At 71.5% G+C, this 54,553-nt stretch carries 51 protein-coding genes, 1 tRNA gene and 1 riboswitch (1 of these 53 cut by a window edge); of the genes, 20 read left to right on the top strand and 32 right to left on the bottom strand.

Annotated elements, in window-relative coordinates; genetic code table 11:
• The 9 genes from ACZ7OO_RS35870 to ACZ7OO_RS35830 all read right to left on the bottom strand — a co-directional run.
• On the bottom strand, positions 1–1,302 hold the 5' portion of the coding sequence (locus ACZ7OO_RS35870) for an NtaA/DmoA family FMN-dependent monooxygenase (protein WP_471511450.1). It extends 72 nt beyond the left edge of the window; 1,302 of the gene's 1,374 nt are visible here — the first part of the coding sequence; its start codon is at positions 1,300–1,302; its stop codon lies off the left edge, out of view.
• Between the two features lie 24 nt (positions 1,303–1,326).
• Positions 1,327–2,517 (bottom strand): LLM class flavin-dependent oxidoreductase, encoded by a 1,191-nt coding sequence (locus ACZ7OO_RS35865; protein ID WP_471511448.1) that lies wholly within the window; start codon positions 2,515–2,517, stop codon positions 1,327–1,329.
• A 77-nt stretch (positions 2,518–2,594) separates the two neighbouring features.
• Entirely contained in the window at positions 2,595–2,729 is a 135-nt protein-coding gene (locus ACZ7OO_RS35860; protein WP_471511446.1) for a putative leader peptide, read from the bottom strand.
• Positions 2,730–2,740: 11 nt separating this feature from the next.
• Positions 2,741–3,454 carry a GNAT family N-acetyltransferase gene (locus ACZ7OO_RS35855; protein WP_471511444.1) on the bottom strand — a complete coding sequence of 238 codons (714 nt, stop codon included), beginning with the start codon at positions 3,452–3,454 and terminating at the stop codon, positions 2,741–2,743.
• Positions 3,455–3,479: 25 nt separating this feature from the next.
• Positions 3,480–4,505, bottom strand: coding sequence for a transporter substrate-binding domain-containing protein (locus tag ACZ7OO_RS35850; protein ID WP_471511442.1), 1,026 nt, complete (start codon positions 4,503–4,505; stop codon positions 3,480–3,482).
• 43 nt (positions 4,506–4,548) lie between these two features.
• On the bottom strand, positions 4,549–5,343 hold the full coding sequence (locus ACZ7OO_RS35845) for an amino acid ABC transporter ATP-binding protein (RefSeq protein ID WP_471511440.1): 795 nt from the start codon (positions 5,341–5,343) through the stop codon (positions 4,549–4,551).
• Positions 5,340–6,320 carry an amino acid ABC transporter permease gene (locus tag ACZ7OO_RS35840; RefSeq protein WP_471511438.1) on the bottom strand — a complete coding sequence of 327 codons (981 nt, stop codon included), beginning with the start codon at positions 6,318–6,320 and terminating at the stop codon, positions 5,340–5,342. The genes ACZ7OO_RS35845 and ACZ7OO_RS35840 overlap by 4 nt, the downstream gene beginning before the upstream one ends.
• A gap of 402 nt (positions 6,321–6,722) precedes the next feature.
• A riboswitch (SAM riboswitch) is annotated at positions 6,723–6,834 on the bottom strand.
• A gap of 77 nt (positions 6,835–6,911) precedes the next feature.
• Positions 6,912–7,784 carry a glutathione S-transferase C-terminal domain-containing protein gene (locus tag ACZ7OO_RS35835; RefSeq protein ID WP_471511436.1) on the bottom strand — a complete coding sequence of 291 codons (873 nt, stop codon included), beginning with the start codon at positions 7,782–7,784 and terminating at the stop codon, positions 6,912–6,914.
• Positions 7,785–7,968: 184 nt separating this feature from the next.
• Positions 7,969–8,100 (bottom strand): putative leader peptide, encoded by a 132-nt coding sequence (locus ACZ7OO_RS35830; protein WP_352221201.1) that lies wholly within the window; start codon positions 8,098–8,100, stop codon positions 7,969–7,971.
• A 160-nt stretch (positions 8,101–8,260) separates the two neighbouring features.
• Here ACZ7OO_RS35830 and ACZ7OO_RS35825 point away from each other — a divergent pair, with 160 nt between their 5' ends.
• Both ACZ7OO_RS35825 and ACZ7OO_RS35820 read left to right on the top strand, forming a co-directional pair.
• A complete protein-coding gene (locus tag ACZ7OO_RS35825) occupies positions 8,261–8,518 on the top strand; it encodes a hypothetical protein (protein ID WP_471511434.1) in 258 nt (85 codons plus the stop codon).
• Between the two features lie 141 nt (positions 8,519–8,659).
• The gene (locus tag ACZ7OO_RS35820) at positions 8,660–9,469 is read left to right on the top strand and encodes a hypothetical protein (RefSeq protein WP_471511432.1); all 810 of its coding nucleotides are present in this window, start codon (positions 8,660–8,662) and stop codon (positions 9,467–9,469) included.
• A 198-nt stretch (positions 9,470–9,667) separates the two neighbouring features.
• Here the strand turns inward: ACZ7OO_RS35820 and ACZ7OO_RS35815 are convergent, their stop codons facing one another.
• Positions 9,668–10,288: a hypothetical protein gene (locus ACZ7OO_RS35815; RefSeq protein ID WP_471511431.1), complete on the bottom strand. Its 621-nt coding sequence runs from the start codon at positions 10,286–10,288 to the stop codon at positions 9,668–9,670.
• A gap of 237 nt (positions 10,289–10,525) precedes the next feature.
• Between ACZ7OO_RS35815 and ACZ7OO_RS35810 the strand changes: the two genes are divergently transcribed.
• Positions 10,526–12,217 carry a glycoside hydrolase family 71/99-like protein gene (locus ACZ7OO_RS35810; RefSeq protein ID WP_471511429.1) on the top strand — a complete coding sequence of 564 codons (1,692 nt, stop codon included), beginning with the start codon at positions 10,526–10,528 and terminating at the stop codon, positions 12,215–12,217.
• 60 nt (positions 12,218–12,277) lie between these two features.
• Here ACZ7OO_RS35810 and ACZ7OO_RS35805 read toward each other — a convergent pair whose 3' ends face one another.
• From ACZ7OO_RS35805 to ACZ7OO_RS35795, 3 genes are all read right to left on the bottom strand, one after another.
• Positions 12,278–13,642 carry an MFS transporter gene (locus ACZ7OO_RS35805; RefSeq protein ID WP_471511427.1) on the bottom strand — a complete coding sequence of 455 codons (1,365 nt, stop codon included), beginning with the start codon at positions 13,640–13,642 and terminating at the stop codon, positions 12,278–12,280.
• Positions 13,643–13,697: 55 nt separating this feature from the next.
• Positions 13,698–15,173: an NAD-dependent succinate-semialdehyde dehydrogenase gene (locus ACZ7OO_RS35800; RefSeq protein ID WP_471511426.1), complete on the bottom strand. Its 1,476-nt coding sequence runs from the start codon at positions 15,171–15,173 to the stop codon at positions 13,698–13,700.
• A gap of 148 nt (positions 15,174–15,321) precedes the next feature.
• A complete protein-coding gene (locus ACZ7OO_RS35795) occupies positions 15,322–16,119 on the bottom strand; it encodes an IclR family transcriptional regulator (protein WP_471511424.1) in 798 nt (265 codons plus the stop codon).
• Between the two features lie 205 nt (positions 16,120–16,324).
• Here ACZ7OO_RS35795 and fae point away from each other — a divergent pair, with 205 nt between their 5' ends.
• Genes fae through ACZ7OO_RS35770 form a run of 5 tightly spaced genes read left to right on the top strand, consistent with a single transcriptional unit; the run spans position 16,325 to position 21,693 of the window.
• The gene (fae, locus tag ACZ7OO_RS35790) at positions 16,325–16,888 is read left to right on the top strand and encodes a formaldehyde-activating enzyme (protein ID WP_471511422.1); all 564 of its coding nucleotides are present in this window, start codon (positions 16,325–16,327) and stop codon (positions 16,886–16,888) included.
• The gene (locus tag ACZ7OO_RS35785; RefSeq protein ID WP_471511420.1) at positions 16,885–17,997 is read left to right on the top strand and encodes a mandelate racemase/muconate lactonizing enzyme family protein; all 1,113 of its coding nucleotides are present in this window, start codon (positions 16,885–16,887) and stop codon (positions 17,995–17,997) included. The genes fae and ACZ7OO_RS35785 overlap by 4 nt, the downstream gene beginning before the upstream one ends.
• On the top strand, positions 17,994–19,514 hold the full coding sequence (locus tag ACZ7OO_RS35780) for an aldehyde dehydrogenase (protein ID WP_471511418.1): 1,521 nt from the start codon (positions 17,994–17,996) through the stop codon (positions 19,512–19,514). Before ACZ7OO_RS35785 ends, ACZ7OO_RS35780 begins: the two co-directional genes overlap by 4 nt.
• A gap of 46 nt (positions 19,515–19,560) precedes the next feature.
• On the top strand, positions 19,561–20,487 hold the full coding sequence (locus ACZ7OO_RS35775; RefSeq protein WP_471511416.1) for an NAD(P)-dependent oxidoreductase: 927 nt from the start codon (positions 19,561–19,563) through the stop codon (positions 20,485–20,487).
• A gap of 45 nt (positions 20,488–20,532) precedes the next feature.
• Positions 20,533–21,693: an iron-containing alcohol dehydrogenase family protein gene (locus tag ACZ7OO_RS35770; protein WP_471511414.1), complete on the top strand. Its 1,161-nt coding sequence runs from the start codon at positions 20,533–20,535 to the stop codon at positions 21,691–21,693.
• Between the two features lie 26 nt (positions 21,694–21,719).
• On the opposite strand, the gene ACZ7OO_RS35765 is transcribed toward ACZ7OO_RS35770, so the two are convergent.
• The 4 genes from ACZ7OO_RS35765 to ACZ7OO_RS35750 all read right to left on the bottom strand — a co-directional run bounded on the left by ACZ7OO_RS35765 (position 21,720) and on the right by ACZ7OO_RS35750 (position 26,322).
• Positions 21,720–22,883, bottom strand: a complete 1,164-nt coding sequence (locus ACZ7OO_RS35765; protein ID WP_471511412.1) for a cytochrome P450 — start codon at positions 22,881–22,883, stop codon at positions 21,720–21,722.
• Between the two features lie 116 nt (positions 22,884–22,999).
• Positions 23,000–23,428 carry an OsmC family protein gene (locus tag ACZ7OO_RS35760; RefSeq protein ID WP_471511410.1) on the bottom strand — a complete coding sequence of 143 codons (429 nt, stop codon included), beginning with the start codon at positions 23,426–23,428 and terminating at the stop codon, positions 23,000–23,002.
• Positions 23,429–23,455: 27 nt separating this feature from the next.
• Positions 23,456–24,190, bottom strand: coding sequence for a hypothetical protein (locus tag ACZ7OO_RS35755; protein ID WP_471511408.1), 735 nt, complete (start codon positions 24,188–24,190; stop codon positions 23,456–23,458).
• Between the two features lie 35 nt (positions 24,191–24,225).
• Complete coding sequence (locus tag ACZ7OO_RS35750; protein ID WP_471511406.1) at positions 24,226–26,322, bottom strand: SpoIIE family protein phosphatase; 2,097 nt, start codon at positions 26,320–26,322, stop codon at positions 24,226–24,228.
• 188 nt (positions 26,323–26,510) lie between these two features.
• Between ACZ7OO_RS35750 and ACZ7OO_RS35745 the strand changes: the two genes are divergently transcribed.
• The 5 genes from ACZ7OO_RS35745 (at position 26,511) to ACZ7OO_RS35725 (ending at position 34,325) form a co-directional block, all read left to right on the top strand.
• A complete protein-coding gene (locus tag ACZ7OO_RS35745; protein WP_471511404.1) occupies positions 26,511–27,470 on the top strand; it encodes a cyclase family protein in 960 nt (319 codons plus the stop codon).
• Between the two features lie 83 nt (positions 27,471–27,553).
• Entirely contained in the window at positions 27,554–30,409 is a 2,856-nt protein-coding gene (locus ACZ7OO_RS35740) for an ATP-binding SpoIIE family protein phosphatase (RefSeq protein ID WP_471511402.1), read from the top strand.
• A gap of 144 nt (positions 30,410–30,553) precedes the next feature.
• The gene (locus tag ACZ7OO_RS35735) at positions 30,554–32,083 is read left to right on the top strand and encodes a sugar ABC transporter ATP-binding protein (RefSeq protein ID WP_471511400.1); all 1,530 of its coding nucleotides are present in this window, start codon (positions 30,554–30,556) and stop codon (positions 32,081–32,083) included.
• Positions 32,080–33,138, top strand: a complete 1,059-nt coding sequence (locus ACZ7OO_RS35730) for an ABC transporter permease (protein WP_471511398.1) — start codon at positions 32,080–32,082, stop codon at positions 33,136–33,138. The genes ACZ7OO_RS35735 and ACZ7OO_RS35730 overlap by 4 nt, the downstream gene beginning before the upstream one ends.
• An 86-nt stretch (positions 33,139–33,224) precedes the next feature.
• On the top strand, positions 33,225–34,325 hold the full coding sequence (locus tag ACZ7OO_RS35725) for a substrate-binding domain-containing protein (RefSeq protein ID WP_471511489.1): 1,101 nt from the start codon (positions 33,225–33,227) through the stop codon (positions 34,323–34,325).
• On the opposite strand, the gene ACZ7OO_RS35720 is transcribed toward ACZ7OO_RS35725, so the two are convergent.
• From ACZ7OO_RS35720 to ACZ7OO_RS35705, 4 genes are read right to left on the bottom strand one after another with little or no spacing between them, the layout of a single operon-like run.
• Positions 34,301–35,554, bottom strand: coding sequence for an XdhC family protein (locus ACZ7OO_RS35720; protein WP_471511396.1), 1,254 nt, complete (start codon positions 35,552–35,554; stop codon positions 34,301–34,303). The genes ACZ7OO_RS35725 and ACZ7OO_RS35720 overlap by 25 nt on opposite strands.
• Positions 35,547–37,673 (bottom strand): xanthine dehydrogenase family protein molybdopterin-binding subunit, encoded by a 2,127-nt coding sequence (locus tag ACZ7OO_RS35715; RefSeq protein WP_471511394.1) that lies wholly within the window; start codon positions 37,671–37,673, stop codon positions 35,547–35,549. Before ACZ7OO_RS35715 ends, ACZ7OO_RS35720 begins: the two co-directional genes overlap by 8 nt.
• Positions 37,670–38,662, bottom strand: coding sequence for an FAD binding domain-containing protein (locus tag ACZ7OO_RS35710; protein WP_471511392.1), 993 nt, complete (start codon positions 38,660–38,662; stop codon positions 37,670–37,672). Before ACZ7OO_RS35710 ends, ACZ7OO_RS35715 begins: the two co-directional genes overlap by 4 nt.
• The gene (locus ACZ7OO_RS35705) at positions 38,659–39,222 is read right to left on the bottom strand and encodes a (2Fe-2S)-binding protein (protein ID WP_471511390.1); all 564 of its coding nucleotides are present in this window, start codon (positions 39,220–39,222) and stop codon (positions 38,659–38,661) included. Before ACZ7OO_RS35705 ends, ACZ7OO_RS35710 begins: the two co-directional genes overlap by 4 nt.
• 231 nt (positions 39,223–39,453) lie before the next feature.
• Here ACZ7OO_RS35705 and ACZ7OO_RS35700 point away from each other — a divergent pair, with 231 nt between their 5' ends.
• Positions 39,454–40,041: a TetR/AcrR family transcriptional regulator gene (locus ACZ7OO_RS35700; protein WP_471511388.1), complete on the top strand. Its 588-nt coding sequence runs from the start codon at positions 39,454–39,456 to the stop codon at positions 40,039–40,041.
• Between the two features lie 197 nt (positions 40,042–40,238).
• Here the strand turns inward: ACZ7OO_RS35700 and ACZ7OO_RS35695 are convergent.
• Positions 40,239–40,315: transfer RNA gene (locus ACZ7OO_RS35695), tRNA-Pro, on the bottom strand.
• Between the two features lie 45 nt (positions 40,316–40,360).
• Complete coding sequence (locus tag ACZ7OO_RS35690) at positions 40,361–41,788, bottom strand: MFS transporter (RefSeq protein ID WP_471511386.1); 1,428 nt, start codon at positions 41,786–41,788, stop codon at positions 40,361–40,363.
• Between the two features lie 201 nt (positions 41,789–41,989).
• On the opposite strand from ACZ7OO_RS35690, the gene ACZ7OO_RS35685 reads away from it, so the two are divergent.
• Positions 41,990–42,571: a TetR/AcrR family transcriptional regulator gene (locus ACZ7OO_RS35685; protein ID WP_471511384.1), complete on the top strand. Its 582-nt coding sequence runs from the start codon at positions 41,990–41,992 to the stop codon at positions 42,569–42,571.
• Positions 42,572–42,575: 4 nt separating this feature from the next.
• On the opposite strand, the gene ACZ7OO_RS35680 is transcribed toward ACZ7OO_RS35685, so the two are convergent.
• The 3 genes from ACZ7OO_RS35680 to ACZ7OO_RS35670 all read right to left on the bottom strand — a co-directional run bounded on the left by ACZ7OO_RS35680 (position 42,576) and on the right by ACZ7OO_RS35670 (position 45,096).
• Positions 42,576–43,637: a maleylacetate reductase gene (locus ACZ7OO_RS35680; protein ID WP_471511487.1), complete on the bottom strand. Its 1,062-nt coding sequence runs from the start codon at positions 43,635–43,637 to the stop codon at positions 42,576–42,578.
• A 5-nt stretch (positions 43,638–43,642) separates the two neighbouring features.
• Positions 43,643–44,500, bottom strand: coding sequence for an intradiol ring-cleavage dioxygenase (locus ACZ7OO_RS35675; protein ID WP_471511382.1), 858 nt, complete (start codon positions 44,498–44,500; stop codon positions 43,643–43,645).
• Between the two features lie 83 nt (positions 44,501–44,583).
• Positions 44,584–45,096: a hypothetical protein gene (locus ACZ7OO_RS35670; RefSeq protein WP_471511485.1), complete on the bottom strand. Its 513-nt coding sequence runs from the start codon at positions 45,094–45,096 to the stop codon at positions 44,584–44,586.
• Positions 45,097–45,226: 130 nt separating this feature from the next.
• Between ACZ7OO_RS35670 and ACZ7OO_RS35665 the strand changes: the two genes are divergently transcribed.
• Positions 45,227–45,574: a cupin domain-containing protein gene (locus tag ACZ7OO_RS35665; protein ID WP_352221176.1), complete on the top strand. Its 348-nt coding sequence runs from the start codon at positions 45,227–45,229 to the stop codon at positions 45,572–45,574.
• A gap of 6 nt (positions 45,575–45,580) precedes the next feature.
• On the opposite strand, the gene ACZ7OO_RS35660 is transcribed toward ACZ7OO_RS35665, so the two are convergent.
• Positions 45,581–46,612, bottom strand: coding sequence for a LacI family DNA-binding transcriptional regulator (locus tag ACZ7OO_RS35660; protein WP_471511379.1), 1,032 nt, complete (start codon positions 46,610–46,612; stop codon positions 45,581–45,583).
• Positions 46,613–46,752: 140 nt separating this feature from the next.
• Between ACZ7OO_RS35660 and ACZ7OO_RS35655 the strand changes: the two genes are divergently transcribed.
• From ACZ7OO_RS35655 to ACZ7OO_RS35640, 4 genes are all read left to right on the top strand, one after another.
• The gene (locus ACZ7OO_RS35655) at positions 46,753–47,919 is read left to right on the top strand and encodes a phytanoyl-CoA dioxygenase family protein (RefSeq protein WP_471511377.1); all 1,167 of its coding nucleotides are present in this window, start codon (positions 46,753–46,755) and stop codon (positions 47,917–47,919) included.
• 15 nt (positions 47,920–47,934) lie between these two features.
• Positions 47,935–48,711, top strand: coding sequence for an SDR family oxidoreductase (locus tag ACZ7OO_RS35650; protein WP_471511375.1), 777 nt, complete (start codon positions 47,935–47,937; stop codon positions 48,709–48,711).
• A gap of 106 nt (positions 48,712–48,817) precedes the next feature.
• The gene (locus ACZ7OO_RS35645) at positions 48,818–49,822 is read left to right on the top strand and encodes a Gfo/Idh/MocA family protein (RefSeq protein ID WP_471511373.1); all 1,005 of its coding nucleotides are present in this window, start codon (positions 48,818–48,820) and stop codon (positions 49,820–49,822) included.
• A 106-nt stretch (positions 49,823–49,928) separates the two neighbouring features.
• Positions 49,929–50,249 (top strand): hypothetical protein, encoded by a 321-nt coding sequence (locus ACZ7OO_RS35640; protein ID WP_471511371.1) that lies wholly within the window; start codon positions 49,929–49,931, stop codon positions 50,247–50,249.
• Here ACZ7OO_RS35640 and ACZ7OO_RS35635 read toward each other — a convergent pair.
• The 5 genes from ACZ7OO_RS35635 to ACZ7OO_RS35615 all read right to left on the bottom strand — a co-directional run bounded on the left by ACZ7OO_RS35635 (position 50,237) and on the right by ACZ7OO_RS35615 (position 54,459).
• Complete coding sequence (locus ACZ7OO_RS35635; protein WP_471511369.1) at positions 50,237–50,425, bottom strand: hypothetical protein; 189 nt, start codon at positions 50,423–50,425, stop codon at positions 50,237–50,239. The genes ACZ7OO_RS35640 and ACZ7OO_RS35635 overlap by 13 nt on opposite strands.
• Before the next feature lie 113 nt (positions 50,426–50,538).
• Entirely contained in the window at positions 50,539–51,441 is a 903-nt protein-coding gene (locus ACZ7OO_RS35630; protein ID WP_471511367.1) for a sugar phosphate isomerase/epimerase family protein, read from the bottom strand.
• A gap of 3 nt (positions 51,442–51,444) precedes the next feature.
• Entirely contained in the window at positions 51,445–52,356 is a 912-nt protein-coding gene (locus ACZ7OO_RS35625) for an ATP-binding cassette domain-containing protein (RefSeq protein WP_471511365.1), read from the bottom strand.
• Positions 52,357–52,360: 4 nt separating this feature from the next.
• Positions 52,361–53,434: an ABC transporter permease gene (locus ACZ7OO_RS35620; RefSeq protein ID WP_471511363.1), complete on the bottom strand. Its 1,074-nt coding sequence runs from the start codon at positions 53,432–53,434 to the stop codon at positions 52,361–52,363.
• 5 nt (positions 53,435–53,439) lie between these two features.
• A complete protein-coding gene (locus ACZ7OO_RS35615) occupies positions 53,440–54,459 on the bottom strand; it encodes a sugar ABC transporter substrate-binding protein (protein ID WP_471511361.1) in 1,020 nt (339 codons plus the stop codon).
• Positions 54,460–54,553: the final 94 nt, after the last annotated feature.

Raw genomic sequence — 54,553 nt, 5'->3', positions numbered from 1 at the left:
GTCGTAGTCGGTGCGGAAGACGCCCTGTTCCTGGAGCAGCGGGACGACCTTGTCGGCGAAGACGTCGAGGCCGCCCGGGGTGATGTGCGGGACGAGGATGAACCCGTCGCTGGCGTCCGCCTGGACGTACTCGTTGACGGTGCGGGCGACGGTGGCCGGCGCGCCGATGAAGTTCTGCCGGTTGCCGGTCTCGATCACCAGGTCACGGATCGACCAGCCGTTGGCGGCGGCCAGCTCCCGCCACTCCCGGGCGATGGCGAGCGGGTCGCGGTACATCCGCACCTGCGCCCGGCCCCGCGAGATGTGCTCCGAGCTGACGTCCGGGTCGATCTCGGGCAGCGGGCCCTCCGGGTCGTACGACGACAGGTCCCGGTTCCAGACGAACTCCAGGTGCTTGATGGCCGTGGCCCCGCTGACCTGCTGCCTGCGCACCTCGCGGGCCAGCTCCGCAGCCTCCTCGTCGGTGTCGCCGAGGACGAAGCTGGCGGCGGGCAGGATCAGCAGCTGGTCGGGGCGGCGGCCGTACTTGGCGAGGCGGGACTTCACGTCCGTGTAGAAGGCCTGGCCGCCTTCGAGGGTGGCGTACCGGCTGAAGATCGCGTCGGCGCCGGCGGCGGCGAACTCGCGACCCTCGTCGGAGTCTCCGGCCTGGAAGATCACCGGCCGGCCCTGCGGGGAGCGCGGCACGTTGAACTGCCCGTGGATGTCGAACTGCGGGCCCTGGTGGACGAAGGAGCCGGCCTTGGCGTCGCGCAGGAAGGTGCCGGTGGTCTGGTCGGCGAGGATCTCGTCGCCCTGCCAGGAGTCGAAGAGTTCGTGCGCGGTGGCGAGGAACTCCTTGGCGCGGGAGTAGCGCTCGTCCTGCGGCAGGAAGCCGCCGCGCCGGAAGTTCTCGCCGGTGAAGGCGTCCCAGGAGGTGACCACGTTCCAGGCGGCCCGGCCGCCGGAAAGGTGGTCGAGGCTGGCGAACTGGCGGGCCACCTCGTAGGGCTCGTTGAACGTGGAGTTGATGGTGCCGGTCAGTCCCAGGCGGTCGGTGACGGCGGCGAGCGCGGCCAGCACCGTGAAGGTGTCGGGGCGGCCGACGACGTCCAGGTCGTATATTTTTCCGCCCTGTTCGCGCAGCCGCAGGCCCTCGGCGAGGAACAGGAAGTCGAACTTGGCGCGCTCGGCGGTCTTGGCGAAGTGCGCGAAGGAGCTGAACTCGATATGGCTGCCGGCCGCCGGGTCGCTCCACACGGTGGTGTTGTTGACGCCCGGGAAGTGCGCGGCCAGATGGATCTGCTTCAGCGGCTTGCTCATGTCGTGGGTCCCTTCCGGTCCGGCTCAGGCGGCGGCGTAGCGGTTGGCGGGGCGGGCGAGCCCGAGCAGTCCGCGCAGGGTGTCGGCCTCGTAGGCGGTCCGGAAGCGGCCGCGGCGCTGGAGCTCCGGCACCAGGTCATCGGTGATGCGCGGCAGGTCGTGACCGAGGACGGCGGGCCGCAGCCGGAACCCGGTGAGCCCCTCCCCCGCGAACTCCTCAAGGAGATCGGCGAGCCGGTCGGCCGTACCGGCGAAGATCCGGGCGTCGCTGGTGTACGGCTCGCCCGCGAGCTCGTCCAGCCGCTGCCGGCGTGCCACCGCCCGGTCCTCGGTGTCGTCGAGGAAGACCACGAGGTCACCGAAGACGTGCAGCGGCTCGGCGGAGCGGCCGGCCGCGACCTGCTCGGCGCGGATCTCGGCGACGATCGCGCGGGTCTGGCCGGTGTCGTGCGGGGTGACATAGCCGAGGTCGGCCTGGCGGGCCACCAGCCGGTAGGGGACGGTGCCATGGCCCAGGGCGGTGACCAGGGGCTGGCCCTGCGGCGGGCGCGGGGTGATGGAGGGGCCCTTCACGCTGAAGTGGCGGCCCTCGAAGTCGATGTAGTGCAGCTTCTCGCGGTCGATGAAGCGCCCGGTGGCCGCGTCCCGGATCTCGGCGTCGTCCTCCCAGCTGTCCCAGAGGCGGCGCACGACCTCGACGTAGTCGGCGGCCTCGTCGAAGAGCTCGGTCACGACCGGGCTCTCGTAGTGCTCGACGGGCGGGATCGTGCGGCGGCCGAAGTGGGCGGCCTCGCTGGGCCGGGCGGTGATCTGCACCCGCAGTCCGGCGCGGCCGGTGCTGACGTAGTCCAGGGTGGCGATGGCCTTGGAGATGTGGAACGGCTCCGTATGGGTGGCCACCACCGTCGGGACGAGACCTATGTGGTGGGTGAGGGGCGCGACCCGGGCGGCGATGAGTACGGCGTCCAGACGGCCGCGCACCTGGTCGGTGCGCTCGTCCGGCTCCAGGGGCCGGGAGGACTGCGGGCCGAGGCCGTCCTCGATGGTGACGAAGTCGAGGAGACCGCGCTCGGCCTCGGCGACCAGACCGGCCCAGTATCCGGCGGTGAGCAGCTCACGGGGGCGGGCGACCGGCTCCCGCCAGGAGGCGGGGTGCCAGCCGGTGCCGTCGAGAGCGACGGCGAGATGCAGGGGAGAAAGGGGTGCTGAGGACACGAGGGTGCCTTCCTGGAGATCCGTACGAGGGCGCACGCCACCCACTCAAAAGCGGGTGCGGCTTCAGCGAAAACGGGTCAGGAGCTACAGAGCGCGCCGGCCACGCGCTGGAGGTCGATGTGGGGCCGGGAGTGGAGATGCACGGCGTGGCATATCCGCGTCACGGCCGTCACCTCCCCTTTCAAGGCGCCCTGTGGCGGCGCCTCACACATCTCGTCAACCCTCACAACGCCCCGGCCTTCGGGGATGTTCCCGGGCTGCGCACCAGCAGGGTGCGGGTGCGCAGGCGCTCGGTGAAGCCTATGGACTCGTACAGCCGGATCGCCGTGGCGTTGCCCGGGGCGGCGTGCAGGAACGGGGTGTCACCGCGCTCCCGGATGCCGACGGCGACCGCGCGCACCAGACGGGTCGCCAGGCCCCGGCCGCGGTGCCCGGGGTCGGTGCAGACCGCGCTGATCTCCGTCCACCCGGGCAGCCGCAGCCGCTCACCCGCCATCGCGATCAGTCTCCCCCTGTGCCGGATGCCGAGATAGGCGCCCATCTCCACGGTCCGCTTGCGGAACGGGCCGGGCTCGGTGCGGGCCACCAGGTCCAACATCTCGGGCACGTCGTGCGGCCCGAGCCGGACCGCCTCGGGGTCCGGCTCGGCCCGCAGTCCGGTGTCGACGAACTGGACGCCCGCCCCGCCGCCGACCACCTCCCAGCCGGGCGGCGCCCCCTTGACGGGCTTGATCCGTACGGTGGTTCCGGGGCCGACGAGCGTGTGCAGGTCGGCCCAGGCGTCCGGGTCGGCGGGATCGGCGAGGGCGGCGCAGGCGTAGACGTCCTCGGGGTAGCGGGCGGCCCGGCCGCAGCGTTCGGCGAGGTGGGCGTGCGGACCGGCGAGGGCGGACCAGACGGCGTTGTCGAGGACACCGTCGGCTGCTTCAAAGGTCATGGTGACGTTCTCTTCTGGCCGACCGTCAGGAGTTGTCCAGCGGCAGTCCCGGCGGGTTGACCTCGGACTTGGCGACGGTCTCGTTGGAGAGGTTGTAGGCGGCCAGCCACTTGGCGTACTGGCCGTTCTCGATCAGGTAGTTGATCGCGTCGGCGAGCGGCTTGGCGAGTCCGCTGTCCTTCTTCGCGGTGGCCGCGATCAGCCCCTGGAGGCTTCCGCCCGCGCCGGAGTAGGTGCCGGCGGTGCGGGTGGCGTTGGGCGTGTCGGCGACCTGGCGGTTGTGGTAGGCGATGCCGGGGTTGGGGCCGAGATAGGCGTCGATCTTGCCACTGGCGAGGGCCAGGTAGACGCTGTTGCTGTCCTGGTAGTACTTGACCGTGAGGTTCTTGCCCTCCTTGGCCAGCTTGGCCTTCCACTCCAGGAGGATCTTCTCCTGGTTGGTGCCGGCGCTGACGGAGACGGTCTTCCCGGCGAGGTTCTCGTAGTTGTCGTCGAAGTTCCAGGTGCTCTTCTTCGGCACGGTGAAGGCGAGGTTGTCCTGCCGGTAGGAGGCGAACTCGTACTTCTTCTTGCGCTCCTCGGTGTCGGTGACGTTGGAGAAGGCGACGTCCACCTTGCCGCTGTCGATGCCGACGAACATGTTCTCCCAGGTGAAGTTCTTCACCTGGGGGGTGAGGCCGAGGACCGCGGCGACCAGGCGGCCGAGGTCGGGTTCGGAACCGGTGAGGGTCTTCTGGTCGCTGCCCACGTAGGCCAGCGGCGGGAATCCGGCGGGCAGGGCGCCCTCGCCTATGACGAGTCTGCCGCTCTTGCGGACGCCGGCGGGCACTTCGGCGCTGATGGACTTGACCTCGGAGACCTTGACGGTGGTCTGCTGGGCGGCGCCGTTGGAGACCTGTCCGATGACGACCTCGCCGTTGTTGGCGCTGCCGGTCGTGGTGGCCGCGTCGCTGTCGCCCCCGCAGGCGGCGAGCCCGGTGGCGAGGGTCGCGACGGCGGTCGCCGAGGTGAGGCCGCGGATCAGGCTGCGTCGGGAGAGGAGCGTGGGCATGGCTGTCCTTCGTGTTTCAGTGAAAGGTGAAAGGGGGTCTGGTTCACAGGACCTTGCGCAGGAAGTCCCGGGTCCGTTCGTGCCGCGGACTGTCGAGGATCTCGGCGGGCGGGCCCTGTTCGACGATCCTTCCGGCGTCGATGAAGACGATCCGGTCGGCGACCTCACGGGCGAAGCCGATCTCGTGGGTGACGATCACCAGGGTGGTGCCGCTGGACGCCAGGTCCTTGATGACGGCGAGCACTTCGCCGACCAGCTCGGGGTCGAGCGCGGAGGTCGGTTCGTCGAAGAGGATGATGCCGGGGCGCAGCGCGAGGGCGCGGGCGATGGCGACGCGCTGCTGCTGGCCGCCCGACAGCTGCCGTGGATAGGCGCCGACGCGCTCGCCGAGGCCGACCCGTTCGAGGAGTTCCTTGGCCAGCCGCTGGGCCTCCGGCCTGGTCAGCTTTCCGGTGGCGACAGGGGCGGCCGCGACATTGTCGAGGACCGTCAGGTGCGGGAACAGGTTGAAGTTCTGGAAGACGAAGCCGATCCGGCTGCGCTGGGCCAGGATGGCGCGTTCGCTGAGCTCCTTGAGCCCGTCGCCGTGCCGTCTGACCCCGATCAGCTCACCGCCGACGCTGACGTAGCCGGACTCGGGCTTCTCCAGGTGGTTGACGACCCGGAGCAGCGTGGACTTGCCGGACCCGGACGGGCCGAGGACCACGGTGACCTCGCCGGGGCGGACGGTCAGGTCGATGCCGTCGAGGACGTGGTGGGCGCCGTACGACTTGTGGACGTCGTGGATCTCCAGGGCGGCCGGGGCGATGTCCGGGACGATGTCCTGTGCGGTGGTCATACGGCGGCCTCCCGGCGTACGCGTTCCCGCAGGCCGGCCAGTCCGGTGCGGAGTCTCTGGAGGGGGGTCGGCGGCAGCGTCCGGGTGGCACCGCGGGCGAAGTACCGCTCGACGTAGTACTGGACGACGGAGACGGCGCTGGTCAGGATCAGGTACCAGACGGTGGCGACGAGCAGCAGCGGCACGATGTCGCCGGGGTAGGTGCTGCCCATCGACTGCACCGAGCCGAAGAGGTCGAGCAGCGAGACGTAGAACACCAGGGACGTGCTCTTGATCAGGCCGATGAGCTGGTTGACGTAGTTCGGCACGATGGAGCGCAGGGCCTGCGGGAAGACGATCCGGGTGAACTGGTAGACCTTGGGCAGGCCGAGCGCGGCGGCCGCCTCGTGCTGGCCCTGGTCGACGGAGAGGATGCCGCCGCGCACCACCTCGGCCGCGTAGGCCGCCTCGTTGAGGCTGAGGCCGATCACGGCGATCGCCAGGTCGGTGGCCAGCTTCGACTCGTCGAAGGTGACGAAGGACGGGCCGAAGGGCACGCCCAGGCTCAGTGTCTTGTAGAGGGCGGAGAAGTTGTAGAGGAAGATCAGCAGGACGATCAGCGGTACCGAGCGGAACAGCCAGGTGTAGGTCCAGCTCACCGCCCGCAGCACGGGGCTGCCGGAGAGCCGGGCGAGGGCGAGCACGATACCGCCGAGCAGGCCGAGGACGGCGCTGAGCGCGGCCACTTCGAGGGTGACGACGAGTCCGTCGAGGATGGTGGGGCGCAGGAACCAGTAGCGGAAGCGGTCCCACTGGTAGAAGGGGTTGGCGGCCAGTCCGTGGACGAACTGCGCGACGACCACCAGGACGACGGCGGTGGCGATCCACCGTCCGGGGCGGCGCAGCGGCTGAACCCGCTGTTTTCTGGCAAACTTTGACGGTGCGTCAGTGGGCGGTGGTGCCTCGGCCAGGGACAGGGCGCCTGGGGGTTCACTCATGATGGGCTCCGGCGGAGTCGGACACCCCGGATCACACGGCCGGTTGCCGCGGCACCGGGCCGCGTTCGGGCGCGGCACGGGTGCGCGGGGGCGCGCGGGACACGGGGCGGGGCGGACGGCTGCACACCGGGGCGGCCGGTGCTTCGTCGAGGACGCTGGGACGCGAGGCTGCGGGAGCCGCGCTGCGGGCGAGGTGGAAAGGCCTGGTCAGACCCGGCAGCGGGGACAGCCCGGTGCGGTACACGGGCTACACAGGGCGCTGTTGACACGGAGCAGGTCGACGGCGCGGTCGGCGACGAGCGGGCTCGGGTACGGGTGTACGCAGTCCTGGGTGCGGCCCTCGGCCGTCCTGGAAGCTGCGTACATGTCCGTCACCTGTCGCTGTTGTGGCGGCCCCTGGGGGCCTCGCGCTTACCGAACGTCGCCATCCGGTCGGGTCGTCACCTGGGGCACCCCACCGCGATGCGAGGGTTGCCGGTCAGCAAGCCAGGGCTCGATGCTGACGCTCTTGACCAATCTGTGCCGCAAGTAAGTCAGTTGCCCGAACGGATGTCAACGCCTGTCCGGATGACGGAACGGTTCGGGCCGCTCTCACCTGCGCGGAGCGCCGGGAGCGTCCGCCGCGTGGGCCGCCCAGTCCAGGATCTGGACGGCCGCACCGGCGGCTTCCAGGCCCTGGCAACGGCCGTGGTGGCGGCGGGCGATGCCGTCGAGGTCGAGGTGGGCACCGAAGGCCGGGTGCGCGGCCAGCCGACGGGCGTAGGCCCACAGCGCCGGGTAGCCGGCGATGGCGTGCACGGCGGAGGCGTCCAGGTGGTTGCGGTGCACGGTGTCGAGTTGCACCAGGGTCACCCACAACTCGATGTCCGCGGCCGTGAGTTCTCCGCCGACCAGGAACTCCGCGCCGGTCAGCCGACGCTCCAGCTCGTCCATGGCGGCGAGCAGCACCTCCAGCGCCTCCGGGTCGCCGCCCGCTCGGCCGGCGTGCTGTGCTGCCTGCTCGATGTCCTCCGCGCAGAGCCGCTCGACGGCCTCGATCTCGGCCTCGGCACCGCACGGGTACAGCCGGGCGACGCCGTCGCCGAAGTGGCGGTCCAGGTCGCGCAGGATGTCCCGGCTGTGGGTGCTAACGATCCGGCCGGACCAGTCGTCGCTGAGCACGGGCGCGAGGGCCGGTCCCGCGTAGCGGTGGGCGCTCGCCTCGTACAGCGGGCGCAGCGCGGTGTGACTGCCGTCGGGACAGTCCGGGACCGCGGGCAGGAAGGTGACCGGACAACAGTCGTCGAGCGCCAGCAGGCTGTGGCCGACGGCGATGCGGAGGCCGTCGGGACAGGCGGTGGCGAGGTGGAGCCGGTAGCGGCGCGGCACGGCGTAGTGCCCGCTGCGGGCGTCCCTGCCGATGCGGCCGCGGAAGGCGGGACTGGTGCGGACGGACGGGAGGGCGGCGAGCGGAGTGATGGACATGCGTCTCCCCGGGGGTGCGGACGCGCGGACGTACGCGCGACGGAAGCGTTCGTCGGTGGGCGGGCGCCCGGTGAGCGGACGCTCGGTGGGCGGGCGTTCGGCGGGCGGGCGTTCGGCGGGTGCGGCCGGCTGCGGGTGCCCGGCTGGTCACGGCTGGACGGCCGGTACGGGCGGCGGCGGGTGCTCAGCCGGTGCGGCTGATGGCGCTGCACACGCGCAGCAGATCGATGTGCAGGCGGGAGGTGAGCAGCGGGGCGGAGAAGGGCGTACGGCTCCCTCGGCGCTGTCTGCCGGTGACCGTGCGCAGGCGACCCATCTTTCCCTACCTTTTCACTAGGATTCCCATCTGGAGTGTCGATCGGCCTCCGCGTCCCGTCAAGGGGGCGTCCACGCCTGGGACACCCGGCCCCGGTTTGCCGCCGGCTTCAAGAGGCTGTCCGCTGGAGACGCAGGCCGAGTGACAGGAGCCGGATGCGATGAGCGAGCCCCCCGGCCCCGGGCCCGTACCCGGCGCCGTACCCGAGACCTTCGCCTTCACCTGCAGGCGGTGCGGCGAGGTCTGGGAGGCGACCTTCCAGGCGGTGTTCTTCACCGACCCGATCGCCGACCCGGACCTGCAGAGCACCCAGGAGTACGTCGACGAGGCCGGCCGGGCCGTGCGGTCGCCGCTCACGGACGCGGTGTGCCCGCGCTGCGGCAGCCGGAAGGTGCGGATCACGGCTCCCGGATCATGACGCTCACCCGGATGGCACGCGCGGGTGGTCGGCGACCGTGCCGGATGGTGGCGTGGAGGGACGTACCGCCGTTGTCCGCGGAGTGCCGCAGCACCGCTGCCCCGCGGAGTGACGTACCGCGTTCCCGAGGAGGCAGTCGCGATGATCCGTCCGTCCCGACCCGTGCGTGTTCTCGCCTCAGCCCTGGCGGCGGGGACCCTGCTCGCCACGGCGGCCTGTACGGACGAGAGCGGCGACCCCGAGGCCGTATCCGTCTCGCCGGCCGGGGAGCGCTCCCCCGCGTCCGCGTCGGCGACCCCCGCCCTGACCGGGGCGGGCGCGCAGGCCGCGCTGATCACTGCGGCCGACATCGAGGACAACTGGCAGCCGGCCCCCGACGCGGCGACCTGGCGCAACACGATGGCGGTCGGCAAGGTCGACGTGGCCGACTTCCTGACCGCCAAGTCCGACGCCGCCGACTGCCAGCGCCTCCTGGACGGCCTCTACTCCGACAGCCTCCTCGGCCGCGCCACCGGCGCCTCCGGGCTGAGCGGGTTCACCTCGGAGGACGCCCGGATGCTGTACCAGGTCGGCGACTACGGCTCGGCCTCCATGGACGCCACGCTGGCCTGGCTGAAGACCCTGCCCGAGAAGTGCAACCAGTTCACGGCCACCGGCAAGGACGGCGGCAAGCGCACGGTGCGGGTCGCGTCGGCGCAGGTGCCGAGGTCGGGCGACGCGCGCGAGGCCCTGACGGTGACCGTCAAGGGCACCGTCGAGGGCCAGCCCGCCACCTACACGACGGATGTGGTGGTGCTGCGCGTCGGCGCCTCCGGCGCGGCGGTCACCAACGGCAGCCTGTCCGGCGTCGACCACGACAGCACCGCCCTGGCCGTGCGGAACGGCGCCCAGCGCCTCAAGGACGTCCTGTCCGGCAAGACCCCGGCACCACTGCCGAGCCAGTTCGACTAGCTCACTGCGGCATCGGGTCCTCGGGGTGCTCTGGGTGGTGCCCGGCTCGCCGTTGTCGCGGTGCCACTCGACGAGGAGTTCGTCGCGGGTGCCGAAGCGGACCAGGTGGCGGCCCACGACGCCCTCCAGCAGATCGAGTCCCCCGACGGCCTCAACCGTCCGGGCGCTCACGCACAAGCCGTGAACGCGGCCCGTGGCCTACTCGTACCCGACGACCTTGAAGTCCTTGCTGACGAACACATGGTGCGGCCAGTTGACGCTGATGTTGTGCACCTCGTACTCGCCGTCGGCCAGTTGGACGACCCGGTCGTTGATGCCGCCGGGGACGACGGCCTGCGCGGCCTTGACCGCCTTGTCCGCGGTCCTGCCGCTGATGATCGTCCCTTCGCCCTCGGTGTAGTCCGGGATCTGCCCGACCGACTTGTCCGGTGACGGGGTCCCCCGCTTGAAGGGGATCACCCCGGCCGCCTCGGCGGCCGCCACCCCGCCGTCGCCGTGGCGCTGCACGACGACCCGGTCCGCCGCGATGGTCGCGCTGTCCACCGTGCCCAGGACGAGCACGCTCGCACCGGTCTTCACGGCCTTGGCCGGGCCGCCGACGGTCTTCGTGGCCGAGGTCTCGTCCACGGTCACCTTGACGCCGGTCGCCGTCGACATGGTGAAGCCCGATGAGGACGTGGAGTCGACGATGCCGGTCGCACCGCCGTCGGCCGGACCGGCCGCGGGGGCCGCCGAGGCGGACGTGCCGCCCAGAGTGACGGCGACCAGCGCACCGGTCAGCCCGGCGGCCATGACCCATTTCCTGCCGTACGCGCCCATGATGGCGCTCCCTTCGTAGGGGGTAGCTGCCACCGAGCCTGCGAGCCGTTTCTTTAATGACGCTCACGCGCGCCTTAAGACATCCTCAGAACAGGATTAGACCATTCCGCACATGGCGCGCATGCTGCCCACTCGCCTTGACTCACCGTCGGCATCACCTCTTAACTCACGTCTTGAGGTATGTCCTCGGCTCAACTCCTCCCCCCATGCTTCTCCCCCCGTCTACGGAGTTCCCGCATGCCCAACTCCCACCGCACCTCCCTCTGGACACGCCGCAGGGTGCTCGGCGCGACCGCCGGCGGCACCGCGGCCGCCGCGCTCGGCGCGTTCGCCGTCACCCGCACCGCGTCGGCGGCCGGCTCCGCCGGCGCCCCCGGTGACGTCGTCGGCAAGGTCACCGTCGGCTACCAGGGGTGGTTCGCCTGCAAGGGCGACGGCGCGCCGATCAACGCCTGGTGGCACTGGGCCCCCAACAGCGCCTCGACCCCCTCCCCCTCCAACAACGGCATCAAGGCCTGGCCGGACATCCGCGACTACACGAAGACGTACGCGACGGCGTTCGCGAACTTCGGCAACGGCCGCGCCCCGGGGCTGTTCTCGTCGTACGACCAGCAGACCGTGGACACCCACTTCCTGTGGATGCAGCAGTACGGCATCGACACCGCCGCGCTCCAGCGGTTCAACCCCAACGGCAGCGAGGGCCCGACGCGGGACGACATGACGCAGAAGGTGCGCAACGCGGCCGAGGCGTACGGCCGGAAGTTCTACGTCATGTACGACGTCAGTGGCTGGACGAACATGCAGTCGGAGATCAAGACCGACTGGACGAACAAGATGTCGGCACACACGGCGAGTTCGGCGTACGCGCTGCAGAACGGCAAGCCGGTCGTGTGCATCTGGGGCTTCGGGTTCAACGACGACAAGCACGCGTTCAGCGCGGACGCCTGTCTGGACGTCATCAACTGGTTCAAGAACCAGGGCTGTTACGTCATCGGCGGGGTGCCGACCTGGTGGCGGACCGGTACCGGCGACTCCCGTTCGGGCTTCTCCGACGTCTACCACGCGCTGAACATGATCTCGCCGTGGTTGGTCGGCCGGATCGGCAACTCCTCCGACGCGGACAACTTCTACACCAACGCGACCGTGCCGGACCTCGCCGACTGCGCCTCCCACGGCATCGACTACCAGCCGTGCGTGCTGCCCGGCGATGTCAACGAACGCCAGCGCGCGCACGGCGACTTCATGTGGCGGCAGTTCTACAACATGGTCCGGGCCGGGGTGCAGGGCATCTACATCTCGATGTACGACGAGTACAACGAGGGCAACCAGATCGCCAAGACCGCCGAGTCCCAGGCCTGGGTACCGACCGACTCCGGGCTGCTCGCCCTCGACGAGGACGGCACCGCCTGCTCCGCCGACTACTACCTGCGCCTGACCGGCGACGGCGGCCGCATGCTCAAGGGCGACCTGGCCCTGACCGCCACCCGACCGACCCAGCCGTATGTCAACGGCACCTCGGCCGGCCTCCCGGCCACCGCCACGGTCACCCTGAAGGCGCGGGCCAACGGCAGGTTCGTGACGGCGGAGAACGCGGGCGCCGCCGCCCTGATCGCCAACCGCGACACGGCCGGCACCTGGGAGAGGTTCGACCAGATCGACCTGGGCAACGGCAACATCGCGCTGCGCTCGCGGGCCAACGGCCGTGTCGTCTGCGCCGACAACGCGGGCGCCGCCGCGCTGATCGCGAACCGCACGGCCATCGGCAGCTACGAGAGCTTCCAGCTGGTGAAGAACTCCAACGGCACGGTCAGTCTGCTGGCCGCCGCCAACGGCAGGTACGTGACGGCCGAGAACGGCGGCGCCGACGCGCTGATCGCCAACCGGACGGCGATCGGGACCTGGGAGCAGTTCGATCTGGCGACGGTCTGAGACAGCCGGGGAGGCCCCGCAGGTTCGTGCCTGCGGGGCCTCCCCGGCGTCGGGAGAACGTCAGCCGCTCACCGGACCGCGCGCGGTGCGGGCCGCCTTCGCGAGGTCCAGGTCGGTGGTCTCCGGCGCGAGGAACTGGGAGACCAGGCCGCCGATCGCGAGCACCCCCGCGCCGACGAGCAGCACGAACTCCACGCCGAAGCGGTCGAGGCCCATCGGCAACAGGAAGGTGCCGACGGCCGCGCCGACCCTGCTCATCGCGGTGGCGAAGCCGACGCCTGTGGCGCGCAGCGAGGTCGGGAACACCTCCAGCGGGTAGACCGCGGTGAGCGCGCTGGAGGCCGCGTTGAGGAAGATGAAGAACAGGAAGCCGGCCACGATGACCGGCGTCGAGTGCGGCCACACCGCGACCAGCGCCAGACAGCCGGCGGTGATCCAGAACGGCGGGATCAGCAGCCTGCGGCGGCCGATGCGGTCCACGACCAGACAGCCGGCGGTGACACCGGCGACCGCGGTGAACGAGTAGACGAGCAGCGCCGCGACCGCGTTGTCGCCCATGTGGAGGGCGTCGAAGACCTGCGTCCAGAACGTGCCGATGGCGAAGTACGGCAGTACCAGCGCCGCCCAGAAGACGCTCGCGAACACCGTGCTGCGGATGTGCTTCTTGCTGAACAGCGCCCAGAACCCGGCCTGTCCGTTCGCGCTCCGCTCGTCGAGTTCGGCCTCGACGTCGATCTCGATGCCGTACCGCTCGATCAGCGCCTCGGCTTCCTCCCGGCGGCCCTTGCTCAGCAGCCAGCGGGCCGACTCGGGGATGCCGCCGCGCAGGGACACGCAGATCACCGCGAGGACCGCGCTGCTGGCCAGGGACCAGCGCCAGCCGCCGTCGACGTTCGCGAACAGGGCTCCGACGACCGTGGCCAGCGCGTAGCCGACGTACCAGCTGATCTCCAGGCTCGCCAGTAGCCGGCCCCGCCCCTGCTTGGGGGCGTACTCGGACAGGAGGGGGGCGCCGATGGCGTACTCGCCGCCGATCGCCACGCCCATCAGCAGCCGGATGAGGAAGAGCTGGAGCCCGTCGGTGACGAAGAACTGGAGCACCGAGCCGACCAGGAAGATCACCATGTCGGCGAGGAACACCGGGCGGCGCCCGAAGCGGTCGGCGAGCCGGCCGAAGAGCGGGCCGCCGACGAAGATGCCGATCAGCGGGGATGCGCCGACCAGTCCCTCCATGAGGGTGGAGAGGTGCAGATCTGCGGTGAGGGCGGTCATGGCCATGCCGATGCCGCCGATGATGTAACCGTCGATGCCCTCGCCTATCTGCGTGGCGAGCTTCAACTTCGTGTGCAGACGGCGGCGTTCGCGGGTGTGGTCGGGGACGTGCGGGGTGCCGGGCGGTTGCTGGGTCGCAGGCGTCATTGCCATGTGCGGTCCTCGGGGTGAGCGGGTGAGCGGGCGGGGACGGGCAGCGGTAGGAGGATCAGAGGGGCCAGTCGAGGGCGATGTACTGCGTCTCCAGGAAGGCCTCGATGCCCTCACGGCCGCCCTCCCGGCCGAGGCCGGACTGCTTGACGCCGCCGAAGGGCGCGGCCGGGTCGGACAGCAGACCGCGGTTGACGCCGACCATGCCGGCCTCCAGACGTTCGGCGATGCGCAGCGCCCTGCCGACGTCACGGGAGTAGACGTACGAGGCCAGGCCATGGACGGTGGCGTTGGCGCGGGCCAGCATCTCGTCCTCGTCGGTGAAGGTGGTCACCGGCGCGACGGGGCCGAAGACCTCCTCGTGCAGGACGCGGGCGTCGTCGGGGACGTCCACGAGGACGGTCGCGGGGTGGAAGTGGCCCGGTCCTTCGGGCACTTCGCCCTGCGCGGCGATCCGCGCGCCGCGCGCCAGGGCGTCGTCGACCAGGTCGCGGATCTTCTCCACGGCCGCCTGGTTGATCATCGGGCCGAGGGTGACTCCGTCGGCCAGGCCCGGTCCGGTGCGTACGGCGGCCATGGCGGCGCCGAACTTATCGGTGAACTCCGCCACGACCTCGGCGTGGACGTAGAACCGGTTGGCGGCGATGCAGACCTCGCCGCCGCCGCGCATCTTGGCGTCCATCGCGCCGAGCACGGCGGCGTCGACGTCGGCGTCCGCGCAGATCACGAAGGGGGCGTTGCCGCCCAGCTCCATGGTCACGTTCACGACGTTCGCGGCGGCCTGTTCCAAAAGCAGCCTGCCGGTGGCGGTGGAGCCGGTGAAGGAGAACTTGCGGACCCGTTCGTCGCCGAGCCAGACCGAGACCACCTCGGGGGCCCGGTCGGTCGGCAGGACGTTCAACAGACCTTCGGGCAGGCCCGCTTCGGTCAGCAACGCGGCGACCGCCAGGGCGGTGAGCGGGGTCTCCGGCGCGGGCTTGAGCAGCACCGGGCAGCCGGCCGCGAGCGCCGGGGCGATCTTCCGGGTGGCCATGGCGGCCGGGAAGTTCCAGGGGGTCACGAACGCGGTGACGCCGACGGGGTGTTTGCGTACGACGTGCCGGTAGCCGCCGGCCGGGGCGTCCCCGAAGGAGGAGCCGACCCGGACCGCCTCCTCGGCGAACCAGCGGAAGAACTCGGCGGCGTACCCGACTTCGGCCGCCGCGTCCCGGTAGGCCTTGCCGTTCTCCAGCACGATGAGCCGGGCGAGGGTGTCGGTGTGCTCGCGCATCAGCTCGAAGGTGGCGTGCAGGATCTCCGAACGGCGGCGGGACGGGGTCGCCCGCCACCCGGCCGCGGCCGACTCCGCGGCCTCGACCGCCGCGCGGGCGTCCTCCGGTCCCGCCGCGGAGACCTCCCTGACCAGATCGCCGGTGGCCGGGTCGTACACGGGGTAGGTCCGGCCGCCGGCGGCCGGGAGCCAGTGGCCGCCGAGGAACACATCGCCTTCCGCGAGCGGCGCCTTGGCCAGGAGGTCTATGCCGGCGAGGTTCATGAGCTGCTCTTTTCTCCGTTCAGGACGGGGCTCGTCCGATGCGCGGTGAATTTACGAGCGCGTCATGAGGCGGACAAGGCAACCTCGGCGGATCGCAATGGGGGTTGCTCTGAGGGCAACTCGCCGATCTTGGGCGGGAGTACGGCGGTCAGGTGAGCCGGGCCCGTTGCGGCGGGGTGCGCCGGGGCTCCCAGCCCAGCAGCGACGACACCCGGGCCGCCGCCCGAGCCGTGGTGCGCCCCGCCTCGTCGAGCCGGTCGCCAAGCCGGGTCTTCGGGGCGGAGATGTTGATGGCGGCGACGACCCGGCCCCGGAAGTCCCTGACCGGCGCCGACACACCGACCAGCCCCTCCTCGAACTCCTCGCTGACGCGTGCGTAGCCCCGCCGTCTGGCGTCCTGGATCAGGGCCCACAGCTCCGGCACCGGCATCTCCCCACCGGTGCCGAAGCGGACGTAGAGCTCGTCGGGGATCGCGTCGGCCAGCAGCACGCGACCGGCGGACAGCCGCCAGGCGGGCACCCCGCGTCCCTCCCAGCCGTGCACGCGGAAGGAGTGCCCCGAGACGGAGAGCAGGGTGAGGACCTCACGGTCGCTGAGCACGCACAGATGGCTGGTCTCCTCCAGGTCCGCCGACAGGGCGTGCATGACCGGCTCGGCCACCCGCACCAGACGGCTCTCGGAGGTGCGGGCGACCAGGGAGAACAGCCGCCAGCCGAGCCGGTACTCCAGGGTGTCGGGGTCGCGCTCCACGATGCCCTCGGCGGCCAGCGCCTTCAGGGCCCGGGAGATCTGGGTCTTCTCCCGGCCCACCAGCTGGGCGAGGCGGACGACGCCGAGGCCGCCCGCGTTCTGGGCCTCGTCGGAGGCGAGGGCCTCCAGGAGGTCGATGTCACGGCGCAGGCCGTGGCCGCGGGAGGCCGGGGAAGAGTCGGTCACACGGGCCATCGTAGGCGCGCATCCAGGCAAAGGAACCCCAGGTCAACCCCGAGGTTGTCAGGAGAGCAACCGGCATTTCGATTCCTGTGACCGCCTTGCGAGGGGGTGTTGACGGACCTAGATTCGCCGCATCGGGCCGAATGAACTGCACCGAATGCGAGGTTCATCCTGCCGCGCCCGTCGAATCATGCTTCCCAGGTCCAGGAGAGATCCGATGCCCACGCCGGTTTCACCCGCCAGCCCGCCCGGCTTCGCCACGACCGCGCTCATCGGCGAGTCCTTCGTCGGTGCGGGCGCGAACGCCGCGCACACGAACATCGTGATCGGACGCAAAGGCGGCCCGGTCGAGACCGCGTGGGCGACGGCGCTGGCCACCCCGAGCGCCGGGCACGTCCCGTTCCTGACGGTCGTACGGCCGTCCGTGCCGGTGAAGCCGCTGACCCTGTTCGTGACCAAGGCCGCCGCCGCGGGCGAGCTGCACGAGCGTGCGACCTGGGGGTCCGCCCAGGCGGGGCTCGCCCAGGGGGTCGCGGACGCGGTCGAGGAGGGTCTGATCCCCGCCGGGGAGGCCGACGAGCTGCTGATCATCGCCGCGGTGTGGGTCAACCCGGCCGTCGACGACCTGGACGTCTCCTTCCGCAACCAGCGCGCCGCCGCGTACGGCGCGGTCCGGGCCGCCGTGACCGGCACGCCGACCGTCTCCGACGTGCTGGCCGCCGCCAAGGAGGGCCCGACCAACCCGTTCTACACGCCGACCCCCGAGGTGCTCGCCCGATGAAGATCACCGACATCACCCTGGACCGGCTGCGGCTGGAGCTGGACCCGCCGTTCCGCGCCGCCTGGGACCCGGAGCCGCGCCGCACCTTCGACGCCACGATCGTCCGCGTCCACACCGACGAGGGGATCACCGGCATCGGCTCCGGTGATCTGATGGACGGCTTCGAGACGTACAAGCACCTGTTCGTCGGCGAGGACCCGCTCGACATCACCCGGCACGTCCGGGCGATCGAGACCGCCAACTTCCACGGCGCCCACTACTGGCCCCTGGAGGCCGCGCTGTGGGACGTCGTCGGCAAGGTGCACGGCCGCCCGGTGTCGGAACTCTTCGGCAACGCGGCGAAGAAGCTGCCCGCCTACGCCTCCTCCGGTGAGCTGAAGTCCCCCGCGGAGCGGGTCGAAACCGCGCTGAAGGTGCGCGCGGCCGGCTTCCGCGCCATGAAGATCCGCATCGACCGCAACCGGGTCGACGAGGGCATCGCCGCGGTCCGTGCGGTACGTGAGGAACTCGGCGCCGACTTCGAGATCATGGTCGACCTCAACCAGTCCTGGCGGATGGCCGGCGACACCGCGAACGCCTCCGACCTCGCCAAGACCCGCAAGACCGTCGCCCGGCTCGCCGAACTCGACGTCTTCTGGGTCGAGGAGCCACTGCCGTACGCCGACCTGAACGGCTTCAGGCAACTGCGCGCCGAGAACCCGGGGGTGCGGATCGCCGCCGGCGAGATGCACCACTCCCCCACCGAACTGCTGCGCTACCTCGAAGAGGACGCGCTGGACATCTACCAGATGGACGTGGTGCTCGCGATCGGCATGCACCGCGCCCGCACCCTGGCCGAGCTGGCCCAGCTGAAGCATCGTCAGTTCACCCCGCACAGCTGGACCAACGGCATCGGCGTGCTCGCCAACCTCCATGTCGCGGCGGGCGTCGGCGGCGGCCCGTTCTTCGAGTTCCCCTACGACCCGCCCGGCTGGACCCCCGAACGCCGCGACTTCATGCTCGCCGAGCCCGTCCGGGTAAACGCGGAGGGCGATCTGGAGATCCCGGACGTGCCCGGCCTCGGCGTCGAGCTGGACGAGGACGCGATCGACCGCTGGAGGATCAAGTGACGTACACCATCGACGAGTTGCTGGCGCGGTCGTACGACGACTGGCTCAGCGCCTCGGGCAAGCTCACCTTCGAGACACGCCTGTTCATCGACGGTGCCTTCACCGACGCCGCCTCCGGGGACTTTTTCACCAGTGTCTCGCCACGGGACGGCGCGGTGCTGGCTCAGGTGCAGGCGGCCGGGGCCGAGGACGTCGACCGGGCGGTGCGGTCCGCACGGGCCGCCTTCGAGGACGGCCGCTGGCGCGATCTCGCGCCGAAGGAGCGCAAGCGGGTCCTGCTGCGCTGGGCCGAGCTGATCCTGGCGAACGCCGAGGAACTCGCCCTTCTCGACACCCTGGAGATGGGCAAGCCCATCACCGAGTCGGTGCGGATCGACGTGGCCAAGACGGCGGAGACCATCGCCTGGTACGCCGAGACGATCGACAAGACATACGACGAGGTGGCCCCGACCCCCGGTGACGCGCTCGCGCTGATCACCCGGGAGCCGCTGGGTGTCATCGGTGTGGTCGTACCGTGGAACTACGCGCTGCTGATCGCCAGTTGGAAGCTGGGCCCGGCGCTCGCCACCGGCAACAGCGTGGTCCTGAAGCCCGCCGAGCAGACCTCGCTCGCCGCCCTCCGCCTGGCGGAGCTGGCCACCGAGGCAGGACTGCCCGACGGCGTGCTCAACGTGATCCCGGGCCGGGGCGAGATCGCCGGGCAGGCCCTCGGCCGTCACCCCGAGGTCGACAAGATCGCCTTCACCGGCTCGGCGGAGGTGGCCCGGCTCTTCCAGGTGTACGCGGGCGAGTCCAACGGCAAGCAGGTCGCCGTGGAGGCGGGCGGCAAGTCGCCGCAGCTGGTGCTGGCCGACGCCGACATCGAGGCCGCCGCGTCCGCCGTGGCCTGGGGCATCTTCTACAACGCGGGGCAGACCTGCAACGCGGGCTCCCGGGTCGTCGTCCACACCTCGGTCAAGGACCAACTCCTTGACGCCGTACGGAAGATCACCGCCGAGACCTTCCACGTCGGCGACCCGCTCGACCCGGCCACCGTGATGGGGCCCATCGTGGACGAAGGCCAACTGGCCAAGATCCTGGGCTACATCGAGCGCGGCAAGGCGGACGGGGCCCGCGTCGTGCTGGGCGGCGGACGCACGCGCACCGACAGCGGCGGCACCTTCGTCGAACCGACCGTGCTCGACGGCGTGGCCAACACGTCCGTCGTCGGCCAGGAGGAGATCTTCGGCCCGGTGCTCGCCGTCGTGTCGTACGACGGCGAGGTCGACGAGGGCGTACGGCTGGCGAACGAGAGCGACTTCGGGCTCGTCGCCTCCGTCTGGACCCGGGACGTCACGGTCGCCCACCGCACCGCGAAGCGGCTGCGGGCCGGCACGGTCTGGATCAACACCTTCGACGCCAGTGACGTCATCACCCCCTTCGGCGGATTCAAGGCCACCGGTGCGGGACGCGACAAGTCCCTGCACGCGCTGGACGCGTACACGGCGCTGAAGACCACCTGGATCAACCTCGCCTGACCGGCGAGTCCTTCCTTCCCTTCCGAATTCGCAGCGAGGACAACTGATGAGGATCGGTTTCATCGGCCTGGGCAACATGGGACGCCACATGGCCCGCCACCTGATCCACGCGGGACACCTGGTCACCGTGTACGACACCCGGCCCGAGGCCGCCGTCGAACATCTGGCGCTCGGCGCCCGCTGGGCCGACACCCCGGCGGAGTGCGCGGCCGACGCCGAACTGCTGATCACGATGCTGCCCAATCCGCGCACCGTCGAGGAGGTGCTGCTGCGCGGCGGGGCCGCCGAGGCGCTGCCCGAGGGCGCCCTGTGGATCGACATGTCGACCTCCACCCCGGCCGTCGCGGACCGTGTCGCGGCCGAGGTCCTGGACCGGCGCGGGGTGCGCCGGCTGGACGCCCCGGTCAGCGGTATGGCGCACGGCGCCGAGGCCGGGCGGCTGCAGATATTCGTCGGCGGGCAGGCGGACGACTTCCGGATGTGCCTGCCCGTCTTCGAGGCCATGGGCGACCCCGACAAGGTGCTGCACGTGGGACCGCTCGGCGCCGGCTACACGGTCAAGCTGATGATCAACCTGCTGTGGTTCACCCACCTCGTGGCCACCTCCGAGGTGCTGGCCATGGGCACGAAGGCGGGGGTGGACCTGGGGGTGCTGCGCAGTTCGCTGCTGGCCAGCCCGGCCGCCTCGCACTTCCTGGAGAAGGACCTGCTGTCCGTGCTGGTCGACGGCGACTACGACGACTCCTTCGCCATGGTCCTCGCCTGCAAGGACCTCGGCCTGGCCGTGGACCTCGGCCGCGACCTGGGCGTCGCAACGGAGCTGTCCGCCCTCGTGGAGCAGATCTACCGCCGCTCCAGGGCACAGCACGGCGACCTGGCCGGGGAGATGAGCCCGGTGCGGCTCTACGAGGCCCTGGCCGGGCGGGAGTTCCGCCTCCCGCACCCCGAGGAGGCCCTGCTGAGCCCCGCCTGAGCCAACCCAACCCCTTCCCCCGCGTTTCTCCAGGAGCCGTACGCCATGGGCGAGTCCCTCACCAGTCAGCTGACCGTCGATCCCACCTGCCGTATCGAGTTCGGCCCCGGCCGTCTCTCGCACCTCCCGGACCTGGTCGCCTCCCTCGGCATGAGCCGCGCGTTCGTGGTCACCGACCGCGGGCTGCGGGCCGCCGGGATCGTCGGCCAGGTGCTCAAGGTGCTGGACGCGGCGGGCGTCGAACACGGGGTGTACGACGGGGTCGGCGCCAACCCGTCCACCGGAAACGTCGACGAGGGCGCCGCCCGGGCAAGGGAGTTCGGCCCTGCGGTGTTCGTCGCCCTCGGCGGCGGCTCGGTCCTGGACGCGGCCAAGGGCATCTCGCTCCTGGTCGGCAACGCGGACGCGGCGGCGGCCGACGCGGACGCGCTGTGGGAGGCGCTGGACGGCCTGCCGCTGATCGCGATCCCGACCACCTCGGGCACCGGCGCGGAGACCAACGGCTTCGGTGTCATCGAGGACACCGCCGCCCACCGCAAGGTGTACATCGGTCACCCCTCGGTCAAGCCGCGGATCGCGCTGCTCGACCCGGAGCTGACGCTCGGCCTCCCCGCCCGGATCACGGCCGCCACCGGCATGGACGCCCTGGTGCACGGCATCGAGTCACTGGCCTCGCGGGGCGCGAACCCGGTCTCGGTGGCGTACGCGACGCAGGCGGTGGCCATGGTCGGCCGCTGGCTGCCGGCCGCGCACCGGGACGGCTCGGACCTGGAGGCCCGTGCCCAGCTGATGCTGGGCGCCCACCTGGCGGGCCAGGCGCTGACCATCTCCGGGCTCGGTCTCGTCCACGGCATCGGGCACGCGCTGACCGCCCACACCGGCACCCCGCACGGTGTCGCGCTCGCCGCCGTCCTGGAGGAGGTCCTGGAGTTCAGCGCCCCGGCGGCCGGGGAGGCCTACGAGCAGACGGCCCGCGCGCTGCGCCTCGCCCCGCCCGCCGACGGCGACTGGGCCCGCGCCGCGATCGACGCCGTCCGCGAGGTCTCCGGCGCGCTCGGCATCAAGCAGCCGCTGCGCGACCTCGGCGTCCGCCCGGACCTGCTGCGCCCCATCGCCGCGGGCGCCCTCGCGGACGCGGTCACCAAAAACGCGCCCCGGCAGCCGACCGAGGAGCAGATCCTCGGGATCCTGGAGGCGGTGTTCTAGGGCCGTTGGGAAAGTCAGGGGGCCCGTCACCACCGCACATGCAGGCTGGGTGGCTTGCGGAACACCAGGCCGTACGGCGAGGCGGGCCGCTCCGGGTCGAGGCGCAGTGCGGGGAGGCGTTCGAGCAGGCGCTGAAGGGCGACACGGGTCTCCAGCCGGGCGAGGTGCGCGGCGAGGCAGTGGTGCGGGCCGTGGGCGAAGGCCAGTTGGAGGCGGGCGTTGTCCCGGCGGACGTCGAAACGGTCCGGGTCGGGGAAGACCGCCGGGTCACGGTTGGCGCCGGTCAAGGAGACGGTGACCAGGTCACCGCGCCGGATGGCGGCCGGGCCGAGGACGATGTCGCGGGTGGCGTAGCGGTCCACCACCGCCGCACCGGGCTCAAGGCGCAGCGACTCCTCGACCGCACCGTCCAGCAGGCTCGAATCGGCCTGTACCAGGGCGAGTTGGCCCGGGTCTCCGAGCAGGTGGAGCAGCGCGTTGACGATCATCGCCTCGGTGGTCTCGATACCGCCGAACATCAGGACCGCCGCGTTGGAGGCCACTTCGGGCGACCCCAGCCGCCCGGCGGCGGAGACGAGGAGCGAGGACGCGTGCCGGTCGGCGACCGTGGCCTGGACAGCGGCCCGCAACTCTGCGTAGGCGGCGGCACCCGCCGGGCCTGCTTCCAGCCCTTCGGTGATGTCCGAGACGGACCGTACGATCGCGTCGTACCAGGACAGCACGGTGTCCGTGGTCGCCCCGACCAAGCCGAGCGCCTCGGTGACGACGGCGACGGCGAGCGGTCCGGCGAAGGCGCGGCGCAGTTCGGTGGCACCCGACGGTTCCAGTGCGGTGATGAGGCGGTCGGTCTCCCGCTCGATGAACGGGGCGAAGCCGTCGTACACCGCGCGGGGCCGGAAGGGAGCGGCGAAGGGCTCACGGTGGCGGGTGTGTGCTGCACCGTCCAGGGACAGCATGCTGGGCCCGACGACCTGGGCGGTGGAGAAGCGCGGGTCGTCGACGGTGAAGGTGGCGGAGTCCCGCATCACGTCGAGAGCGAGGTCGCGGCGGGTGACCAGCCAGCCGTTCAACTCGGGCAGCCAGGAGACCGGTTCATGGGCGCGTAGCCGTGCCAGACGCGGGTGCGGGTCGCGGGCGAGTTCGGCGAGCGTGGTCGAGGCACCGAGCGGGAACGCCTCAGCGGTGCTCATCTGGCGGCCCGGCCGAGGAGAGGGAGACGATTCACCTCCCTACCTAAGCACGGCACCCTGACCCCCGGTTTCGCCGCCCCGGACATGACGAACCACCGGCACACCGCCGACTCACATCAGTCGTCCTCGACCGAGACGGCCACGGGCGTTCCGGCCTCGATCGTGCGGCTGACGGTGCACAGCCGGTCGTGGGAGACGGCGACCGCCCGGGGCAGGATGGCGCGGGCGCGATCGCCCGACGCACCGTCCGGGAAGGTGACGGAGAAGCCGACCGCGAGGTCCGTCATCCGGTTGCCGGCCTCGTCGCCGACCTTCTGGCCGCTGACGGTCACGGTGAAGGCGGTCGGCTCCGCGTGGCGGCTGGTGGCGAAATCGACGTCGGCCGCGGTGCAGCCACCGATCGCGGCGAGCAGGAGTTCCACCGGGGTGAATTCCGTGCCGTCGCCGGTGCCGAAGCTGATCGTGCCGCCGCGTGCGTTCGTCGCGGTGAAGCGGCCGGTGCCGATGCGCTCGACCGTCACCAGGCGCAGGGAGTCTTCGCTCATACCGACGAACCTAGGGCAGCCCGGTCGTCAGTGCAGGATGTTCACGGCCCGCGCCACCACCAGGACCACCGTCACCAGGGAGACGGAGGACTGCAGCATCATCAACATCTTGGCCCAGCGCGTCAGCGGCATCACGTCGGTCGGGCTGAAGGCGGTGGAGTTGGTGAAGGACAGGTACAGGTAGTCCAGGAAGGTCGGCTCCCAGTCCGGCGGCGCGGTCTCGGGGCTCTGCATCTGCACGAAGAGGAAGTCCGCGTACTGGTGGTGGCCGCGGACCCGCGCCATCGGTCCGCCGCGGTCATACTCCCAGTACCAGAGTGCGAATACGATGACGTTCGTCAGCCAGATGCCGCCACCGGTCAGCAGCAGCGGTCCGGCGTCCTTGCCCTCGGTGCCGTTCACCAGGCCCGCCACCAGCCGGACCGCCGCCCAGCCGTTGGCGAGGCTGATCGCACACATCAGGGCCAGGCCCAGCAGACGCAGCCACCGGGTGCGGGGCTCGACCCGCCGGGGGTTGCCGACGATCAGGCCGGCCAGCAGCACCAGTTCCAGCGCCGGCAGGGCCCAGTACGGCTGGAGGGCGAGCCGGTGCGGCAGCATCAGCTGGAGCGCGACGGCCACCAGGATCACGGCGGTCACGGCCCACCGTGGTTCGCCCTGCGTGGCTCTGCGCCAGGCGGGCACCACTTGGCGCTCGCCGTCCGCCAGCAGCCGCTCGATCCTGGCCAGCCGGTTCTCGGCATCGCCCATGTGGTCGTTCATGGCGATGATTGTCCCCGACACCGCTTGTCCATCGTTCATCCGCCATCGGGTCTCGTTGGGCGCAGCGGCCGGGCCCGGGCGATGAGCAGGGCGACGTCGTCCTCGCCGCCGGGCGGCCGGAGCATCTCCAGGATGCGTTCGCAGGTCTCTTCCAGATCGTGGCCGCGGGTCGCGGTGAGGGCGTCGAGCAGGGTCTCCAGGCGGGCGTCGATGGATTCGCTCCGGGTCTCGACCAGGCCGTCGGTGTAGAGGACCAGTTCGTCGCCGGGACGGAAGGCGATGGTGGCGGCCTCGAAGGGCACCCCGCCGACGCCCAGCGGTACGCCTGAGGGCAGGTCCAGCAGCCGCGCCGGGTGGCCGGCCCGCAGCAGGGCCGGGGGCAGGTGGCCGGCGAGGCACATCCGGCACTGGCCCTGGTGCGGGTCACAGACGCAGTAGAGGCAGGTGGTGATGGCCTGCTCTACCCCTTCGGTCAGGTGATCGAGGTGGTAGAGGGCCTCCTCCGGGGTGAGATCGAGTTCGGCGAAGGCGCGGGCGGCGCTGCGGAGTTGGCCCATGGTGGCGGCGGCGTTGATACCGCTGCCCATGACGTCCCCGACGACGAGGGCGGTCTTGTCACCCTGCAGGGGTATGGCGTCGTACCAGTCGCCGCCGATCTCGCTCGTGGCGCCGGCGGGCTGGTAGCGGCAGGCGACCTCCAGGCCCGGCAGGTGCGTCGCGAGCTGGGGGAGCATACTGCGCTGGAGGGTGAGGGCCGTATGGCGCTGGGCCTGGTAGCCACGGGCGTTGTCGATGCAGACCGCGGCCCGGGCGGCCAGCTCACAGGCGAGGAACACATCGTCGTCGTCGAAGGGCGCGGGGTTGCGGGTGCGGGTGAGGGCGAGGGCGCCGAGGATTTCGCCCCGGGCCAGCAGCGGTACGGCCAGGTAGGAGTGCACCCCGGCCGCCGCCAGGAGGGAGGCGGCCTCACCATGCCGGGCGATGCGATCGAGGTCCCGGCGGCTGGTGTGGGGCAGCAGAACCGGTTGACGGTTGCGCACGCACTGGGTGATCAGGCGGTCGCTGTCGTAGGAGGCGAGTTCCCCTGGCGGGTCGGCCGCGCGGGCCGCCTCGGCGGCGTGGGCCGCGCTGACGGCGAGGGCGCGGAAGCGGGCCGGGCCGTCGTCCGGCGCGGTCCGGCCGTCGAGCGCGCTGTCCAGTACGTCCACCGCTGCCATGTCGGCCAGGGCCGGTACGACGACGTCGGCCAGCTCGCACGCTGTCGTCTCCAGATCGAGGGTGGTACCCACGGAGGCGGAAGCCTGGGCGATCAACGCCAGCCGCTGCCGGGCCTGTGCCGCCTCGGCGGCCGCCCGATGCCGCTCAGTGACGTCGATGACGGAATAGGCCAGGCCCAGCACCCGCCCGCCGGAGTCCTCCAGCCGGTAGTAAGAGACGGACCAGGCGTGATCATGGTCCGGGTCGCCGGGCGGACGGCAGACGATGTGCCGGTCCACGACCGACTCGCCCGTCTCCAGGACACGGCGCAGACGCGCCTCGGGCTCTGTCTTCAGGTAGGTCAGGACCTCGCCGACCGGCCGTCCGAGACGCTCGGCGGCGGATTGGCCCGTGATGCGTTCCAGGGCCGGATTCATGGCCAGGTACCGCAGGTCCGTGTCCAGAATGGCCAGTCCGACCGGGGACTGGGACACCAGACGCATGGCCAGGGCGGCATCCCGCTCGACCCGCTCCACCGTGGCCTGGTCGGCGGCGAGGCCGAGGGCGTAGACCTCACCGAGGTCGTCCAGCAGCCTCATGTTGCGGAACTCCACCAGGCGGGTGCTGCCGTCCTTGTGCCGGATCGGAAAGGCGCCGGCCCAGTCGTGGCCGGATTCCATGACCTGGGCGAAGAGCTCGATGACCTCGTCCCGGTGCTCCTCGTGGACCATCAGCTGAGCCGCGTACTGCCCCAGCGCCTCCGCCGCGCTGTGGCCGAACAATTCCTCGGCCTTCGGGCTCCAGAAGACCACCTGACCCTGCGCGTTCAGCACCACCGCCGCGACGCTGAGCAGATCCAGCAGACCGCTGGGCGGCGCGGCGGGATCGGCCGCCGTCCGGCCGGCGACTGCTCGGGAGGAGTCCCTCGTGCCCATCCCTCATCTTCCCTCCCGCCCGGTGCTCTGGCTCGTGCCACATAGGCGGGCGTGCTGTCTCCATCCATGGTCGCCCCATACCGAGGGGGCCCACACCTGGGCCTCCTTGCGCAGGCCCCTGTGCGAAGCTGGAGTCGATCACAAGTGCCACACTCCTGCGCGTCACGCCCGGAGAGCGGTGAGTACCGATGCCTTCCAAGTCGCCCGGTCCCGGATCAGCCGTCACCGGCAACGGGCCCGCCGTCTCCCGGCGGGAGTTCGACGCGCTCTTCGAGGCGGTCCGCACCTGGGGCCGCTGGGAGCCCGCCGACCGCGGCGCCTGGAACCGGGTGACCGCGGACCAGGTACGGCGGGCCACGGCCGGAGTGCGGTCCGGGGTGGTCGTCCCGTTGGCGCTGCCGTGGAACACCCGGGCCGGCCCCGACAACCACAGGCCCGCGCTGCACCACATGACCGATCTCGGTGACGTCGAGAGCCCGGAGCCCACCGCGCACAAGGACTTCATCGCCGCCGACTACCACGGCAAGGGCGTCTCCCATCTCGACGCCCTGTGCCATATCGCCTACCGGGGGCAGCTGTACGACGGCCGGACGGCCGCCGACGTCGTCGGCACCGCGGGCGCCCGCTTCGGAGCGGTGTCGGCGCTCGGCCCCCTCGTCACCAGGGGCGTGCTTCTCGACCTCCCCGCCGTCCTCGGGATCCGCTGGCTGGAGCCGGGACAAGCGGTGCACGCAGAGGACATCACCGCCGCGGAGCGGGCGCTCGGGGTGACGATCGGCGAGGGTGACGCAGTGCTGCTGCGGTCCGGGCACGTCCGCCGCCGCACGGAGCTGGGCGCCTGGGACCCGGACACGGCGAGCGCGGGCTTCCATGTGGACGCCGTACCGCTGCTGGCTGAGCGCGGGATCGCGCTGCTCGGCGGTGACGGTGACAATGACGTACGGCCCTCGCCCGTCGAGGGTGTGCACTCGCCGGTCCATGCCCTGGCCCTGGCCGCGATGGGCGTTCCGCTGCTGGACAACCTCGATCTGGAAGGCCTCTCCGCCGCCACGGGGGAGGCCGGGCGGTATGAGTTCCTGCTGCTCCTGGCGCCGCTGAACGTGCCGGGTGGGACGGGCTCGCCGGTCAACCCGGTGGCGGTGCTGTGACAGCCGACCAGGCCGCCATGACAGAAATGCCACCCCGTGACTCGCACCCTTAATGTCCGTATTCTCATTTATGCCAGAGTGTTATGGAAAGCGGACTATCGCGAGTGAGGCGAAGCGTGGTTCGGTTCGGTGGGACACCGACGCCCACGGGGCGCGCGACAGGCGGCACGGGGCCCGTGCGTTCGCGTGAGCGATTTCTGGGGGGTGAGCCGGTCGAAACCGGCGTGCGCACCTCCATCCTGAACTCGTGGCAGCGCTGCCGGAACCTGGGGCTCTCGGCGGACCGGTCCGACCTTCCCTTCCGGGAGGATGTCGAGACGGACGCCCGGATCGTCCGCGCGGCCATGCCGGTGCTCGACCGGCTGCAGTACAGGTTCGCCGGCAGCCGGCTGAACATCGCTGTCGCCGATGCGAGCGGCACCGTCCTGCTGCGCCGTTTCGGAGAGGCGTCCCTGGCCAGAAGCCTCCCGGCGATCCAGCGCGTGCCGGGGTTCGTGTTCGCCGAGCAGGTCGCCGGCACCAACGGCATCGGTCTCGCGCTGGCGGAACGGCAGCTCATCCGCGTCTACGGCGCAGAGCACTTCGCCGAACGCTCCCAGGCGAGCGCCTGCCGTGCGCTCCCGCTCCGCGACCCGCTCAGCGGCCGTATCGAGGGCGTCCTGTGCTTCGGCTATCCACGCGCCTTCGACGACCCCCGGCTGGCCACCGTGATCCGCAAGGCGGCGCGAGCCATCGAACGGCGGCTGCTGAGGCAGAGTTCCGCACGTGAGCGGGCTCTGCTGCGGGCGTACGCGGAGACCGCCGCCGAAGCCGCCGTCGGCCGTCGCCACAGCATCGGGCTGGACGAGCTGGCCATCGGACAGCATCCGCGCGACCGTGCCGTCCTCATGGAGAGGGCCACCGAGCTGCTCTCCCGCGCACAGCGGGCCGCCGTCCACGTCTGCCTGTCCGACGGCCGGCGTGTCACGCTGCTCAGCCGGCCGATGACGAGTGCCACCGGGGTCGAGGGCGTGGCCATCGAGGCCGTCCTGCCCAGCCCCGCACCACCAGACCCCCTCGCCGCCCCATGGCGGTTCGACGGGTTGCCGGACTTCCCCGCCGAGTCCGCCGCAACCGGTGTCGTCCTGCCGTCCGGGGCCGTCGCCCTCACCGCGCCCGGCCCGGTCGCCTCGGGCGGCCGAGGCGTCACGGTCGTAGGAGCGGAGGGCGGTCGTCCAGCCGCCGCGGCCCCGTCGAGAGGGCTGCTGCTCGTGGGGGAGCCGGAGGTGGGGCGGTACGCGCTGGCCGCACGGCGCCGTCTGGAGCTGCTCTCCGAGGCCAGTACGCGCATAGGCACCACTCTGGACGTGCGCCGCACCGCCCAGGAACTGGCGCGGACGGCGGTGCCGCGGCTCGCCGACCACGTCACGATCGACCTGCCCGAGGCCGTACTGCGCGGCGAGGAGTCCGCCGACCCGCACAGCGACCTGCGCCGCACCGTGGTCCACGGCATCCGCGACGACTGCCCCTTCTATCCGGTCGGCAAGCAGATCGGCTACAGCCCGGCCACGCCGCATCTGCGCTGCCTGACCAGCGGGGAGGCGGTGCTGGAACCGGATCTGAGGGTCGCCGTGAGCTGGCTCGCCCACGACCCCGAGCACACCGGTGGGCTGCTTTCCCACGTCCACTCCCTCATCGCGGCCCCGCTGGTGGCCCGCGGTGTCGTGCTGGGCGTCGCCGCCTTCTACCGCGGACAGGGCTCCGCCCCCTTCGGCGACGACGACCGTTCGCTGGCCCAGGAACTGGCCGCCCGTGCCGCCCTGTCCATCGACAACGCCCGGCGCTACACCCGCGAACGCACCATGGTCCTGGCCCTGCAGCGCAGCCTGCTCCCGCATGGGCTGCCCGACCAGGACGCCGTCGAGGTCGCCCATCGCTATCTGCCCGCCGAGTCCGACGTGGGCGGGGACTGGTACGACGTCATCCCCCTCTCCGGAACCCGGGTCGGCCTCATGGTCGGGGACGTCGTCGGCCACGGCATGCTCTCCGCCGCCACCATGGGCCGGCTGCGCACCGCCGCCCGCAGCTTCGCCGAACTCGACTTCCCCCCGGACGAGGTCCTCACCCACCTCGACAACCTGGTGGGCCGCCTGGACCGGGAGGACCCGGCCGCCGCCGAAGCGGGCATCTTCGGCGCGACCTGCCTGTACGCCGTCTACGACCCGACCACGCAGCAGTGCACGATGGCCCGTGCCGGGCATCCGCCGCCCGCGCTGGTCCGCCCCGACGGCACGGTGTCCTTCCCCGAGCTGCCCGCCGGACCTCCGCTCGGGCTGGCCGGCCTGCCCTTCGAAGCCGTCGACGTCGACGTCCCCGAGGGCAGCCAGCTGGTCCTCTACACCGACGGACTCATCGAGGACCGGTACCGGGACGTCGACGCGGCCCTCGTCCAGCTGCGCAGGACCCTGGCCCATCCGGAGCGCACCCCGGAGGAGACCTGCCAGGTGGTCCTCAACAGCGTGGCGCCGGCGCACCCCGGGGACGACATCGCCCTGCTCGTCGCCCGCACCCGTGCCCTGGCCCCGGACCGGATCGCCTGCTGGGACCTGGAACCCGACCCGGCCCTCGTCGGCGAGGTCCGGGCCGCCGCCATGCGGCAACTGGCCGACTGGGGACTCGACGAGGCCGCGTTCGCCGCTGAACTGATGCTCAGCGAGCTGGTCACCAACGCCATCCGCCACGGTTCCGGCCCGATCCGGGTACGGCTGCTGCTCGACCGCACCCTGATCTGCGAGGTCTCCGACACCAGCAACACCGCCCCGCATCTGCGCCGTGCGGCCAGCACCGACGAGGGCGGCCGGGGACTGTTCCTCGTCGCCCAGCTGGCACAGAGCTGGGGTACGCGCTATCTGCCCCGGGGCAAGGTCATCTGGGCCGAATGCGGCCTCGCGGCCAGCTGAGACCGGCAGCGTCGCTGACCCGTTGGCGTCATACAAGCTGACCCGTTGGTGTCACACAAAGCGGCGAATGCCCGATTGCCGTAGATGGTCGCCTTAGGATCGCTGGCGACAGTCGGGAAGAACTCGCCAGGCCGACCCTCGGAGATGTCCGTGCACGACCCTCCCGACACCTCTGCGCGACCCCTGGTCCGCATCCGCGGGCTCACCAAGCGGTTCGGCGGGACCGTCGCCCTGGACGGGGTCGACCTCGACGTCCACGCGGGCAGCGTCCTCGCCCTTCTCGGCCCCAACGGAGCGGGCAAGTCCACCCTCATCAAGGTGCTCGCCGGCATCCACCACGCCGAGGCGGGACAGGTCACGGTCGACGGGCACCCGCTCGGCAGCCATGGGGCCTCCGCCGCCATGTCCTTCATCCACCAGGACCTCGGTCTGGTCGAGTGGATGACGGTCGCCGAGAACATCGCCCTGAGCACCGGATACCGGCGCCGCGCCGGACTGGTCTCCTGGCGGCGCACCCGGGAGCGGTGCGCCGAGGCCCTGCGGACCGTCGCCGGACACCTCGACCCCGCCGCGCCCGTCGCCCGGCTCTCCCCCGCCGAGCGCTCACTCGTCGCCATCGCCCGGGCCCTGGCCACCCGGGCGAAACTCATCGTCCTCGACGAACCGACCGCCCGGCTGCCCGCCGCGGACTGCGCCCGGCTGTTCCGCGTCCTGCACGCCCTGCGCGACCAGGGGCACGGTCTGCTCTACGTCACCCACCGGCTGGACGAGGTGTACGAGGTCGCCGACGCCTTCGCCGTCCTGCGCGACGGCCGCCTCGTCAGCCACGGCGACCTGGCCGGTCACAGCCCCGCCCGGCTGGTGCGTGACATCGTCGGCGAGGAACTCACCCACTACCGCCCGGCCACCGCCCCCGCCGACGGCCCAGCCGTCCTCACCCTCGACGGCGTACGGACCGCCGGCGCGGGCCCGGTCGGCCTGGACCTCAGGGCGGGCGAGGTCCTGGGCCTGGTCGGCCTCTCGGGCGCCGGACACATGGAGCTGGGCCGGGCCCTCGCCGGTGCCCGGCCCCTCCTCGACGGCCGGGTGTTCCTCGGCGGGCGGCCGTACCGCCCCCGTACGGTCACCGACGCGGTCCGTCTCGGTGTCGGCCTGGTGCCCGGCGACCGACTGCGGGAGGGTTGTGCCGCCGAACTGACCGTACGGGAGAACCTGCTGGCCAACCCACGTGCCGCGGGCGTGCCGGCGCTGCGCTGGATCTCCCCCCGCCGTGAACGCGCGGTGGCCGCCGGGCTGATCGAACGGTTCTCGGTGCGCCCCCGGGACAGCGAGGCCCCGATCGGCACGCTGTCCGGCGGGAACCAGCAGAAGGTCATGATCGGCCGCTGGCACCCGGTGGGCCTGCGCCTGCTGATCCTGGAGGAGCCGACGGCGAGCGTGGACGTCGGAGCCAAGGCCGCCGTCTACCGTCTGCTCGACGAGGCACTGGCCGCCGGCCTTGCCGTGCTGCTCGTCTCCACGGACTTCGAGGAGGTCGCGGGCGTGTGCCGGCGCGCCCTGGTGTTCGTCCGCGGTTCTGTGACGGCCGAGTTGAGCGGTCCGGACCTCACGGTCACCGGGCTCACCCGGGCGGCCTCGGCCATGCCACCCGCCGGCACCGCGACCCCCTCATGACCGCCTCGCCCAGGTCACCGTCCCGGCCGAGCCGGCGCTCCGCCGGACACCTCGTCAGCGCCTATGGCCTGCTCGCCCTCACCGCTCTGCTGTTCCTGGTCTTCTCGCTCACCCTGCCGCACACGTTTCCCACGCGGGAGACGGTCGACTCGATCCTGCTCAACCAGTCGATCCCCGCCGTCCTCGCGCTCGCCGCCACTGTCCCCATCGTGACCGGCGCGTTCGACCTCTCCCTCGGCTACGGCCTCGGCCTGGCGCACGTCATGGCGATGCAGCTGATCGTCAACGAGCGGTGGCGCTGGCCGTGGGCCTGCCTGGTGGTGGTCGCCGGCGGGGCCGTCGTGGGCGTCCTCAACGGTGTCGTCGTCGAGTTCGGCCGGATCGACTCCTTCATCGCCACTCTCGGGACCGGCAGCATGATGTACGCCGTGACCGGCTGGGTCACCGACGGCGGCCGGATCGTCCCCGGCCCGCGGGGACTCCCCGCCGCCTTCACCGACCTCTACGACTCCAGGTTCCTCGGGCTTCCGGTGCCCGCCTTCTACGTGCTCGCCCTCGCCGTCGCCCTCTGGCTGGTGCTGGAACGGCTGCCGCTCGGCCGCTACCTTTACGTCGTCGGCTCGAACCCGCGCACCGCCGAACTCGTCGGCATCCCGACCCGCAGATACACCGTCTACGCGTTCACCGCGTCGGGGCTGCTCGTCGGCTTCGCCGGTGTGCTGCTCGCGGCCCAGCAGCAGATCGGCAATCCCAGTGTCGGCCTCGACTATCTGCTGCCCGCGTTCGTCGGAGCCCTCCTCGGCTCCACCGCGATCAGACCCGGCCGCCCCAACGCCCTGGGCACACTCGTCGCCGTCGCCGTCCTCGCGGTCGGCCTCACCGGCATCGGCCAGCTGGGCGCCGACTTCTGGACGGTCCCCCTGTTCTACGGCGGTACTCTCCTGCTCGCCGTCGGACTGGCCGGCTACTCCGCCCGCCGCCTGCGCACCGGAACCGACGCGTCCGCCGCCCCCTCCTCGGCTCGGGACGGTGACACGGCGGGCCCCACGCCATGAGTCCCCCGCGTCCTTCTCCTCCGCGAGGAGCTTCCGTGCGCCGCAATCACAAACCCTCTCCCACGCGATGTGTCTCCATCGCCCTGCTGGCGGCGGCAACCGCCCTCGCGGGCTGTGAGCGGGGCTCGTCGGGCGGCCCAGCGGTCTCCACCACCGGCCCGAGCGGCTGCCCCGCCGTCCAGGGACGGGCCCAGGCCGCCGTCACCCGGGCGGAGCGGACCGACGTCCCCTGGAACGGGCCCACCAGCGGCCCCGCGGCGGTGCCCGGCAAGACCGTCGTCTATGTCGCGCAGACCATGACCAACCCCGGAGTCGCGGGCGTCGCGAAGGGCCTTCGGGAGGCCGCGAGCGTCATCGGCTGGAAGGTCCGGGTGATCGACGGCGAGGGCACCCCCGCCGGCATCCAGGCGGCACTGAGCGAGGCCGTGGCCCTCAGGCCGTCGGGCATCGTCATCGGCGGTTTCGACCCCGACTCGACCTCGCAGCAGGTGGCGCGGGCCACCGCGGCGGGCATCCCGCTCATCGGCTGGCACGCGGTCACCTCCCCCGGGCCCAGCGTGCGACCCAAGCTCTTCACCAACGTCACCACCGACGTCGACGACGTCGCCGCGATCAGCGCGCAGTGGGTCATCGCCCGGTCCCGGGGCAACGCCGGGGTCGTCCTCTTCACCGACGCCTCGATCCCGTTCGCCCACCACAAGTCCGAGCTGATCAGAAAGGGGCTGGCCGCCTGTGCGGGCGTGCGGCTGCTGTCGTACGAGAACATCCCGATCCCGGACACCAGCAGCCGTACCCCCAGGGAGGTCTCCACCCTCCTCGCCCGCTTCGGGAGCCGGTGGAGCTACTCCGTCGCGATCAACGACCTTTACTTCGCCGACGCCGCCCCCGCCTTCCGCGCGGCCGGGGAGAGGGGCGCAGGCCCGCCCTTCAACATCGGCGCCGGTGACGGCGACCCGTCCGCCTTCCAGCGCATCAACGGCGAGCAGTACCAGGCGGCCACCGTCCCCGAGCCGCTGTCGTCGCAGGGCTGGCAGATCGCCGACGAGTTCAACCGCGCCTTCTCGGGCCGTCCGGCCAGCGGTTACGTCGCGCCGGTCCATGTCTCCACGGCGGCCAACAGCGAAGGGGCCTCGGCCTGGGACCCGTCGGGCTACCGGGAGGCCTACCGGAAGATCTGGGGCAGATGACTTCGAAAAGGCAGGACGACAGGAGATGAACCTGCGGCCCCCTGGCCTCCGGTCGCCGAGTCGGTGAGCGGCGTGCGACGGTGAATCGGCGTGCCCGAGCCGGTCAGCGGGGCGCCCGTCCCGCCTCGCCGGATCGCGACGATCTCCGCCGCGATGGACAGCGCCGTCTCCTCGGGCGTACGGGCGCCGAGGTCGAGGCCGATGGGCGACCGGAGTCGGGCCAACTCCGCCTCGCCCAGGCCGACTTCACGCAGCCTTCGCTCCCGGTCGGCGTGTGTACGGCGGGAGCCCATCGCGCCGACGTAGGCGACCGGCATCCGTAGGGCCGCCTCCAGCAGGGGTACGTCGAACTTGGCGTCGTGGGTCAGCACGCACAGGACCGTGCGCGCGTCGGTCTCCGTACTCCGGAGGTAGCGGTCCGGCCAGTCGACCACGACCTCGTCCGCATCGGGGAAACGGGCCCGGGTGGCGAAGACGGGGCGGGCGTCGCACACGGTCACGTGGTAGCCGAGGAGCTTTCCGGCGCGCACCAGTGCGGCGGCGAAGTCGATCGCACCGAAGACGATCATGCGGGGTGGGGGGACACGGGTCTCGATGAACAGGGTGAGGCCGCCGGGGCAGTGGGAGCCGTCCTCGGACATCTCGACGGTGCGGGTGCCTCCGGCGGTCAGCGTGGCCAGGGCCTCGGCGGTGATGTGATCAACGGGGAAGGTCGTGGGTAGGGTTCGGGCCGGGTGTGGCTGGTCGCGCCCACGCGGCGGAGCCGCAGATGTCACGGCCCCGCGCCCCTGTGTGGGTGGGTGTACAGGTGTGCCGACAAGTTCGGCCGGTCCACGGACCACCCTGGCCAGTGCTGTCGGCTCCTCCTTCGCCGCGGCCGACAACGCCGACACGTACACGTCCCTGTCGACTCCGTCCCGTGTCACCGGAGCGACCAGGATCTCGATCACCCCGCCGCATGTCAGGCCCACCGCGAAAGCGTCCTCGTCGCTGTAGCCGAAGGTTTCGAGGACCGGCTCGCCGTTCTCGAGGGCCTGCATGCACAGGTCGTACACGGCCCCCTCGACGCAGCCGCCGGAGACCGAGCCGATGACCGTACCGGCGCTGTCGACCGCGAGGGCGGCGCCGGGAGGGCGCGGCGCGCTGCCGCCGACGGACACCACCGTGGCGACGGCGAAGTCGCGGCCCTCCTGCGCCCACTCGCTCAACTCGGCGGCGAGGTCAAGCATCTCGGCCTGCCCGCAGGACGCGGTCGGGGCGGATGGGCAGGCTGCGATGGCGTACGCCGGTCGCATGCCAGACCGCGTTGCCGATGGCCGCCGCGGCGCCCACGATGCCGATCTCGCCGATGCCCTTGATGACGACGGGGTCGTCCTCGTCCGGGTCCTCGGCCAGCCAGTCCGCCTCGATGTGCGGGACGTCGGCGTTGGCCGCGAAGTGGTAGCCCGCGAGGTCGGCGCCGATGTGGGCGCCCGAGGCCCGGTCCCGGACCGCCTCCTCGTGCAGGGCCATGGAGATGCCCCAGATCATGCCGCCGACGAACTGGTTGCGGGCGGTCAGCGGGTTGACGATCCGGCCCGCCGCGAAGATGCCGAGCATCCGGCGGACCCGCACCTCGCCGGTCGCGACGTCGACGGCGACCTCGGCGAAGTGGGCGCCGTAGGAGTGCCGTTCCTTCTGCGGCAGTGCCGCGATGGCCGCCGCGGTGTCCGAGCGGACGGTGATGCCCTCCGCAGGGATGCCGCCGCCCAGGGCGAGTCGCTCGCGCAGTTCCTCCGCCGCCGCGGTGACCGCCCAGGCCCAGGAGCTGGTGCCCATCGAGCCGCCCGCGATCATCGCAGGACCGAAGTCGCTGTCTCCGATCAGGACACGGACGTGGTCCGGCGTCACCTCCAGCGCGTCGGCTGCGATCAGGGTGAGGGCCGTACGTGCGCCGGTGCCGATGTCCGCCGCGGAGATGCGGACGGTGAAGCCGCCGTCGGCCTCGGCGGTCACCGCGGCCGTGGACGGAACGGCTCCCGCGTGGAACGTGGCCGCCGCCGTTCCGGTGCCGAGCAGCCAGCGGCCGTCGCGGCGCAGGCCGGGACGCGGATCGCGGTCGGCCCAGCCGAACCTTCGGGCGCCCTCCCGGAAGCAGGCGATCAGACCGCGGCCGGCGAACGGCAGCCCGGATACGGGCCCGGTCTCGGGCTCGTTGCGGACGCGCAGCTCGATCGGGTCGACGCCGCACTTCTCGGCCAGTTCGTCGAGCGCCGACTCCAGCGCGAACGACCCCGGTGCCTCACCCGGCGCGCGCATCCAGGTCGGGGTCGGCACGTCGAGCCGTACGATCCGGTGGGCCGTGTGGTGGGCCGGCGCGTCGTACAGCACCCGGGCCGGCGTGGCGGCGGGCTCCAGGAACTCGTGCACCGTCGAGGAGAGGTTCAGCGACCGGTGCTCCAGGGCGCGCAGCCGTCCGTCGGGGTCGGCGCCGAGCCTGACGCGCTGTGCCGTGGGGCTGCGGTAGCCGACCAGGGAGAACATCTGACGGCGGGTCAGCACGACGCGTACGGGGCGCTGGAGGAGGGTCGTGGCCATGACGGCGGCCACCTGGTGGGCGCGCACGCCCTTGGAGCCGAAGCCCCCGCCGATGTGTTCGGAGCGCACGCGCACGGAGGCCGGGTCGAGGGAGAACAGGTTCGCGAGTTCGCCCTTCACCCAGATGGCGCCCTGGTTGGAGTCGACGACCTCCAGGCGGCCGCCGTCCCAGTGGGCGGTCGCCGCGTGGGGCTCCATCGGGTTGTGGTGTTCCTCGGGCGTGCTGTACTCGGCGTCCACGACGACGGCGGACCGGGCGAGTTCGGCCTCCAGGTCGCCCTTCGCGGTCACGGCCGCGGCGTGCGGCGCGCCCGCCGCGGTGTACGCGTCCGGGCGTCCGTCGGCGAACGCGATGTCGTGCTGCTCCAGGTCGTAGTGCACCACGAGCGCCTCCGCGGCCTCCCTGGCCTGCTCGGAGGTCTCGGCGACGACCAGCGCCACGGGCCAGCCCGCGTGCGGCACCCGGTCGTGCTGGAAGAGCGCGATGGACGGGTCGGGCTTGTTCCCCAGGAGCCCGTCGTAGTCGGTGTCGAGGTGCGGGGCGTTCCCGTGGTGCAGGACGGTGAGGACACCGGGCATGGCCAGGACGGCGTCGGTCTCCATCGCGCGGATGCGGCCGCGGGCGACCGTGGACAACACCAGCCAGCCGTGGGCGAGTTCGGCGAAGGGGATCTCTCCCGCGTAGCGGGCGGCGCCGGTGACCTTGTCGCGTCCCTCCACGCGGGTGTGCGCGGTGCCGACGGAGCCCGTCAGGGGGGTGACGGTGGTCATCGGGCGGCCTCCTCGGCGAGTTCGGTCAGCACGGCCACCACGAGGTTGCGCATGAGGGTCACCTTGTATCCGTTGTGCGGCAGGGGCCGGGCCGCGGCCAGTTCGGCGTCCGCGGCGGCGGCGAAGGTGCGGGCATCGGCCGGTGCGCCCGTGAGCACCCGCTCGGCCTCCCGGGCCCGCCAGGGCCGCGACGCGACCGCTCCGAGGGCGAGCCGCACCTCCCGTACGATTCCTGCCTCGACGTCCAGCGCGGCGGCGACGGACCCGATCGCGAACGCGTACGAGGCCCGCTCCCGCACCTTCCGGTAGCGCGAGGTGGCGGCGACCGGTGCGGGCGGCAGGGTGACGCCGGTGATCAGCGCGCCCTGCGGCAGGGCGGTCTCCCGGTTCGGGGTGTCACCGACCGGCAGATAGAACTCGGCGAGCGGCAACTCCCCGGGCCCGTCGGCCGTTTGGTACGACACGACGGCGTCGAAGGCGGTGAGCGCCACGCCCATGTCCGACGGGTGTACGGCAACACAGTGGTCGGAGGCGCCGAGGATCGCGGCGTTGTGGTGCTCGCCGGCGATGGCGGGGCAACCGCTGCCGGGGTTGCGCTTGTTGCACGGCTGGGTCACGTCGGCGAAGTAGCCGCAGCGGGTGCGCTGGAGCAGATTCCCGCCGACCGTGGCCATGTTGCGCAGCTGCCCGGAGGCGCCGGCCAGCACCGCCTGCGTCAACGCCGGGTAGCGGCGGCGCACTTCGGGGTGGGCGGCGAGGTCGCTGTTGGTGACGGTGGCGCCGATCCGCAGGCCGCCGTCGGGCGTCGACTCGATGCGGTCCAGCGGCAGTTCGCGTATGTCGACGAGGCGGGCGGGCCGCTCGACGCCGGTCTTCATCAGGTCGACGAGGTTGGTGCCGCCGCCGAGGAACCTCGCGTCCGGATCGGCGTCCAGCAACCCGACCGCGCCGGAGACGTCGTGCACCCGCTGATAGCCGAATTCCCTCATGCCGCCGCCTCCGTGGCCTTCGTCCCGGCAGCGGCCGCCTGGGCGACCGCCTGGACGATCGACACATACGCACCGCAGCGGCACAGGTTGCCGCTCATCCGCTCACGGATCTCCTCGGCGGTCAACGGCGGCGGTCCCGCCTCGGGCCGTACGTCGCCGGTGACGGCGCTCGGCCAGCCGGCCGCGTGCTCCTCGATCACCGCGACGGCCGAACAGATCTGGCCAGGTGTGCAGTAACCGCACTGGTAGCCGTCGAGGTCGAGGAAGGCCTGCTGCACAGGGTGCAGCCGTTCGCCGTCGGCCAGGCCTTCGACGGTGGTGATCTCCCGCCCCTCGACGGCCACCGCCAGTTGCAGACAGGAAACGGTGCGGCGGCCGTCGACCAGAACCGTGCAGGCGCCGCACTGCCCCTGGTCACAGCCCTTCTTGGTGCCGGTGAGAGCAAGCCGCTCACGCAGGGCGTCGAGCAGGGTGGTGCGGTGGTCGACGGAAAGGGAGTGTTTCTCGCCGTTGATGTTCAGGGTGATGGCACTGTGCGTCGACGGGGTGGCTGGGTCCATGATCAGCCTTCTTTCACAGATGCGGAACGCGCCGAGAAGGCGGTCCGCACGCAGGCGTAAGGGAAATGCGGGTGGTTGGGAGGCAAAAAGGCAGCTCAGTACATGGCTGGATCGGGTCGGCCATGGCTATGATGGATCCAACCGGACAGCTGTCCGCTACCAGGAAACGTACCGGACAGCCGTCCGCTTAGCAAGGCCGGGCCCCTCCGCGAGCCCGCGAGGAGGGTCCGAGTGCCGGAGAAGAAGGACGCACCGCTGCGCTCCGACGCGCAGCGCAACCGCGAGCGCATCCTGGAAGTGGCACTGGCCGAACTGACCCGCTGCGCCGACACCCCGCTCAGCGCGATCGCCAAGAAGGCGGGCGTCGGCCAGGGCACCTTCTACCGCAACTTCCCCAACCGCGAGGCGCTCGTCCTGGAGATCTACCGCCATGAGATGCAGCAGGTCGCCGACTGGGCGGTCCACCTGCTCGAGACGCGGGAACCGGACCGGGCCCTTCGCGAGTGGATGGACCGGCTCGCCCGGTTCGCCATGGCCAAGGCCGGCCTGGCCGACGCGATCCGCCAGGCCACGCGCGCGCCCGGCGCGGCGGCGAAGCCCGAGCACACCCCGGTGTCCGCCGCGTCCGACCTCCTGCTCCGCGCCGCGGAGAAGGCCGGCACCATCCGCCCCGGTGTCACCGCGGACGACTTCTTCCTCGCCATCAACGGCCTGTTCACGATCGACCCGCTTGGCGACTGGGAAGCGCGAGCCGCCCGCCTCTTCGACCTGGTCATGGACGGACTGCGGGTGGGAGCGCCCGGGCCGAAGGCCGACTAACGGGACACGAGCCCCTCTCGACGCGGCGGCATGGGAAGTCCCCGGCACGGGAGTTCCACACTTCGGTCAGCTGCGATCGCAGGTGCGAAGCGGCTCCGAATCCGGCCCGCGACCACACTGCGGCCACCAGCCCTCCGGGAACGCGACAAGGCCGCCCTCCCTCAAACGGGAGAACGGCCTCCGACCTGCCACAAAGCTGGTCGGGACGACAGGATTTGAACCTGCGACCCCTTGACCCCCAGTCAAGTGCGCTACCAAGCTGCGCCACGTCCCGCTGCGGAGTCACGCGGTGAGTGCCGCGTGATCACGCAGGTCAACACTACCGCACGCGTGCCGGTGCCGCTGCCGCCCGTTCCGTGACCGGTGCGGTGACGCGCTGTACGCGGCGGACCGGGACGAGGAGCGCGGCCCCGGCGGCGGTCAGGCAGAACAGGGTGAGCAGGGCCCACGCGTGGGTGTAGCCCGAGGCGTACGGCAGCCCGGAGGGCTGGAGCCGGCCGGTGACCAGGACGCTGGTGAGCGCGGCGCCGATGGAGCCGCCGATGGTGCGGACGTTGGCGTTCATACCGGTCGCGGCGCCGGTCTGCTCGGGCGGCACGCTGCCCACGACGAGGTTGGCCATCGAGGCGAAGGCCAGGCCGATGCCGAGACCGAACAGGCCGGAGACGACGGCGATCTGCCACTGCTCGGTGTGCCACAGGGTGAGCAGGCCGAGCGCGAGGGCGCCGAAGGCCGCACCGGCGGTGAGGAGCGCCTTGGCGCCCACCAGGGGCTCCAGCCGGCCGCTGAGGATGCCCGAGAGGAACATCGCGATCAGCATCGGAACCATCAGCAGCCCGGAGGCCGTGACGCTGGCGCCGAATCCGTATCCGGCGGCGGACGGTGTCTGGACGAAGCCGGGCAGGAAGGACCAGAGCGCGTACATGCCCGCGCCGAACAGCAGCGCGGCGGCGTTGGTGGTCCAGACGACGGGCAGCCGCATGACGCGCAGGTCGATCAGCGGGGTGCGGGAGCGGGCCTCGGCGAGCAGCCACACCGCGAACAGCACGACGGCCACGCCGAACAGACCGAGCACCTTGGCCGAGCCCCAGCCCCACTGCCCGGCCTGGCTCAGCGGCAGCAGCAGCGCCACCAGCCAGGCGGAGAGCAGCCCGGCACCGAGCCAACTGACGCTGCCCTCGGCCCTCTTGGGCGACTCGGGGACATAGCGTGCGGCGATGAGGACGGTCACGGCGACCACCGCGACCGGGATCCAGAACAGCCAGCGGTAGTCAAGAGCCGAGACGATGGGTCCCGCGGCCACGATGCCGACGCCGCCGCCGGCCGCGATCACCGCGGACAGGTTGCTGATGCTGCCGCTGACCTCGCCCGGGGCGAACTCGTCCCGGATGATGCCGAAGGAGAGCGGGAACAGGGCGCCGCCGACGCCCTGGACGACGCGGGCGACGATCAGGACGCCGATGTTCGGTGCGAGGGCGGCGAGCAGACAGCCGGCCAGGACGGCCAGGAGGACGGCGACGAGGGTGCGCTTCTTGCCGGTCAGGTCGCCGACCCGGCCGAGTATCGGGGTGAAGACGGAGGCGGACAGCAGATAGGCCGTCATCACCCAGGTCGCGTTGGACTGCGAGGTGTGCAGGGCGTGCTGGACGGTCGGCAGGGCCGGGGCGATCAGTGACTGGAGCATGGAGAACACGCCGGCACCGGTCGCGAGGACCGCGAAGGTGAGGCGGGTGGACTTCCGGGGCATGAAGGAGCCTCTCCGACATCGGAACGGAGGGAAATGTCTGTGAGCGTGCGCGAGTGCGGGCACAGAGCCGCGTCCGGCCATGGCCATACCGCTCCCCACTGCTAAAGTGGAGGTACCCCTCCACTCTAATGGAGGTAACCCTCCGTTTCAACCGAAGTCGAGGACCCCCTCCGGTTCATCCGTGTCCCACGGGAGGCAGCAATGACGGACAGCCCGTTCGCCGTCAGTGAGATCGTCGCGTCCCGGCGGCCGCACCGGAAGGACGCGGCCCGCAACTACGACGCACTGATCACGGCCGCCCGCGAGGCGTTCGCCGAGCGGGGTGCGGACGTCTCCCTGGAGGACGTCGCCCGCCGCGCCGGCGTGGGGATCGGCACCCTCTACCGGAACTTCCCCACCCGTCGCGAACTTTTCCAGAGCGTCTACGCGGACGAGGTCAACGCCCTGTGCCAGGCCGCCGTGGAACTGTCCGAGAGGCTGGAGCCGTGGGAGGCACTGGCGGCCTGGCTGAACCGCTTCGTGGGCTACGCGGCGACCAAGCGGGCGGTGCGTGAGGCCCTCGACGGCGAGTCGGAGATCTTCCAGACCTGCCGCGAGTCGATGTTCGCGGCCGGCGGCCCGCTGCTGGAGCGGGCGCAGAAGGCGGGTGCGGCCCGCACCGACATGGAGATCGGCGATCTGCTCCGGCTGGTCTCCGGGGTCACGGCGACGGCCTTCGAGGACGACGCTCAGCGCGACCGCGTCCTCGGGATCGCCCTGGACGGGGTGAGAGCGGGCCGCTAGGCCCTTATGTGCGCGGTGGGCCGCCTTCGTACGCCGCCCGCAGCACGCTCAGGGCCTCGTCGGCCGTGACCGGCCTCGGGTTGGCGTACGGCTGCCCCGCGACCTGTCCGGCTGCCACCGCCAAGTCGGCTTCTTGCAGACCGAGTTCGGCGAGGGAACGGGGTGCGCCGAGTCGGCCCGCCAGCTCCCGCAGGGCGGCCGGCGCATCGTCCGCCCCCAGCGCCCGGGCCACGGCGGCGGCCGCCTCCGGTACGGCGGGCGCGTTGAAGGCGAAGGCGTACGGCAGCACGACGGTGTGTGTCTCGGCGTGCGGGAGTCCGAAAGTCCCGCCGAGGACATGGCACAGCTTGTGATGCAGGCCCATGGTGGTGGCGCCCAGACAGGCCCCGCACAGCCAGGCGCCGTACAGGGCGCGAGCGCGGGCCGGTACCGAGTCGGGGGCGGCGGCGATCTCGGGCAGAGCGCTCGCCAGCGCCCGTACGCCCTCCTCGGCCATCAGCGCGACCAGCGGCGAGCCGTCCGGCGCGTACAGCGCCTCCACGGCGTGGGCGAGGGCGTTGATCCCGCTGGTCACCGAGAGCGGGACGGGCAGGGCGAGGGTGAGCTCGGGGTCGTAGACGACACTGCGCGGCAGGACGACGGGGTCGCGGCCGGTGCGTTTGACGCCGTGCTCGGTGAGGCCCCAGACCGGGGTCATCTCGGAGCCCGCGTAGGTCGAGGGCACGGCGATCAGCGGGAGGCCGGTGCGCAGGGCGATGGCCTTGCCGAGGCCGATGGCAGAGCCGCCGCCGACGGCCACACAGCCGTCGGCGCCCGCGGCCCGGGCCGCCGCGACGCCCCGGGCCGCGACTTCCACGGGCACATGCATCCGGGCCCCGGTGTGCAGGCCGGCGCAGGCGGGCCCGAGCGAGTCGGCGACGGCCCGCGCGGTCTCGGCACCCCGCTCTCCGCTGAGCACCAACAGCCGCCGCAGACCGAGGTGCCGGGCCTCCTCGGCGGGCGCGGTGAGCGCGGCGCCGCGCCGGAACACCACCCGCACGGGCCGGGTCTCGTACACGAAGTCCAGGGGGTTCACGAGCGCTCCAGTACGAGGTCGAACCGGGCGTGCCGGAAGGGGTTCGGCACGCCGAACTCCCCCGCCGCCGCCGGGTCGTCGGTCGGGGTGAAGTCCTTGACCAGGCTCTCCTTGACCGCGAACACCGCGTCGGAGTCCAGGTACGCACCGCCGGCGACGAAGATGTGCGTGGTGACCGGAGCGTGTCCCTCGGCCGAGACGATGAAGTGGATGTGGGCGGGGCGGTAGGGGTGCCGTCCGGTGGCCTTCAGCAGGGCGCCCACTGGGCCGTCGGTCGGGATCGGGTACGCGCTGGGCACGCAGGTCCGGAACCAGAAGCGGCCCTCGCCGTCGGCCGTAAACAGGCCCCGGCCGTTGCCGGGCGGCTGGACGTCGGGCCGCTGCACGTCGTAGAAGCCGTGCGGGTCGGCCTGCCAGACGTCCAGGACGGCGCCGGGCAGCGGGGTGCCGTCGGCGGACCGGACCACACCGCTGACCACGCAGGGTTCGCCGGTGCCGACCAGGTCGATGTCCGCGCCCAGCTCCCGGACCGGGGACTCGGTCATGTGGAAGGGGCCAAGGACCGTCGACTCGGTGCTGCCGGGGTCGCTGTGCCCGTTGATCGTCTCGACCAGCATCGACAGACCCAGCACATCGGAGAGCAGGATGAACTCCTGCCGCGTGTCCGTGCAGGTCTGCCCGGTCGCGGTGAGGAACGCGACCGCCGCCTCCCACTCGCGCTGGGTCAGCCGGGTCTCGCGCGCGAAGCCGTGCAGATGGCGGATCAGCGCGGCGAGCAGCTCGCGCAGCCGGGGGTCGTCGGTGCCCCGCAGACTGTCGACGGCCTCGGTGGTGACCGCGTCTTCGGTTGTCATGCCGGCTCCTTGCGCGGAGGAACAGTGACCTTGAGTGAGCGTAAACCCGTTTACCGTTCAATGAACCGGATCCGCTTTCGGATCTACTTGATGAGCGCGTTGGCCACCACCACGATCACCCCGAGCAAGGCGTCGAGCATGCCGATGAGCACGGCCGCGGGCCAACTCCGCGCCGACCAGCGGGCAGTGACGAGGCCCAGACCGAACAGGATCAGGATGTTCAGGACGAACGCCGGGTACTCCACGCCCTTGGGCGGCCACCAGCCCCAGCCGGCGCCCGCGAGCAGGAAGACCGTGGGCAGGACGGCCGTGACCAGCGGCCACTCGTCGGCCAGGGTGCGCAGCGCGTCCCAGCGCTGGTGCGGGGCCCGCTCGGCGATGTAGTGGGCGTAGCCGTGGGCCAGCGCGGAGGCGCAGGCGGTGACCAGGACCCAGAGGGCGTCGTAGCGGCGGCTGGCGGCGGAGGGGTGGCCGTACTGGGTGAGCGCGGCGACCATCGAGGAGGCCAGCACTGAGCCGTAGACCCCGCCGAACAGGATGGCCTCGCGGGTGTCGTTCGTATGCGGCTCCGCCACCGCCGCCGTGGAGTCGGCCATGTTCTCCACGATCACCCCGGCGCGCCGCTCCCGCCAGTCCGGGCAACCCGACGAAGTGTCCTCCCACCAGGCCCGATGCCCCACACACTGTCCACGCCCAGGGGGCCGGTGGGCTCGCTAGGGTCGCCGTATGACGACGCACAGCTTCGCCCTGCACATCCCCGACGCCGAACTCGAACCCGACCCGCTGGATCCGGCGCAGATCGTATCCGGCACGCCCGAGGTCACCGGGAAGGTGGTCTGGGAGTCGGCCGACGGCAGGCAGGTCAGGGGGATCTGGCAGATCACCCCGGGCGTGGTCACCGACACCGAGGCGGACGAGCTGTTCGTGGTGGTCAGTGGCTCGGCGACGATCGAGGTCGAGGGCGGGGCGACCTTCACGGTGGGCCCCGGGGACATGGCCGTACTGCGCGAGGGCGACCGTACGACGTGGACGGTGCACGAGACGCTGCGCAAGGCGTACGCGATCAATCTGTGAGCGCGCTCAGCGGGTCGTGGAGGCGGGCATGTTGTAGGGCGTGACCACCTGGATCGCCGACGGCAGGGTCGGGCCCGCCGGGGGCAGGGCGCCCTGGGCGCGCATCACCAGATGGCAGGCCTCGCGCATGTCCTGCCGCAGGTCGTGGTGGAGGACGGCGGACAGGCGGTGCTCGCGCAGCAGGTGGGTGTTGTCGTGGTCGAGGTCGTGGGCGATGAACACGGCGCACTCCCGGCCCAGTTCGGCGAAGGCGCGCAGGGTCGCGTTGTTGCCGCCGCCGATCGAGTAGACCGCGCGGATCTCCGGGTCGTGTTCCAGAGCGGCGCGGACCAGGTCGTACTGGGTGGCGTCCAGCCCCTGCCCCTCCGCGATCTCCACCAGGGTCCGCTCGGGATGGGCGGCCCGCATGACACTGCGGAAGCCCATCTCACGCTCCTCCTCGTTGCGGAAGAAGCCGCTGCTGAGGCTGGTGAGGACATTGCCGGGCCGGTCGCCGAGCCACTGGCCCATGAGATAGGCGGCGGTGGCGCCGGCCGCCCGGTTGTCGCTGCCGACATAGGCGAGCCGGCCGCTGGCGGGCAGGTCGGTGACCAGGGTGACGACCGGTATCCCCGCCGCCCCGAGGCGCCCCACGGCGGCGATGATCTCGGGGACGTCCGGCGCCTTGAGGATCACACCCTGCGAGCCCCGGCGGGCGATCCGGTCGAGCGTCCTCACCAGCTCCGCCACCGGACCGGTCTCCCGGAAGTGGAACCGCGAGCGCACCACCGCCGGGTGCAGCGAGGGCAGCTCGGCCTCCAGCGCGCCGCGCACGGCCGTGGTGAACCGCTCGGGCGCCTGCATCACGATGTCGACCATGAAGGTACGGCCCACCAGCCGGACCTGGGTGCGCTGCCGGTCCAGATCGGCGATGGCCTGCCGCACCTCCCGCACGGTGCTCTCCCGCACGCCTCCCCTGCCGTTCAGCACCCGGTCCACGGTGGCCTCGCTGAGCCCTGCCTGACGTGCGATTTCCCGGATCGGGAAGGGATGACCCACGGCCTGGCTCCTTGAGGGGTTTTTGATGGCTCGCTGCTGGTTGTTCGAGGGGTTTGTACTGACAAGAATGACAGAGCGCCACCGCTCCCACGGCCCTGTCCGAGGCCGTGACCGTGGCCGTGACCGAAAGAAGGACACCGATGTCCCTCGCCGCCGAACAGGGCCGCGCCTGGCTCTCGCAGCAGGACTGCGACCTCGACACCTTCCGCGCGCTGGTCGAGCGGACCACCGACCCGGCCGCCTACCCGTACGCCTCGGCCGTCGAGGGCAACGTCCTCGTCTACGACAGCGAGCGGCTGCGCACCGCCGACGCGCCCCACGAGGTGCGGACCGAACTCGTGCGCGCCCTCACCGACGGCCCCGGTGTCGTCGTCTTCAAGGGCGCGTTCCCCGACCCGAGGATCCTCGACCGGGCCACCGCGGTGTTCGACGCGCTGATCTCGGAGCAGAAGGAGTCGGGCGCGCAGGCCGGCGACCACTTCGCGAAGCCGGGGGCCAACGAACGGGTGTGGAACGCGCTGGAGAAGGCGGCGCTCTACGACCCGGAGGTGTTCGCCGACTACTACGCCAACGACATCCTGGCCCTGGTCTCCCGGGCCTGGCTGGGCCCCGGCTACCAGGTCACCTCGCAGGTCAACGTGGTCAACCCGGGCGGCGTGGCACAGACCGCGCACCGCGACTACCACCTCGGTTTCCTCTCCGACGAGCAGGCCGAGGCCTACCCGGCGCACGTACACCGCCTCTCCCCGGTGCTCACCCTCCAGGGCGCGGTCGCGCACTGCGACATGCCGGTGGAGTCCGGGCCGACGATGTACCTGCCGTACTCGCAGACGTACGAGCCGGGCTATCTGGCCTGGCGGCGGCCGGAGTTCCAGGACTACTTCAAGGCCCACCACGTGCAGCTGCCCCTGGCCAAGGGCGACGCGGCGTTCTTCAACCCGGCGGTGTTCCACGGGGCCGGCACCAACCGGAGCGTCGACGTACGGCGGATGGCCAACCTGCTCCAGGTGTCCTCGGCCTTCGGACGGGCCATGGAGACGGTGGACCGGGAGGCGGTGACCAACGCGGTCTACCCGGTGCTGCGCCGGCGCCAGACCGAGGGGGCCGCCGAGGCCTGGCTGGAGCACGTCATCGCCGCGAGCGCCGAGGGCTACCCGTTCCCGACCAACCTCGACAGCGATCCGCCGGTCGACGGCATGGCCCCGCCCTCGCAGGCGGACCTGGTGCGGCGGGCGCTGCGCGAGGACTGGGCGACGCGGGTACTGCGGGACGAGCTGCGGGCCGCCGCGGCCCGGCGCGAGAGCTGAAAGGCCAAGGATTCCATGGGACTTCTCGACGACAAGATCGTCCTCGTCAACGGCGGCAGCCAGGGCGTCGGCGCGGCCATCGCGCGGGCCGCGGTGCGTGAGGGCGCCACGGTCGCCGTCACCGGCCGCCGCCCCGGGCCCGGCGAGGCCCTGGTGGCCGAACTCGCCGCCGCCGGCGGCAAGGCACTGTACGTACGGGCCGACCTCGCGGACGCCGAACAGGCCAAGGCCTCGGTGGGTGAGGTGATCGAGGCGTACGGGCGGATCGACTGCCTGGTCAACTCGGCGGGACTCACCTCCCGGGGCACCCTGCTGGACACCACGCCCGAGCTGTTCGACCAGCACATCGCGATCAACCTCAAGGGGCCGTTCTTCGCGATGCAGGCGGCGGTCGCCGACATGGTCGCGCGCAAGGCGCCCGGCACGGTCGTCAACATCATCACGTCGTCCGCGCACGGCGGGCAGCCGTTTCTCGCGCCGTACGTCGCCGCGAAGGCCGGCCTGATCGGGCTGACCCGCAACGCGGCGCACGCCCACCGCTGGGACCGGGTGCGGATCAACGGCCTGAACATCGGCTGGACGGCGACGGAGGGCGAGGACGCGACGCAGCGGGCGTTCCACGGGGCGGAGGACGGCTGGCTGGAGGACGCCGCGTCCAGGCTGCCGATGGGAAAGCTGGGCCAGCCGGACGAGATCGCGGACTTCGTGGTGCTGCTGCTGTCGGAGCGGTCGGGGGTGGTGACCGGGTCGGTGATCGACTGGGACCAGAACGTGCTGGGTGGGCTCGACTAAGGGGTTGCCGCCCCCGGGCCGCGGGTCGTCTGCGGCTGCGTTGTGGCTGATCGCGCAGTTCCCCGCGCCCCTGAGGGGCGCATACACACCAAGGAGTAAGACGCCCATGCGTATGGGAATTCTCGGGCTCGGTCGTATCGGTGCCTTTCATGCCGAGACCCTCTCGGGGCTCGACGCGGTCGAGTCGCTCGTTCTTGCCGATCCCTTCGCGGACGCCGCCAAGGCAGCCGCGGAGAAGTTCGGCGGCGAGGTGGCGGACTCGCCCGAGGCCGTGCTCGCCGCGGGCATCGACGGCGTGGTGATCGCCGCCGCCACTGACGCCCACCCGACCCTGATCCTCGCTGCCGTCGAGGCCGGCATCCCCGTTTTCTGCGAGAAGCCCGTCGCCAAGCACATGAGTGACGGTGTCGAGGTACTCAAGGCCGTCCAGGGCAAGGACGTACCGATCCAGATCGGCTACAACCGCCGTTTCGACGCCGGGTTCGTCGCCGCGCGTGCCGCCGTCCAGGCCGGGGAGCTGGGCAAGTTGCACACCGTCCGCTCCACCACCCTGGACCCGGCCCCGCCGCCCGCCGCCTACGTCGCGGTGTCCGGTGGCATCTTCCGGGACTGTTCGGTGCACGACTTCGACATCATCCGCTGGGTGACCGGCCGTGAGGTCACCGAGGTGTACGCGGTCGGCGGCAACCGAGGTGCCGACTACATCAAGGAGGCCGGCGACGCGGACACCACCGGCGCGATCCTCACCCTGGACGACGGGACCATCGCGGTGGTCTCCAACTCCCGTCACAACGCACGGGGTCACGACGTCCGTATGGAGCTGCACGGGTTCCAGGACTCGATCGCCGTCGGCCTGGAGGACAGGCTCCCGCTGCGTTCGGTCGAGCCCGGCGTGAGCTTCCCGGCGGGTACGCCGCACGACTTCTTCATGGACCGCTTCGCCGCCGCCTACCGCGCCGAACTCACCGCGTTCACCGAGGTCGTGGCCGGCCACCGCCCCTCGCCCTGCACGGTCGAGGACGCCCTGGAGGCCGGCTGGATCGCGGAGGCCTGCACGCTGTCCCTGCACGAGCACCGTCCGGTGACGATCGCGGAGGTGCGCGGCGCCTGACACCGGGCACGGCGGCGGGGCGGGCGGAGGGACCGGAGCGCGGTCCCGGGCCGCCCCTTCGTCGTTTCCCCTGACTGCGAGCCGGAGGAGTACGTCCTCCGGGTCGATGTCCTTGCTTGAACGTGCCGTCCGCCGCGCCGACGTCGAGCGGGGTACCGGTGCGTGCACGGAAGACCTCGGCGAGCGCGGGCGGCGGGTGCCGACGCGTCGGCTGCCGGACTTCGCGGTGCGTCTCGCGGCCCGCTTCCGGGGCCCCGCGCCACGGGAGATCACCCCGGCACTGGGCCGGCGCAACCGGCACAGCACCGAGAAGGCGGCGCGGCTGCTGGGCCGGCAGCCGCGCCCGGCCCGGCAGAAGGTGCGGGACCGCGCCGAGAACCTGCCTGCCCGCGGCGCGGTGGAACTCCCGCCGGCTCAGAGTCCGTAGCGGACCGCGAACTCGTCCGGGTCGTAGGCGTCCCGGTCCGGGTCATGCTGGATCGCCGGCCTGGTCTCGACCATGTCCTCCGGGCGGATCCACTCCGGCAACACCCCGAAACGGTGCTGCCGCAACACCGCGGCAGCACCGTCGACGACCGGCTCAGCGTGCTCTTCGTGTGTCATCCTCGCCCCCATGGCCCGTTCCTCCGCCGCGGCGACGCTCCGCCACGACGGTGGAGTTGGCTTTCGTCCCGTCGTCCGGAAGAACGTCCGGGTTCCGGCGGGTGTTCCCGGGCTCAGGCGCCGCAGGACCGCAGGAACTTCCGGGTGCGCACCGCGATGGGCAGCGGCTTGTCCGGCTCGCAGGGGTACATGTCCTGCTCGACGATGGCGAACAGATCGACGCCCAGCCGCTGCGCCGCCTCCATCACCGGGCCCAGCTCCGGTACCCCGGTGGGCGGTTCGCACATCACGCCCTGCGCCACGGCCGGGCCGAACGGGGTGCCCTTGGCCTGGACGTCGGCCAGGATCGCCGGGTCCACCTGCTTGAGGTGGAGGTAGCCGATCCGCTCGCCGTAGGTCTCGATCAGCTTGACGCTGTCGCCGCCGCAGTAGGCGTAGTGGCCGGTGTCCAGGCAGAGGTTGACCAGGTCCGTGTCGGTCGAGTCGAGGAAGCGCTCCACGTGCTCCTCGGTGTCGATGTGGGTGTCGGCGTGCGGATGGACGACGATGTCCAGGCCGTACGTCTCCCTCACCTCGTGGCCGAGCCGTTCCATGCCCTTGGTGAGGTGGGCCCACTGCTCGCCGGTCAGCTCGTGCGGCTCCAGGATCTCGGCGGTCTTGTCGTCCCGCCAGAAGGACGGGATGACCACCAGGTGCTTCGCGTCCATCGCCTGGGTGAGCGCGGCGACCTGGCTGACGTGCTCCCAGGTGGACTCCCAGACGGCGGGGCCGCGGTGCAGACCGGTGAAGACCGTGCCGGCCGAGACCTTCAGGTTCCGCCGGCCGATCTCGTCGGTGAGGCGGGCCGGGTCGGTGGGGAGGTAGCCGTACGGGCCGAGTTCGATCCAGGAGTACCCGGCCTCGGCGACCTCGTCGAGGAAACGTTCCCAGGGGACCTGCCGGGGGTCGTCCGGGAACCAGACGCCCCAGGAGTCGGGGGCCGAGCCGACGCGGATGCGGTCGAGGGCGTTCGCCATGGGTCAGGACTTTCCTTCCGGACCGGTCGCCGCGGGGGCGGTGAGGTCCTCCTCTTCCGGGAGTTCCTCGGTGTCGACTCCGCGGACCTGGGACAGTTCGTGCTTGAGGGCGGCGAGTTCGGCGCCGCCGGCCATGTGGTTGGTGAGTTCTTCGAGGGTGATCTCGCTGCGTTCGGCGGAGAGTTCGAGGGTCCCGAGGCGCAGGACGCTGAAGTGGTCGCCGACCATGTAGGCGTGGTGGGGGTTGTGGGTGATGAAGATGACGCCGAGGCCGCGGTCGCGGGCGGCGGCGATGTACTTGAGGACCACACCGGACTGCTTGACGCCGAGGGCGGCGGTGGGCTCGTCGAGGATCAGCACCCGGGCGCCGAAGTAGACGGCGCGGGCGATGGCCACGCACTGGCGCTGGCCGCCGGAGAGGGTGCCGATGGGCTGGTCGAGGTCGTCCAGGATGATGCCCATGTTGCGCAGTTCGCGGTCGGCGGTCTCCTTCATCCTGGCGATGTCGAGACGCCGTACCGGCCAGGGACCCTTGGTCATCTCGGAGCCGAGGAAGAAGTTCCGCCACACCGGCATCAGGGGGACGGTGGCGAGGTCCTGGTAGACGGTGGCGATGCCCTTGTCGAGGGCCTCGCGCGGGGTGGTGAAACGCACCGGCTCGCCGTCGACGAGGAAGTCGCCCTCGGTGTGCTGGTGCAGCCCCGAGATGATCTTGATGAGGGTGGACTTGCCTGCGCCGTTGTCGCCGAGGACGCAGGTGACCTGGTCGGGGAAGACCTTGAGGTCGACGCCGTGCAGGGCGCGGATGTTGCCGTAGGACTTGCCCGAGCCGCGCAGTTCGACGATCGGGGCGCCCTCGGCGGGTGCCGTGTCCTGGAGGATGGCGCCGTGGGTTCCGGTTCCGTTGTCTGTCATCGGGTCACCTCCTGGTCGCGGTGCGCTGGACCCACAGGTTGATCAGGACGGCGCCGAGCAGCATGACGCCGAGGAAGGCCTTGAACCAGTCGGGGTTCCAGCCGGCGTAGACGATGCCCTGCTGCACCATGCCGAACATGAAGGCGCCGAAGACCGGGCCGATCGCCGAGCCCGCACCGCCCGTCAGGAGGCAACCGCCGATGACCGCGGCGGAGATGTAGATCAGCTCCTGGCCGACGCCCTCGCCGGACTGCACGGTGTTGAACGAGAACAGCTGGTGCATCCCGACGAACCAGGCGCCGAAGCCGACCAGCATGAACAGCGAGATCTTGGTGAAGGTCACGGGGACGCCGACCGCGCGGGCGCTCTCCTTGTTGCCGCCCACCGCGAAGATCCAGTTGCCGTACTTGGTACGCAGCAGCACCCAGGTGGCGATCGCCGCGAAGACCAGCCACCACACGATGGTGATTTTCACTTCGACGCCGCCGATGTGGAAGGAGGAGGCGAAGATGCTCCTGACCTGGTCGAAGCCGTCCATGTTGCTGATGTCGTCGGTGGCGACGTTGCCGGTGACCAGCTTCGTGACCGCGAGGTTGACGCCTTGGAGGATCAGGAAGGTGCCCAGGGTGACCAGGAAGCTGGGCAGCCCCGTCCTGACCACCATCCAGCCGTTGAAGGCGCCGATGGCGAGCGACACGATGAGCGCGACGATCACGCCCGCCCACACGTTCAGCGTCAGCTGGTAGCTCAGCATGCTCGCGGTCAGCGCCGAGGTGACCACCGCGACACCGGCGGAGAGGTCGAACTCGCCGCCGATCATCAGCAGGGCCACCGGCAGGGCCATGATCCCGATGGTGGACGACTGGTACAGGATGTTCGCCATCGAGCCGGCTTCCCGCACCGGCGGCGCCGCGATCAGGAAGAAGACGTACACCGCGACGGCGCCGAGGAACACGCCCACGTCCGGACGGGCGAGCACCCGCAGCGCCAGGGGGCGTCGTGCGGTACGGCCGTCCATCTCCTGCGGGCCGGGGGCCGGCGGCGGTGTGGCCACCGCCGGCTGTACCTGGTGGCTCATACCGATCACCGAGTGCCCTTCGCGGCGAACTGGGCGACCTTGTCGACGTTGGACTTGTCCACGAAGGCCGGCCCGGTCAGCACCGGCTGCTCACCGCCGCCCATGTAGTTGCCGTTGTTCTTGTAGAGCCACAGCGAGTCGACCGCCAGGTAGCCCTGCAGATAGGGCTGCTGGTCCACGGCGAACTCGATGGTCCCCTTGCTGATGGCGCCGGTCAGGTCCTTGTTGAGGTCGAAGGTCGCGATCTGCGCCTTGCTGCCCGCGTCGGACAGCGACTGCACGGCGATCAGCGCGATGGGGGCGCCGAGCGTGACCACATGGTCGACGGAGCTGTCCGTCTTGAGCTTGGCGGTGATCGTCGACCTGACCGCCGTCGGGTCCGTGCCGTTGACGTACAGGGTCTCCGTCGTCCCCGAGAACGTCTTCTTCACCCCGTCGCATCGCTGGGTGAGGCCGACGTTGCCCTGCTCCTGGATGACACAGACGACCTTCTTGGCGCCTTCCGTGTTCAGCCGGTTGCCGAGCGCCTCGCCCGCCACCGTCTCGTCCTGGCCGAAGAACTCCAGCAGGCCGAGCTTCTTCCAGTCGCTCACACCGGAGTTGATCCCGACGACCGGGATCTTCGCGGCGGTCGCCTTGCCTATGACGGTCTTGAGGGCGTCCGGCTTGGCGAGGGTGACGGCGATCCCGTCGACCTTCTGGTCGATCGCGTTCTGCACCAGGTTGGCCTGGTTGCCGGCGTTCGGGTCGGCCGAGTAGACGAGTTTGACGTTGTCCTTGGCCGCGGCCGCCTCGGCGCCCTTGCGGACGATGTCCCAGAAGGTGTCGCCCGGCGACTGGTGGGTGACCAGCGCGACCGTCATGCGGGGGGTGCTCGCCTTGCCGGCGGCGGCGGACCCGCCGCCCTCCTCCGACTTCTTTCCTCCGGAGCTGCTGGAGCAGCCGGCGAGGGTCAGGACGGCCGCCGCGGCCACGGCCACGAAGGGGGCCAGTCTCCGCGGACGGATACGGGATGAGCGGTCCATCTTGCCTGCACCTCACTGTGCGACGGGAGAGGAAGGGGATCCGTGAGGATCCCGCCCGGCCCGGAAAGTGCTGGTCCGGGTCGGCGCTGTGCGT

Source organism: Streptomyces sp. NPDC111744 (genome assembly GCF_055634995.1).
Note: the sequence above shows the minus strand (reverse complement) of the source record. Positions and strands in the feature narration are given on the sequence as shown.

Coding starts and splice junctions, on each gene's coding strand:
- ACZ7OO_RS35850 (WP_471511442.1), bottom strand. CDS start 4,505: ATGCCCACGCTCCTCTCCCGACGCAGCCTGATCCGCGGCCTCACCTCG.
- ACZ7OO_RS35615 (WP_471511361.1), bottom strand. CDS start 54,459: ATGGACCGCTCATCCCGTATCCGTCCGCGGAGACTGGCCCCCTTCGTG.
- ACZ7OO_RS35675 (WP_471511382.1), bottom strand. CDS start 44,500: ATGACAACCGAAGACGCGGTCACCACCGAGGCCGTCGACAGTCTGCGG.
- ACZ7OO_RS35630 (WP_471511367.1), bottom strand. CDS start 51,441: ATGGCGAACGCCCTCGACCGCATCCGCGTCGGCTCGGCCCCCGACTCC.
- ACZ7OO_RS35655 (WP_471511377.1), top strand. CDS start 46,753: ATGTCCCTCGCCGCCGAACAGGGCCGCGCCTGGCTCTCGCAGCAGGAC.
- ACZ7OO_RS35740 (WP_471511402.1), top strand. CDS start 27,554: ATGGAAAGCGGACTATCGCGAGTGAGGCGAAGCGTGGTTCGGTTCGGT.
- ACZ7OO_RS35720 (WP_471511396.1), bottom strand. CDS start 35,554: ATGCTTGACCTCGCCGCCGAGTTGAGCGAGTGGGCGCAGGAGGGCCGC.
- ACZ7OO_RS35665 (WP_352221176.1), top strand. CDS start 45,227: ATGACGACGCACAGCTTCGCCCTGCACATCCCCGACGCCGAACTCGAA.
- ACZ7OO_RS35835 (WP_471511436.1), bottom strand. CDS start 7,784: ATGTCCATCACTCCGCTCGCCGCCCTCCCGTCCGTCCGCACCAGTCCC.
- ACZ7OO_RS35625 (WP_471511365.1), bottom strand. CDS start 52,356: ATGACAGACAACGGAACCGGAACCCACGGCGCCATCCTCCAGGACACG.
- ACZ7OO_RS35815 (WP_471511431.1), bottom strand. CDS start 10,288: ATGGGCGCGTACGGCAGGAAATGGGTCATGGCCGCCGGGCTGACCGGT.
- ACZ7OO_RS35760 (WP_471511410.1), bottom strand. CDS start 23,428: ATGAGCGAAGACTCCCTGCGCCTGGTGACGGTCGAGCGCATCGGCACC.
- ACZ7OO_RS35670 (WP_471511485.1), bottom strand. CDS start 45,096: ATGGCCGACTCCACGGCGGCGGTGGCGGAGCCGCATACGAACGACACC.
- ACZ7OO_RS35855 (WP_471511444.1), bottom strand. CDS start 3,454: ATGACCTTTGAAGCAGCCGACGGTGTCCTCGACAACGCCGTCTGGTCC.
- ACZ7OO_RS35845 (WP_471511440.1), bottom strand. CDS start 5,343: ATGACCACCGCACAGGACATCGTCCCGGACATCGCCCCGGCCGCCCTG.
- ACZ7OO_RS35705 (WP_471511390.1), bottom strand. CDS start 39,222: ATGGACCCAGCCACCCCGTCGACGCACAGTGCCATCACCCTGAACATC.
- ACZ7OO_RS35645 (WP_471511373.1), top strand. CDS start 48,818: ATGCGTATGGGAATTCTCGGGCTCGGTCGTATCGGTGCCTTTCATGCC.
- ACZ7OO_RS35775 (WP_471511416.1), top strand. CDS start 19,561: ATGAGGATCGGTTTCATCGGCCTGGGCAACATGGGACGCCACATGGCC.
- ACZ7OO_RS35785 (WP_471511420.1), top strand. CDS start 16,885: ATGAAGATCACCGACATCACCCTGGACCGGCTGCGGCTGGAGCTGGAC.
- ACZ7OO_RS35745 (WP_471511404.1), top strand. CDS start 26,511: ATGCCTTCCAAGTCGCCCGGTCCCGGATCAGCCGTCACCGGCAACGGG.
- ACZ7OO_RS35735 (WP_471511400.1), top strand. CDS start 30,554: ATGTCCGTGCACGACCCTCCCGACACCTCTGCGCGACCCCTGGTCCGC.
- ACZ7OO_RS35640 (WP_471511371.1), top strand. CDS start 49,929: ATGTCCTTGCTTGAACGTGCCGTCCGCCGCGCCGACGTCGAGCGGGGT.
- ACZ7OO_RS35805 (WP_471511427.1), bottom strand. CDS start 13,642: ATGGCAATGACGCCTGCGACCCAGCAACCGCCCGGCACCCCGCACGTC.
- ACZ7OO_RS35730 (WP_471511398.1), top strand. CDS start 32,080: ATGACCGCCTCGCCCAGGTCACCGTCCCGGCCGAGCCGGCGCTCCGCC.
- ACZ7OO_RS35820 (WP_471511432.1), top strand. CDS start 8,660: ATGATCCGTCCGTCCCGACCCGTGCGTGTTCTCGCCTCAGCCCTGGCG.
- ACZ7OO_RS35690 (WP_471511386.1), bottom strand. CDS start 41,788: ATGCCCCGGAAGTCCACCCGCCTCACCTTCGCGGTCCTCGCGACCGGT.
- ACZ7OO_RS35635 (WP_471511369.1), bottom strand. CDS start 50,425: ATGACACACGAAGAGCACGCTGAGCCGGTCGTCGACGGTGCTGCCGCG.
- ACZ7OO_RS35795 (WP_471511424.1), bottom strand. CDS start 16,119: ATGGCCCGTGTGACCGACTCTTCCCCGGCCTCCCGCGGCCACGGCCTG.
- ACZ7OO_RS35800 (WP_471511426.1), bottom strand. CDS start 15,173: ATGAACCTCGCCGGCATAGACCTCCTGGCCAAGGCGCCGCTCGCGGAA.
- ACZ7OO_RS35750 (WP_471511406.1), bottom strand. CDS start 26,322: ATGGGCACGAGGGACTCCTCCCGAGCAGTCGCCGGCCGGACGGCGGCC.
- ACZ7OO_RS35825 (WP_471511434.1), top strand. CDS start 8,261: ATGAGCGAGCCCCCCGGCCCCGGGCCCGTACCCGGCGCCGTACCCGAG.
- ACZ7OO_RS35840 (WP_471511438.1), bottom strand. CDS start 6,320: ATGAGTGAACCCCCAGGCGCCCTGTCCCTGGCCGAGGCACCACCGCCC.
- ACZ7OO_RS35860 (WP_471511446.1), bottom strand. CDS start 2,729: ATGTGTGAGGCGCCGCCACAGGGCGCCTTGAAAGGGGAGGTGACGGCC.
- ACZ7OO_RS35620 (WP_471511363.1), bottom strand. CDS start 53,434: ATGAGCCACCAGGTACAGCCGGCGGTGGCCACACCGCCGCCGGCCCCC.
- ACZ7OO_RS35650 (WP_471511375.1), top strand. CDS start 47,935: ATGGGACTTCTCGACGACAAGATCGTCCTCGTCAACGGCGGCAGCCAG.
- fae (WP_471511422.1), top strand. CDS start 16,325: ATGCCCACGCCGGTTTCACCCGCCAGCCCGCCCGGCTTCGCCACGACC.
- ACZ7OO_RS35685 (WP_471511384.1), top strand. CDS start 41,990: ATGACGGACAGCCCGTTCGCCGTCAGTGAGATCGTCGCGTCCCGGCGG.
- ACZ7OO_RS35765 (WP_471511412.1), bottom strand. CDS start 22,883: ATGAGCACCGCTGAGGCGTTCCCGCTCGGTGCCTCGACCACGCTCGCC.
- ACZ7OO_RS35770 (WP_471511414.1), top strand. CDS start 20,533: ATGGGCGAGTCCCTCACCAGTCAGCTGACCGTCGATCCCACCTGCCGT.
- ACZ7OO_RS35755 (WP_471511408.1), bottom strand. CDS start 24,190: ATGAACGACCACATGGGCGATGCCGAGAACCGGCTGGCCAGGATCGAG.
- ACZ7OO_RS35715 (WP_471511394.1), bottom strand. CDS start 37,673: ATGACCACCGTCACCCCCCTGACGGGCTCCGTCGGCACCGCGCACACC.
- ACZ7OO_RS35830 (WP_352221201.1), bottom strand. CDS start 8,100: ATGGGTCGCCTGCGCACGGTCACCGGCAGACAGCGCCGAGGGAGCCGT.
- ACZ7OO_RS35810 (WP_471511429.1), top strand. CDS start 10,526: ATGCCCAACTCCCACCGCACCTCCCTCTGGACACGCCGCAGGGTGCTC.
- ACZ7OO_RS35710 (WP_471511392.1), bottom strand. CDS start 38,662: ATGAGGGAATTCGGCTATCAGCGGGTGCACGACGTCTCCGGCGCGGTC.